This is a genomic window from Corynebacterium sp. HMSC064H12, from assembly GCF_001809925.1.
GTDB classification, from domain to species: Bacteria; Actinomycetota; Actinomycetes; order Mycobacteriales; family Mycobacteriaceae; genus Corynebacterium; species Corynebacterium jeikeium_D.
In genome coordinates this window covers 6296-63966 of sequence record NZ_KV799349.1, presented here as the reverse complement: position 1 = coordinate 63966, position 57671 = coordinate 6296, and the positions used below count along the sequence as shown (strand labels likewise).

Below are 57671 nucleotides of genomic sequence, written 5' to 3'. Positions count from 1 at the left end.
AGTGGGCTGCTTCGAGCAGACGGCGGGCGGCATTGCGGAAGTTGAGGATCCCTCGGGGCTGTTTTTGCATCACCGAACGCCGACCTCGGGAACTGCAATTACCGTGGCCATGGATGGCCGCAGACCGCTGCTGGCGGAGGTGCAGGGCCTGGTAATCAATACCGAGGCGCACAACCCGCGACGCAATGTCTCTGGCCTCGACCCTCGCCGCGTGCCGATGGTCGCGGCCGTGCTGACTGAACATGGAAACTTCAAGCAGTTGGCCCGCATGGAGATGTACGTGTCCACCGTCGGCGGTATGACGCTGTCGGAGCCTGCCGCGGACCTGGCAATCGCGCTGGCACTGGCCTCATCCATGACTAAGCGGACCTTCCAGGACAAAACCATTGCACTCGGCGAACTGGGGTTGGCCGGCGAAGTGCGCCGAGTGACCGATTTGGAGTGGCGGCTTAAGGAAGCTCATCGAATGGGCTTCGACACGGCAATTGTGCCCAGAGGCGCAAAAGGCCCGGCGGGGATGCGGCTGCTGGAAGCAGGCACCGTTGCCGAGGCCATTGAGCTTGGGTTGGGAACTAAGCGCTAGCGCATGTTGAACGTGTAGGCGTCAGAGTTGTTGTCACCAATCACGCCGTAGAAGATGTACGACCCGGAGGGCGCTGGGACGCGGTCTTCTTCGGAGCACTTGTTCGGCGCCGAGGTCAGACGCGACCAGGTGGCGGCATAGTTGACTTCCTCGCCCGGTGCCAATACCAGTTCACCGTGGCCTTCGGAGTCATTGCAGTCCACATCCGACCAGACGCGCTCGTACGTTGCCAGGTCGTACACCTCGAAGCGCAACTGCTGCTCATCGAGGTTCACGCGGCATTCACCGCCGGTGGGATTGTGGACGGTAATTGCCAGAGTCGGCTGCTCATCGCCGTAGTTCGGCTGATCCGAGGTGGCTGTCACCTGCAGGTCTGCAAGGCTACAGTCCTTTTTGTTCGCAAGCGCCGCCTGAGCGTCATCCTTCGCGGAATCTTCGCCTTCCTTAGCGTCCGTCTTGGCATCCTTGTCAGACTTGTCCTTCGTCGAGTCCTTGTCAGACTTAGGCGCGTAAGGTTCCTTGGGCTGTTCCGGAGGGGTCACCTCTTTCCCGTCATCCCTGGTGACATTCACCGGTTCAGAATCCTCGCTGTCCCGGTTTACCAGTGCGGAAATACCCCAGCCCAGGAGAACGAGGATGATAACGAGCAACACCGCCGCGGCGATACGCCGACGCCGGTAGATTTCTGGAGGCAGCTTATTGGTCACACATTTAGGTTAGCGGGTTCTCGCTGACTCCATGGGTAACGACGGTCTCAGCGCGTCCGTCCTCCAAGCGGTACCGCATACCGACAACGCCCACCTCGCCGGTCACCAAGCGCGATGAAATCTCTGGCGAGCGATCAATAATGTGATTAACAATCTCGCGCACGTGGCGCCGCTCAAATTCGTCGATTTCCGTCTCGCCATCTTTGCGAGCCGCCAACAGCGACGGGGTGACTTTCTCAATCAGCACACGCTGGAAACCACCCGGCAGTTCGCCACCGTCCAGTGCATTCTTCGCCGCAGCCACAGCGCCGCAGGACTCGTGGCCGAGAACAATCACCAGCGGAACTCCCAGACCATCAACTGCGAATTCCAGCGAAGCCAGCACCGACAGGTCGGTGATCTCACCGGCAGTACGAATCACGAATACATCGCCCAAGCCCTGATCGAAAATAATCTCCACCGGAGCGCGGGAATCCGAGCAAGCCAGCACAACGGCCTTCGGCTTCTGCCCCTGCGTCAGCTGCTTACGACGAACCAAGTCCTGGCGAGGATGCGCAGTCTTGCTCTCGCAGAAGCGGAGGTTTCCGCGCACCATCGATTGCCATACACTCTCAGGAGTCCTCTCAGAATTGCTCATAGCTATATTGTGCAACGACTCTGCTGTTTATGGGAAAGCGAGAAGGTAGATTGACCTCTGCAATTAGCCAATCCGACGACTTCGACGAACACGTCGATGCCGCCTTACGTGATTGGTATCGCACCAACATGCGGCCACTTCCCTGGCGCGAAGAAGGCACTTCACCATGGGCTGTGCTCGTCAGCGAAGTGATGAGTCAACAGACTCCCGTCGCCCGCGTCATCCCCTCCTGGCGCGCCTGGCTGGAAAAATGGCCCACCCCAGCCGATTTGGCAGTCGCGCCCAAGGATGAAGTCCTACGTATGTGGGGAAAACTCGGCTACCCCCGACGTGCACTCCGGCTGCGTGAATGCGCAGAAAAGATCGTCGAAAAGCACGACGGCGAAGTACCAAGCGACGTGAACACACTGTTAGCCCTTCCGGGGGTAGGAGACTACACCGCTCGGGCAGTAGCGGCGTTTGCCTTTGGCGTGCGTACGCCGGTGGTGGACATCAACGTGCGCCGCGTACTCCGGCGACACCGTCAGGGCACGTACCTACCCGGCATCGCCAAACGCGCCGACATGACGCTCGTCGAAGAGTTCCTACCACTCGACCCCACGACTGCGGCCGAGACTTCCGTCGCACTCATGGAACTCGGCGCTACCGTCTGCCGAACGACACCCGAGTGCGAGGTCTGCCCCATCGCTACCAGTTGCGCCTGGATCGCCGCCGGTCGCCCCGAACCCGAAGACCACGAAATCGCCGCTGCTAAACGGCGTGTGCAGAAGTTCGAAGGCACCGACCGCCAAGTCCGGGGCTTGCTTCTCGACGTGCTCCGCGCCGCCGACTCCCCCGTCGAACAGGCCGCTCTCGATGCGGTCTGGGATGATGCACATCAGCGTTCCCGCGCACTGTTTTCCCTGCTTGACGACGGACTTGCGGAGCAAACCTCCGATGGCCGCTTCCAGTTGCCCCGTTAAAGCCGAGGCAATGCTCCGGTAAAGACCAGATTCGAACAAGTGCGTTGCCTAGAATTAGACACATGAATGCCACGCCCCATCGACCTCAGCGCCAGCGCTGTCTCTTTGGGGCTAGTAAGCGCAGAATTGCGCTGAGCACAGTGCTTGGAGTTGCTCTTCTGGGCTCTAGCGTGGGAACGCTCGGTGGTTGCTCGGCGGTGGATGGTCTAGGAGCGACTGGCTTCGGTTCTTCGGATTCTGACTCTTCTACGGTGAAGCGATTGCCTCCGGGGCAGGTAATTACGAAGACGCCATTTCCGGTCAATACGCCCGCACGCGCACAGCGGGTCGTGTTTTCCTCCACAGGTGCACGCGACCACCGCCAGACAGCCGTGTCCGGCACGATTTTGCAGCCCTACGCCCGATGGTCAGAGAAATCCCCGCGCCCACTGGCAGTAATTGCACCTGGAACTCTCGGCATGGCTGATAACTGTGCCAGTTCGGTCGCCCTGCGTTACGAAGCGCCTCCGACGCCTCCGGCACCTCAGCTGCTGGCACAGGGATGGAATGTTGCCATTGTGGATTACCAGGGGCTCGGCACGCCTGGGGTACATCCGTATCTCAACCGTGAGATTGCCGGGAATAACACGCTCGATATGGCGCGAGCGGCTATTGAGACTTTACAACTACCTGCAGATACTCCCATTGCGCTGTTCGGCTACTCACAGGGCGGAGGCGCCACCGCTGCAGCCGCCGAGCTAGCCGATGCGTACGCCTCGGAGCTGAACATCCGCGCTGTTTACGCCGGGGCTATTCCGGCCGATCTCACCGACACTGCACTGCATATTCGCGGCTCGGCGCTGGCGGGGCTCGTCGGTTACTTCATGAACGGCTTGATTGCAGAGTACCCAGAGACAAAAGAACCGATCGAGCGCATGCTGAGCCCGCTGGGGCAGGACTTCCTGAAGCTCACCGCCGATGAATGCATTGGCGCCACTGTCGAACGTTGGCCTCGCAATGACACCAAGGCATTTACGGCCAACGACTTGGGGATAGCGGAAAATCTGCGCTCGCCGGAGCTCTCCCCCGTCGTTCGACGCCACGTGGACGAGCAGGCTCTGGGCACAAAGACTCCCAGTATGCCCGTGTTCGTTACCCATAACGCATTGGATGATGTGTTACCCGTGACGTCGGCACGCGAGCTTGTGCAGAAGTGGCAAAAGGCCGGCGCCGACATCACCTACGTGGAGGTCGACACTGACCTCGGTGATGGGACGCACGGCCTTGCCTACGTGCTCACCCACGAAGAGATGCTTGCCTGGGTGAATCAGAAAATGGGGTACTAGCGGCGACATTCGCCACTTTCCTCCATCTAGCAAGTACAGCTACTTTTTCTTCCAGCGACCACGGAAGGTTAGGCCCTTGCCCAGTCGGACGGTGTAACCGCCACGGCTGTTAATTGTCACTGGGCCGATACGCTTAGAACCAGAGACTCCCGAACCCGAGTAGTTCAGCCACGTGTCCTTGTCCAGGTTCTGCTTCTTGCGAAATTGAATCCCCATTTAGTTCTCTCCCTCGGAGTTATCAGATTCGGCCTCTGCCTCGGCAGTGGCCTGATCGGCAGTACTTTTGATGTCGCCAGATACAAACGCTCAGGATACCGTCAGCGCTGCCGAGAACGCCCGTCATCTTCCTCAGAATCGGCCAAGGCACCGCTCATCGGCATCAACGTTACCGACCTTGCCTCATATTGGTGAAGGTAACTTCGCCTTGCAGATGTCGTTGAACTCGCCGTCCCTGCGCCATAGATGCCTCAATCCGTTATTTGTGACCGCCCCTAGTGAGCTCATGAAACCGGCCACCGCCACAGCGCGCCGAACAATGACGACAGCTAGTTAGTGCAAACCGCCCAGGGATGCGAATGGCTCCTCGGCCTGGATGTCGTGCAAGGGCACGCGCACCCAAGGCGAATCACTGTGTGCGAGCAGCTCGGTGAGCCGTTGCGATTGATCCTTCATCGCAGCGGTGACGTCGGGCTCACCATCACTCGCCCAGATCATTCGACCCCACCAGAAACTTGCGGCTACGTCAGCCCACGACACGAAGTAGCGCTGCAGCGCCGCCACGGCCTTGTCTGAAATCTGAAGGAACTCTTCTGGAGAGATCCACCCCAGCTCCGTTGCCGCGCCACCAACGCTGTGAACACGGATTATGTCCCATGCGCGAGTAGTGGCGGGCAGTGCCGGGGCCGCTGCTTTGGCAAAGCCCTCCGAGCGCAACATCCGTACAAGGTAACGGAACTTATGTTCTGCACCACGCGGATCCACGCCTTGGACAACAAAGAAGTCTTTCAGAAACTCGATTCGCTCCTCCATCTCTGCCTCGAGCTCGTTCTCAGAGATGTCCTTCACTGCATATGCGAGCGGTAAAAGCAGGTCATTTTCCACGTGCTGGCCACCTTCGAGCAGAGCATCAATAACCTGATACGCTTCCTGTGCACCAGTGACCCCCCAGTTTTGCTCGAGAGATGTTTTGTAGTACTTGGCCGCCCTTGCGTTGATGGCCTCAACCCCTAGCGGGGTCGCAAACGCCTTATTGCTCTTGTACACCATTCCCCAAGAGTGGCGGCGCACCTCATCTTTGCTCGGCGCCGGTTCCGGCCATGGGAACTTTGTAAGGCGGTAGATCCAAGTATCATCAAACTTTGCTGGCGTGAACGTTGAGCTCATACCCACAGAACGTACCGAGGTTTCGGGGTTGAGTCAGCGTTACTTCACACACCACCCCACACCTGGGGTGAGTTATGTCATAGCACTGAACGGCAGGCGCGGTTTTTATTGTGTTGCTAGTCTCGTGTGCATGACAGGACCCCAAATTGCATTGACCGACCGGCCAGATCTCGGTGCCGCACTTGAACGTACCGGTAATTCCGGGATTGTGCGCACTGCCGCCGTCGCTGTTGTAGAAGGTCTTGGTGTCGACGAGATTGTGCTCGAGGCCGCCGCCACGAAAGCAAGTGGGGTGGATGGTGCCACGTTTGTCACCAACCGCAGGATCCTCGTGACCGCCGATAAGAAGGATCCATCCCATTTTGAGTTCCTTGAACTTGACAACCTGGGCAACGTCACAGTTCTGCCTTACAAGGGCGGCTGGGCCGTCGTGGCCCAGCTCTACAACACATATAAAGTGTGGAGCGGTTTCACAGAAAAAGCTGCGAAACGTGTGCAATTTGCTGCCCAGTGGGCCCTGACCGCAGGCCGAGAGGCACGAACGGAGGCCTCGCGTGCAGTGTCGTCGACGGAGCTTTTTGAGCGATGGAAAGAAAACAAGCACCGTCTCAATCGCAATAGTTTGGAAGAGCTTGCAGGGGCGATGCGCTCCCTGTATTCCGACATTGATTCACGGTGGTGGACTGAATAATGATTCGACTTGCATACCCGGGTTCGCCCGACCGCTTTAATGGGGCAGAAGACACATCACACATCGAGCAAAACCTGGCTATTGCGGAAAATGGCTATCGCCATTACATCAAGCATGGCTCATTACTAGAAACTGGAGCATCTCCGGCAAATACGACTGCTACCTCCAGGTCAAACTCCAGCGCGGGCACGACAGGTGCTCAGACCAGCGGCGCATCGAAAGGTCTCAGTGTAAAGAAGCAGCTATTACTCCTCCCCTTAGTGATAGCGGGCATCGTGGTGCTAGCGATTGCCTACGTTGCAGCTAAAGACGCGCTCTTTAGTGACAAGTCAGACGAGTCCGCTGCTCCCGCACAGTCCGCCGCTGAAGCACCTGCCAATCCCGGCGCTTCCAACGGTGGAGCTACCGGTGCCACTGGTGGGGATACCGCTGGCGGCCTCACCCCTGCCGACCACGCACCCGAACCGATTGCTAGTTTCGTGCGGGCCTGCACAGACTATGAAGTGGTGTTTAGCTACTATGGTGCGGATAGTGCCCCCGCCCCACAGGCAATGGGTACCAACTGTTCCGTGGATACTACGAAGGCACCCGACGTTGGTTACGTAGTCTTCACCGATGACCCTGCCGCCACCGCCGCCGTTCGTGACGGCAAGCCCGTCTTGGATGCCGTTGAGATTCCGGCAGAATCAACGCGCGGTTCCACATTCAAGGCGCAGCGAGTGGAGTCCCTCATCACAGTTGCGGAAATCCTCCCAGAGGACCAGGGAATCGTTGAGTACATGATCAAAAATGATGACCCTGAAGTAGCAAAGAAAGCATTGGTCGACCTCGGCGTGGCCAAGTAGAACTACAACTCTCCGCGCTTTTAGGAAAGACCGCATATAGACACACTGCCGCCCCAGTTCCTCCTCCCATAATGGAGTCGGAACTGGGGCGGCAGTGTTCGTTGGTACTGCTAGCGGCTAAACCTCTTAGAGCGGCTGGCCAGCACCCGCACCAGCCGGTGGCGGGTTGTGGCCGTCGTCATCGGAGTCCGAACCGGACTCTAGGTCGGTTCCAGCGGCGGTGGAACCGCCGTCACCCGGTACATCCGGGGTGATGATATCGGACTCGCTGGTACCAGCGCTGCCGAGAACGTCCTTGTCTTCCTCAGACTCCCCCAGAGCACCGCCGTCGGCATCAACGTTCCCGGCCTTGCCCTTGTTGGTGAAGGTGAACTTCGCCTTGTCGACGTCCTTGGACTCGCCATCCCAGCCTTCGACATCGATGAAGACGGTCTCGCCGAGACCAACCTCACCGTAGAGAATCTTCTCGGAGAGCTGATCCTCAATCTCGCGCTGGATGGTGCGACGCAGCGGACGGGCACCGAGCACCGGATCAAAGCCACGCTTGGCCAGCAGGTTCTTGGCGCGGTCGGAAATCTCCATGGTGATGCGCTTCTCACCGAGCTGGTCGCTGACGCGGGCCAGCATGAGGTCGACCATCTGAACAATCTCGGCCTGGCTCAGCTGCTTGAAGACCACAATCTCGTCGATACGGTTCAGGAACTCCGGACGGAAGTGCTTCTTCAGCTCGTCGTGGACCTTGTCCTTCATCCGCTCGTACTTGCCGTCTTCATCGGCCTCGCCGACGCCCGAGAAGCCCATACCAACAGCCTTGGAAATGTCGCTGGTACCCAGGTTCGAGGTGAAGATCAGAACCGTGTTCTTGAAGTCCACCACTCGCCCCTGAGAGTCAGTCAGACGACCGTCTTCCAGGACCTGCAGCAAGGTGTTGTAAATCTCCTTGTGGGCCTTCTCAATCTCGTCGAAAAGCACGACGGAGAACGGCTTACGGCGCACCTTCTCAGTGAGCTGGCCGCCCTCTTCGTAGCCGACGTATCCGGGAGGAGCACCGAAGAGGCGCGAAGCGGTGAAGCGGTCGTGGAACTCACCCATATCAATCTGAATGAGGGCGTCTTCCTCACCGAAGAGGAACTCCGCCAGGGCCTTCGACAGCTCGGTCTTACCAACACCGGACGGGCCGGCGAAGATAAACGAACCGGACGGACGCTTCGGGTCCTTCAGACCAGCGCGGGTACGACGAATAGCGCGGGAGACAGCACTGACGGCCTCTTCCTGACCGATAATGCGCTTGTGCAGCTCATCCTCCATGCGCAGCAGACGCGAGGACTCTTCCTCGGTGAGCTTGAACACCGGAATGCCGGTCCAGGATGCCAGGACCTCCGCAATCTGCTCCTCACCAATCTCAGCGATGGTGTCGGACTCGCCCGCACGCCACTTCTTCTCGCGCTCGCGGCGCTCTTCGCCCAGCTTGCGCTCCTTGTCGCGCAGACCAGCTGCCTTCTCGAAGTCCTGCTCATCGATGGCGGCTTCCTTCCGGCGGCGCACATCGGCAATCTTGGAGTCAATCTCCTGCAGGTCAGCCGGGGCAGTCATGCGCTTGATGCGCATACGAGCACCGGCCTCATCGATCAGGTCAACAGCCTTATCCGGAAGGAAGCGATCGTTGATGTAGCGATCCGAGAGGGTAGCTGCGGCAACCAGTGCCTTATCCGAGATGGAGACACGGTGGTGAGCTTCGTACTTATCGCGGACACCGCGCAGAATCTCGATAGTGAGATCCACGCTCGGCTCCGGCACGTTCACCGGCTGGAAACGACGCTCAAGAGCGGCGTCCTTCTCGATGTGCTTACGGTACTCATCCAAAGTGGTAGCACCAATGGTCTGCAGCTCACCGCGGGCCAGCTTCGGCTTCAGAATCGAGGCCGCGTCAATTGCGCCCTCTGCGGCACCGGCACCGACCAGCGTGTGAATCTCGTCAATAAACAGGATGATGTCACCGCGCTGGTTAATCTCCTTGAGCACCTTCTTCAGACGCTCCTCGAAGTCACCGCGGTAACGGGAACCTGCAACCAGCGAGCCCAGGTCGAGAGAGTAAAGCTGCTTATCCTTCAGCGTCTCCGGCACACGGCCGTTGACAATGTCCAGAGCAAGCCCCTCCACAACGGCGGTCTTACCAACACCCGGCTCACCAATCAGCACAGGGTTGTTCTTGGTACGACGAGAAAGAACCTGCATAATGCGCTCGATTTCCTTCTCGCGGCCAATAACCGGATCCAGCTTGCCCTCGCGCGCAGCCACGGTCAGGTTACGACCAAACTGATCGAGCACCAGCGAACCGGACTGGTGGTTGCCCTCCTGCACACGAGCACCGGAGGTGGCGCCGACCGGACGCTGCTCCGGAGAACCATCGGACTCATCGCCCTGGAAACCGCTGAGCAGCTGAATAACCTGCTGACGTACGCGCGGCAGATCAGCGCCGAGCTTAACCAGGACCTGAGCGGCAACACCTTCGCCCTCACGAATCAGGCCGAGCAGCAGGTGCTCAGTACCGATGTACTTGTGACCCAGCTGCAGAGCCTCGCGCAGAGAGTACTCCAGCACCTTCTTTGCACGCGGGGTAAACGGCACGTGACCGCTCGGCGGCTGGGAGCCACGACCAATAATGTCGACCACCTCAGAGCGCACAGCGTCCAGGGAAATACCCATGGACTCCAGCGCCTTGGCAGCCACACCGTCGCCTTCACTAATCAGGCCGAGCAGGATGTGCTCCGTGCCGATGTAATTGTGATTGAGCTCGCGTGCCTCATCCTGCGCCAGGACGACAACGCGACGTGCTCGGTCCGTAAACCTCTCGAACATCACTGCCCTTTCAAGTGTCTATTTTTGCCGTAATTCAATAAAGGTTGTTTCACCTAGCTTAAACGCGCCGCGACACAGATTAATCCCTATAGCCGTACGCCAGTAGCGAACAGACTGGTCGAGAGAGGTATCACTGCTCGTACGGCAGCAAAAGCTCCCGGCGGCAATGCCACCGGGAGGAAACGAATTTTGGAATGAATTACTCCTGCGCGTTAAGCCATACGCCAGACAAGAAGGAGTACTCGCACGGGCTATCAGTCAGTCTCCATAATCTCCCACTCATACGGAGTCACTTCACCGCGCGCCTCGTGGTACGGAGAACTGAAGTACAGGGTGCCATTCTTATTCAGGACCACAATCCCGTGGAAGCTATACTTCTTCCCTTCCTTCAGTCGGAATGGCGGGCGCGAGGCATCCCAATTTCCACCGCTCATTCCGGCTTCCCAACTTCCAGATGCATCCTCGAGATCAAAGGTGACCAGATTGTGGGCATTCTTCTTGTTACCCCACTTAGCTGTGGTCTGGCAGCGGAACATGTCCTGATTTACCGACCCACCACAGACTACGGTTTCTCCGTCTGTGGAATAGCTGACATAGTCACGGTTGATCTTGGGGTAATTCGTAGCTGCATCGGCGACGGACGGATTGACAACAGCAAGCGCAGCGGCGGCAGTGATTGCGGCGGCTACAGCGGAAATCTTCTTGGTGAACATGATCTCAGATTAAAAACTCTCGGAGGCAAAAGAAACGGGAGTTCTCCCCGGGGAGTTCTCCCCTAGCCAAACCATGCTGGACTGCCCAAATCTGGACAGTGGTGATCAAACGCACCACGACCTATTCGCTTATGTCACCGGCACAATGCGGTCAGAGAGCGATGCTGTCCAAAGCAGCACGGTCAGAGCGCATGGCAGTCTGTGACGCACCGAGAATGGACTCATATCAATGGCTTTCAAACTATTCAGCTTCCGAAAGACCTTCCGCCCCACCCGCAACTCCCGGGTTACGCTATCGCGTTCTGGCCTCGGATATTCCTATCGCATGGGGCCCGTTCGGTGGACGAAGAATGCCCGTGGCGGCCGAACCACCACTGTGAACACGCCAATTAAGGGATTGACTTATCGCAAGTACCGTCGTTAAGCGAGCAGTTTCAAGTCGTCTGCAGTGACCAATCGTGCTTCGATTGCAGCGACAACTACCAGCTGCAGACGGCTCTTTTGATTAACCCGTTGCCACTCCTTGCTTGAGACCAGCCCCTTGCTCAAAGCGGATTCAAAAAGTGCGGTGCGGTAATGCTCGACTGCCTTTGCAGTCTTGCCTCCCAGCTTTCGGCCGGCCTCGGCATCGGTGCACGAAACCATAATGGTGTCGATTCGGCCGCGCAGATAGTCCTCCGCATATGCGGCGATTAGAGCACGCTGGCGCTCCGGCAGCTCCCCAACCGAGATGGTTTCAGTCCCGTCAGTTGGCAGCACGACCTTTGCATCGGCGTGCTCAATATCCTGTTTAATCTGAATTTCGTACTGGTCATCCTTGACGGAAAAGCGGATGAAATACTCCGGGTAGCTCAGATCAAAACGCTGTTGCGGAGCCAGCCGGAATGACCGCGACACCTCCGGAATGTGCACCATTGCAGTCACGTGCTCGCAGTTATTGAGCAAAAACCACATTCCGGATTCCGCATACACATACATTGCTATGCGGTGCATGTAGCGGTTATCTTCGCCCACTTTGAGGTCGGCGTCACGCCCGATGGTCAATCCCTCACTCGGATTGGCAACAATCGCATCCCCACACAAATTATCAACCACAAGTGTCGGGAGCGATGTCACGTTGACCAGGCCTTTCTCTCGCACCACCAGCCACCAACCGCGAATCAGGAACCCTACCCAATGCTCCTGGGAATCGCCCAACGACGGCTGAAGTGACTGGCATTCAGGATAATTATCCGAAATATAACAAATAATCTCGGCGTTATCGCTTAATTCGTCGTGGTTTGCATTGCCCACGCCGCCACCGTGTCATAGGCAGCAGAACAAGGATCGCCTTCAGTCAAAACGACAAATACTGGACGAAGCACTTCGGGACTGGATGGCGCAGAGCTTTCCGCCGGCTGAACCAAGCAATAATTGATCGGCCGTGTTGCCTCGGAACCTTCGCTGTTCACAGCTTGAAATGAACCTGACGTTTGTAGGACATCCAGCCGGCGACCATCGGGCTCCATTCGCAGTTTCACCACTTCAGAGCCAGCTGGTTCAGCCACTGACCGGTTCTTGCTCACGGCATCCAGAATTTCACCACGCCATTTGTCATTTTCAGCCTCTGCAATCGGCTTCTTCTCATCAATGCCGTGGCGAAATGGCAGCAAGAATTCATCTGCTGAAGCAAACTGCGTCGCGTGATATGCAGCACCGTTGAATGTTCCCATCCGCTGAATCCCCTGCCAGCTCTTCTCGCCGATGGGGACGTCGCTTAACGACGTAAGGGTCCATCGGTCACCCACCGGAATCCGAGGCCCCTTCGCCAAATCGGGAGCGCGAAGTCGCATTGGTTCCGCAGAACCCCCGATAGCTACTGGCTGTGCCAAGTGCTTGGCACTAAAGAGACCGCCATCTCCAATGCCGCTACGTTCGGCAACAACAATGCCGCCACCAATAAGGCCTAGACATGCCACTACAGAGAACGCTGCAAGCGCTTTCTTCCGGTTCTTCGGATTGCGAACCTCGACATCACCGCCATTTAACGCAGCAATGAGATCGCTGATAAACGCATTGCAGGATTCGTAGCGCTCATCGGCGTCAATTGCCAACGCTTTGGCGAAGACCGAGTCAACTACCGCGCCGAGATTGGTAACCGGTCGCTTACCGCAGTGCAGTTGCCGCGCATTGGCCGCGTCAGTAGCTGGAAATGCTTTATATCCCTGCAACAGCTCGAATATCGTGCACGCGAACGCATACTCGTCACTAGCCGCACTAATGCACCCCTTGGTGAAGATCTCTGGCGCCATGTAGGGCAATGAGCCGGCAACACGATTTGTCACGCCAACACTGTCGATTTCAGTGGCGGTTGATACACCGAAATCCACAAGCGTCGCACTTAATACAAGCCCCGACGAATCCCGCTCTACGACGATGTTTGATGGTTTTACATCACCATGAATCACCGCTGGTTCGTGCTTTGCTAGCCGATCTAGCGCGGTAGCAATCTCCACACCAATCGACATGACTTCGCTCTTGTCGAAATTGCGCGGCGGATACTCAGCCAGCTCAGTGCCCAACGAATTACCGCTGATAAGAGTCATGGTGAACCAGAGCAGGTTCCCGGCTCGCCCGCCATCGAACACGGTCACAACGTTGGGAACGTGAACAGTAGCTGCGATAGAAACCTCGTTCTGGAACAGTGCCTCCATTCGCTTAGAAGCACCGGCCTCTTCCGGCAGCGGGACGATTTTCAGTGCTTCGTTTCGGCCCAGCTTGGGATTTCGTACTCGAAAAACAGTCCCCATATTGCCGGCACCGATGAGAGCTTCAACCTCGTAGCCCTCAAAAATATCGCCTACCTGGGGAAGATCAGTCATCGGTTCCGTTGCCCAGACCCATCGAGATTACCCACCATAATCTGAATCCCAGACTCAGAGCGGCAATCATAATTAGGCGAAACTTCTTGGCATTCCATCGTCAGTGGCTGACCGTCATACTCAATCTCGATTGTCGTCTGCTCTGGCAGTGTTCCTTGCTCTTGCCGCTGTTTACTGAGCGCCCGCACTACCTCGTAATATGCTTCACAGTCCATATCGGAGCCCTGGTTTGACCAGGCACTCTGCAGGTTGCACTCCGAGTCAAAGGTCGACGCTAAGACCTCTGGGTCTACGAACCGATCGTCGGCAGGCGGTGCGATAGTGGTCGAGGTTGGTTCCTGATCATCGCCCACATAGTAGGACGGCGAGACTTCCACTTCGGTGCTTTCAGTGGTTTCAAACAACCCGTCGGCGTTATCCTGCTGGTTAGAGCGGAAATTTAGGATCCAGACCACCATTGCCAGGATGACGACAACCAGAATGGCGAGCACGAACAGCAGAATCTTCCGATTTCGACCACCAGTATCGGAATTTGCACCGCTGTCAATGTCATCGACGCCCGGGATTAATGTGCGATCGTCGGTCATCAGTTATCTCCTTGGCTGACAGAAACCTTCATCATCGTCGTGCGAGCAGCCGAAATCTCTTCCTCATTCATCACACCAATGCGCACGTGGGATTCGATTGAGCGACCCGATGGAACGTGAGTACCTTCCACGGTAATCATGCCGTCTGCTGCTACAAAGAACTTAACCTGAATTGGCTGTCCCTTGGGCAACGGCGGGATTCCTGTCAGCATAGATTCCGAACCACTAATGATGTCATTGAGAGCGACATCTTCGGATGGAACGTCACTGGCCTGCTGATACAGCGTCAAATCTACTTCCTCTTGACCATCAGCTACGGTCGAATACTCCCGGACCACCGGCTCAGACAGTGGAATCATGTCATTCTGGTTGACCAGATAGTCGATGTACGGGTTGTTCAGGTGATCGACAACTCGAATGCCAATCGACTTTGGCAACACATTCGCCACCTTCTTCTCCGACAGTGCGGTCAGTTGCCCGGCGTCGATTCCCGTCTCAGCTGCAATCTGCGCAATTGACTGCTGTTGTGCTGCAGGGCTGGACTCAGCATTGACCACGCCCCCGAGCTTGCTAATCATCGCAGCAAGCGCGGCCCCCTTAGCAACGGCCAAATCCGGCTCGACCAACAGTGGCTTCTTACCCGTCAGACGCTCCACCAGTTTGGTTACGGCGGCCATTCGCGAAGATCCACCCACCAGGATGACCTCATCAATTGTCAGTCCCGGCTCCTTTTCCTTTGCCGTCTCCAATACACGGGTCAAAGGAATCTCCGTCTGCTCGAGCAATGGCGCCGTGACACGCTCCAAGTCTTCGCGGGTAACGGCAATCTTGGCGCGGGAACCGGAGTCACTGGCAAGTCGCACAGTGGCGCTTTCCGCATTACTCAGCGCCTCTTTACAGTTCACCGTCTGCTCATGCAACTTAGCGACGAAGGTCTCATCGTTTTCCGCCTCCTCGTCACCAGTCTGCTCAATGAATTTATCCAGGATAAATTCACCAAGCGCCTTATCCCAGTCAGCACCGCCCAGTCGAGCATCACCGTCGGTGGCAATAACCCGGAAGGTGTTGTCAATCCCCTGCACAATCGTGGCATCGAATGTACCGCCTCCGAGGTCATACACCAGCAAGGTCTTGTCCTTTAGAGGCTGCTTGGAGTCGTAGTAGAGGGCCGCAGCAACCGGTTCTGCTACCAGCTCCAACACATTGAAATTAGCAATCTGCCCTGCGTTGCGAGTTGCCTCGCGCTCCTTAGCACCAAAATATGCCGGCACAGTAATAACTGCCGAAATCTCGTCGTCAGCTGCTTCGTCTGGAACCAACGAGCGCAAAATCAATGAGGAAATCTCCTCCGGGGTGTACGGCTTCCCGCTGAAGTTCCATTTCTTATCGGTGCCGATGCTCCGCTTCACCAGCTCGATGACGTCATTGGGGCTGAAGAGCTTCTCTTCACGTGCCAGCTTTCCGACAACGGTATTGGCCTTCGATTCAAACCACACCACACTTGGTGTCGACAGATCTCCGTCGAGGTTTTCTTGAATGACAGGAACACCCAGTGAGTCCACGTAGGAAATTGCGCTATTGGATGTACCCAGATCGATGCCGTAAATACGCTCAGCCATGATATTTCTCCTTGTTCTGCAATCTGCTGAATTCTTGACTTCTTTTGTCGTGTCAGCGCTCTAGTTGTGCGCTTATCAGACTCGAGTGGTGCTCTGCTCAGACGCGAGTTGTGCCCTAGTTGCCGCTCTGCCGGTACACCGTGACCGGCGCCTTGGCCACCACAATTGGGCTAGTAGAGCTAGTGAAGGTGTAGTAGTGCGATATTCGCCGTGATGGCGCTAGCGTGCGGTGCAGCGCGGGGTTATCCGAATCCGCGAATTTGGTACGACGGTGAATTGAAGAATCAAAGGCATCGCCCACCTTCGCCTCTGTAATTGCCACTCCCATGGACTGAAGCGCATCTGCGATCGAGTCCTGCAGGAAATCCAGGGTCGAATACAGGTCACTGCCATCAGTTTCGGTAGTTTCTTCGAGCCGCGAAAGGTCAGCGCAAATCCCGTCATGGATGGCCGCCAACTTTTCCGCCAGCGGCATCAACTGGGCGTACCAACGACGATCAGTCAGCGCTTCCAACTCTTCACTTTGAGAGCGCAATACTGCGTTCATTGTGTCCAGCCGTGTTTGAATCAAATCCAACTGCTTTACGACGTTCCCGGCCGCAACACCTGCGGTACTTTCAGCATCCGTTTCTGGGAGCTCTTCCACTGTCGCGGGAGGAAAATCCTGCTGGGCTGGAACTCCTTCCGCGGTGTCTTCATCATGGCCAAACTCGGCACCACCAAATTCAACACCGTCAAATTCGACGTTCTCAACCTTGGACCATGCAGCTTCGTCGGTGTCTAGTTTTGGATCTCCGGAATACTCGACCGGCTCCTGACCTGTGGTATCACCATTGTCGACCGTGCCCCGGGGGCCGAAGGACTCATCAAAATTCGGCAGCGGGGCGAAATTATGCGCTCCACCGAAGTCAACCTCCGGATACTTAGGATCTCGTTCCTGATACTCATCAGCACGACCGTCTGAATGTTTAACCGACCTTTTATTTTCATCCTTTTTGTTATTAAAGAACCCCATTTTTATACTCCTTACCCTTGGCGAATAGATAGACAAGCGTTATGCCAACCATGATTACTATTAACGACATCTCCCAATCGAAATATGTGAAGAAGATTTCTCCAATTACCGCTGCAAAGAATACATATACAAAGCCGAACACCCCTATCCACCTTTTAGCTGTCCGCGCTCTGACCAATTTATGCAAAATCACAAGAAATAGACCTAAGGTCAGTGCCGACCCAGCATTATGCACAAGGGCATAGCTATTGGGATAATATTTCAAGTCGTTAATTAGAGACCAGATAACGGATACAGCGGTCAAAGGTATTAGTAAAACCATCAAACGCCTTGTAATTAAATCTTTTTCATTCTCTTGTGCTTGTTGACCCCATGATCCTTTTTCTAGCGGTGATTTCTCGAGCGCATCCGTTCGATTGACGTTTTGAAGTACACGATTCTCAATTGTCGAATCGGAACTAGAACAGTAGGCTCCCTCAGCAATTTGCAATTCTTTACGAAGTCTCGTTGGGTCCAGCGACGATTCGTCATTCAGCAGACCGAAAGTATGTCGAGTCACTAAATCCGCTGGATTATCGACTGCTTGCAACCTTCGAATGAGAACGGTGCGGGTTTCAGCCTCTGGCGAACCGGTACGAAAGTTCGCACCAATGGATTTCGTTGCACCCTTCAGCATGTCGTTATCGATTGACTTGCCGTCGATAGCGCCTTCGGACTGTTCACGAAAACCGCTCGCAATGACATCTGCAATCGACCGAATGTCGGTATTTGCACTACTGGCCTCTTTAAAGGCAGCCCAGACTCTTTTCTCTGCATTGTTCGTCGGACCAGTCTCAATTTCCTGGCTATCTTCAACGTCGACGTATTCACGGAGCTCCATGCGGTTGGACGTTGGAACCAATATCCGATTAAAGAACTCTTCAAGCCCGTGCTCGGTAATCGCTTTTCCGCTGCCCTTTGCATACGGCTTCAAGAACCCCTCTTTAACTGCCTTCATCTGCACATCAGTGAAGAAGTACTGAGGACGCTGTACTCGTTTAAGAACAAGTCGAAAGGAAACACCAAACTTCTTTCGCACCGCGTCAACGAAATCTTCGGTGTGCAGCTCATCGATGATGTCCAGTGCACGCTGGGACTGCTCACCGAAGAACAACAAGTCTCGAATTAAACGGACACGCGCTTCCCAAAAATCCGAGGAAGAGGCATCTCCGCCCATGGGAATGTCAGCAATCAACTGAGCTAACTTGGCCCCCGTTGGCACTGCGCCTGTTGAAAATAGATTTTCAGCTAGGTTGTCTCGAACTGCGGGATTCAGACTCACATCTGCTCCTGAATCTCACTGATGCGAACACGTTGTTCTGGGGACAGGCCTGTCATGAATCTTCTGGCAGGATCTACTGCGATAAGCCATCCGGGAACTACATGCTCCGGCAACAGTCGAATCATTGCCCGAGCAGGGCGCCCCGAATCAAGCGCGGAGACAGTTGTCAGAGTCTCTCCATTGACATTGGCGTCCTCTCGCTCTTCCAGCTCATAGGCAGTGCCGTACGTAGAAAGCGCCTGCTTCATCTCTTCAAACGCTGTGGCAGTGCTGTAGTCGAATGCGGCGCGAGCGTAGATATATTCCACTAGGACTACGAGAGCGAAAAGGATTAATGCTTCGAGCGAAATAAGGACGCTTTTAGACATAAGCGATGCTGCGGTGACTGCCAGCACCGTGATAATGAGGCCGGGAATCCAACTAGTCTGATTTCGCAAGAACCACATCGCAAACCCCATGGCGAATGGAATCAACATCGCCGTATCTGGATATGGGCCACTATTGATAGATTCCAAAACTCCGCCAATTATGAATCCGGCGATAACGAGTACGACTCGAAACATCCAGGGTGCCCACCAGACAAAAAATGGCGGAATGATACGACCTTCTTGATCTACACCAACACGGTTCGGAATAATTCCTTGATCCTCCAAATCACCGCGCCAAACTTTAGTGCGATCTGGAACATCCTTCACAATATCTGTGGTTTTTGAGAAGTAGCTTTTGGCCGCATCTTTCAGCTGTTGGAGATTCATTAAGCGGTTCTTTCCCTCGATCCTCTGCCCAACGATTAATTCGCTGAACCCGACAGGATTTAGTTAAGCCCGCACGGGTAGTGAAAGTCACCGGGAGAACTCCCGTACCGCTTCTGAGGCCTCCGCTATAGCGTCGTCAAGCAGATGAAGAAAACGCTTATTCGGCGCTTAACTCGGAGGTTTTTTAACGCCCATGTCATCCCAGTTTCATTCAAAGCACGTTTTAGCTGCGGCAGCCGCCGCGACTGCCCTGACCCTGATTGGCTGCTCAGGTATGCCCACTAACAACGCTGCCCCGGAGTCCCCCGCAGTGGTGACAGTTACAGAAACGTCCCCTGCTTCTGATGCACAATCCGAACCCCCTAACTCGACTGAGAGCTCGACCGAGTCGGAAGAGCCAGAGCAGGAATATGCCAACAGTTCGCAGGATAAGAATTCTCCAAACAGCGAACTTTCGGATTCGGGCGATGACTCCGGTGCAATAACGCTGAACAGCTCGATGGAGCTGACCAAAATTGGTGGCATGGAGCCTGGCAGCGCCAAGCGCCAAAACGTCAAGATTGACGCAACTGCTCACCAGAAAGAATTGGGTGGCTTCGACACTGCTCGGATCACGTTTCCCTTCGAGGGGTCCAATAGCCTGTTGACCTATCCCCTGGTTGATGGCGAAGCAAACGTCAGGTTGATGTGGAATTTCAGCCAGACCGGAGGAACTGAAACTTGTGAAAACAAGGTGGATGTCTACGATGCCGAAGGCAAACCGACTGCAAGTGCCAGCGCAGGTGTTACTGGACAACATACTCCTTGCCAAATCGTTCGCCGGTTTGGGGAAAAGGCCTACGCAACGTTTACAGAACCCGGTGAATACATCGTTGCTGTGACAGCTCAGCAACCGGGATTCGAACCAATCACAATCGCACAGAAAGTAAAGGTAGTCGGGTAAAAATGAGCACATATGAACCCATCGATCCATGGAACAACGACCAGTCAACCTCCGCGGTGGACTCGTCTAGCAAAACTTCTGATACCAAGCCGAGAAAGAATAGAACGCTGACATTGCCACTCGTTGTCGGCGCAGTCGGAGTGATTGTTGCCGGCGCGGCAGGTTTTGCCATGGGTGGCAAGAATGCTGAGTCCGAGCTCGCAAGCGCGAATGAAGAGATTTACTCATTACAACAACAGCTAGAAGAGCAGGAAAGCGAGCTGCAAGCACAGATTGATGAGCTGAAGAGTAAGAACTCGGAAACTCATCGCGAGAGTCTCGAGTCCAACCAAGCTGCCGCAGCCGCTTATAACTACAAAAAGGCGCTTGACTGGCTTAACGTCTGCGACGCACGCGACTATATGCCTGCAGAAACAGGGGCTGGGCAGTATAACTGGGGCTCCCTAGGCATCGGATGCTCGTACGAATTCGAAGATCCCGACGGAATGATTGTCATCCTAGTTAGCGGAGAAAACAGCGACGCCGAGACAGGAGAATTAACCAACGGCGATATTGACGGCTACTTAAAATCAATCATCCATGCTGATTTTCTTAGGCTCAATGTATGGGTCTCTGACTCTGGGCCATGGGCCGACGCAGAGGAAAAGGCCACAGATATTGCCGAAAAGGTAAGCAATGCCGCTGAGCTCAACAAGAAACAGGACACTGCAGAGCAATAGCTAGTTGTACTGACCGGAGACGTTGATCGACGCGATCTGGCATCAGTCGACCATGTGCAGGGCGATTGATTCCTTGACCTGTTCGATGAACGCTCGAGCGGCGGGGCTCGGATTGAAAGATCCCCACGCGATGTACTCGGTCCGGCAAGGGCCATCGACCACGGGAATGGCTCGCAGCGCTGGGTTGGCTGGCACACAGTCGACGGGCAGCAGGCAGACGCCCAACCCGCGTTCGACGAGGGCGAGCATGAGCTCGGTCGACATCGCCTCGAAGCCCACGCGGCGTTGAAGGCCTGCGGCAGCGAATGCCCGATCGCCTTGGAGCCTGCCCGGTGACCCGGCCGGGAAGTCAACGAACGTCTCGTCGGCCAGGTCGGCCAGGGCTAAGGTGCCCCTGTGTGCTAGCCGATGCTGTGACGCCATGACAGCGACGAGACGCCCTCGGGCGATCTCGTGCGCGGTGAGTCCGGACGCTGGGGTGACGTCGGCGTCCACGCCGAGGAATGCTACGTCGAGTCTCCCGCTGCTGAGATCGCGCATGAACTCATTGCTTCCCCCGCCCCGCACGGTGAGATCCACGTGGGGATGGCTGGCGTGGAAGGCTGCGACGATGTCGGGCACGCTGACGGCTGTGACCGTCGGGATCACACCTACCGACAAGCTTCCGCGGACCTGGCCCACGGCCTCGGCGGCGACCGCCACGGCGCGGTCAGCGGCTGCGAGGCTGATCCGTGCTTCCGTGAGGAAGGCTTCGCCGGCGGGGGTCAGCTCGACCCGGCGGGATGAGCGCACGAACAGTGCCGTGCCGAGTTCCTTTTCGAGGGCCTTGATCTGGTGGCTCAGGGCTGACTGCACGACGAAGCAGCGTTCTGCTGCTCGCGTGAAGTTGCGTTTCTCGGCGATCGCCACGACGTACCTGAGCTGTTGGAGTTCCACCCAATCATGATAGCAGCTCATTGTTTGGGTGAGAACAATGTGTTGGACTCACTACTGGTGAGCGACTGATGCTGGATGCATGAACACTTCTTCTCATGGGCGCCGCGGTTCGTTGCTGTGGACCTGTTTGACGGCGCTGGCCCCCGCTACGTGGGGGACGACATACATCGTGACCACACACCTCCTCCCAGCCGGGCATCCATTGTTTGCTGCGTTCATGAGGACGCTGCCGGCAGGGATCATCGCCTTGTGCCTGTCGAGGCAGCTGCCGCGCGGTTCGTGGAGGTGGAAGAGCTTCGTGTTGGGCGGTCTGAACATGGCCGCGTTCTTCCCCCTGCTGTTCTTGTCGGCGCAGCGTCTTCCGGGCGGGGTAGCGGCCACGCTGAATGCGGTACAGCCCATCATCGTTGCCCTGCTGGCCGTGGCTGTCCTCCACGAGCAACTCTCCGGATGGCGTCTGGGATGGGGTGTCGTGGGTGTCGTGGGCGTGGCCCTCGTGGTTCTCGGTCCAAGCGCTGCCCTGAACCCGGTGGGCGTGGTTGAAGGACTCGGCGGCGCAGTGGCCATGGCCACCGGCGTGGTCCTCACCAAGAAGTGGAAGCTCCCGGAAGGTGTCTCGCCCGTCGCACTGGCCGGTTGGCAGCTGACGTCCGCCGGCCTGCTGCTGGCGATTCCGGCGCTGCTGGTGGAGGGACCACCGCCGGTAATTCCTGTCCATGGCTGGCTTGGGTACGCCTGGCTCGGCCTGGTCGGGGCGCTGGTCTCCTACAGCCTCTGGTTTACCGGCATCCGACGGCTTCCGGTCACGTCCACAGCCCTCCTGGGACTCCTCTCGCCGTTGGTCGCCGCCCTGCTCGGCGCCCTGATCGCGCATGAACACCTCGGAGCCGAGCAGTACCTCGGCTTCGCGATCGCCCTGGCTGCCATGGTCTGTGGCCAGCTCCCCGCCCCCACCAATTATCGAAAGGACAATTCAGATTCTCGGAGCCACCGGCATGGCCGGTACCGCGATCGCGCAGGAGGCCACACGCCGCGGCCACCACGTCACTTCCGTATCGCGTAACCCACCGGAGACCAACGACCCGCATACTACCGTCGCTCGTCTCGATCTGACAGATCTCGAGGCACCCCTGCAGCCCGTCCTGAACGACTCAGACGCCGTCGTGCTCGCCGTGCGCATGGCCCCCGGCGATGAGAGCAGTGTGGCTCCGCTGACCAGCCATGTCCTCGACCACGCCGCTGTCGCGGGGGTTCGGGTTCTGGTCGTAGGAGGAGCAGCGCCCTTACGCTCACCTCACGATCGGGAGTTGCGCGTCCTGGACGACCCCACCTTCGTGCCGCCCCAGTGGCGTGACGTCGCATCGGCCAGCCTCGACCAGTTCAACGCATGTACAGAACATCCGAACCAGAACTGGACCTACCTGAGTCCGTCGGCAGTCTTCGAGCCCGGACAGGGAACCGGCGCTTATCGCCGAGGCGGTGACACGCTTCTGATCAACCACGACGGTACGTCGCGGATCACCCCTGCGGACCTGGCCCTGGCCGTACTCGATGAGCTGGAACAGCCCAGCACCCAACGTCACTTCACCGCCATCGAGCAAGCAAAGGGTCTGTCCTAAAGTTAGCGGTTCACAGAGGAATCCTCGCTAACAACCGTGAGGGGGTCGAGTTATCGGCCCCCTCCGTCTATTCCAAGGGGACGCTCTTGCTCCACGCCTACGCAGCACTGGCCTCACACGGCTTGCGGGAACCAGCCGCCCTTCTCACGATTGACCAACGTCTCCGGTCAGTACAGCTAGTGGCCCCTGATAAAGAACCCCAGCTCACCGATGAGCTGGGGTTCAGGCTTTGAGAAGACCGCTAGCAATTCACGCACTCAACAGTGCGAATAAGGACACCTAGTTGTTCACACGGTTATCGTCGTCGTGATCGCCATCCAAATCGCCGTCATCGTCATCACCATCGCCGCGATCATCGTCGTCCATGTCATCGTCACGATCATCGTCGTCACGATCGTCTTCCATGTCATCGACGTCATCAGAGTCGTCGCGATCATCGTCCTGCTTCTCAGTCGAAGTCACCGTAGTGGTCTGGACAGGAGCCGGATCGACGTCATCGCTATCGCCACATGCTGCAAGACCGAAAGCAGCGCCGGTTGCGACTGCCCCAGCTACTACCACTCGAGCTGACAAAATCCCCAGGGACACTCGAGCCTTGAGAGCGGAATCCATAGATTCTCCTAAGTCATATCGACTAACTTTGCCCTCCACAACGGAGACGTGGGCGTAGTTGGATTGGAACATGTTTGAAGGAATTTTTCTAGAAAAACAACTTCAATACAGGGCCTTCTATCTAACAGACGCCACCTTTGGAAAAGAGAGCATCTGCACGTTTGACCATTTTCACTGGTCACAATACAGGTCTTCACAAATATTCGTTTCTCATAAAAAAATTTTGCAAAACCCTACACAAGAGCGACTTAGGACACTTATTCTTACTGTAAAAGAAACTAAATCGGCGGTCCTACCGATGAGGTTTCGCCTGATTAGGACTCTCCGAAGACCACAGGACATGAACCACGGAAGATGAGTGACTATGACATCTGACCCACAGACCTCGATCCTCAATAAGGTGCGCAAAGCTTCGCGAGCTACCTCGGACCTCGTCCTCGGACTCGCACCGGTGACGCAGGCTGGTGTCCTCGGCTCGATGGGACCCGGCGCGGCTGGTAAAGCATTAAATTCCATCTACCGCTGGGACTTCCTGCCAGCTGGTCTCCTCGGCATTGCAGCCGGCCGCGATCCGCACCACACCGCAATTATTGATGACGGCGGCTCGCTGACCTACGAGGAACTGCACGAGCGCTCCACTGCCCTGGCGCGAGCACTCCGCCACGGCGATATTCAGCAGCGCGACCGCATCGGTGTGTTGGCTCGCAATCACCGCGGTTTCATTATGGCTCTGTGCGCCCACGGTCGCCTCGGCACCGACCTGGTACTGCTCAACACCGGTGCCTCTGCCGAGCAGACTCTGGCCGTGATTCGTGAGCAGAAGATTGACTTCCTGTTCATTGATGAGGAATTCACTCGCATGCTGCCGGAGGACTTCGATGAATGCCCGGTCGCCGTGTCGTGGTTTGAAAACTACGGTGACACCTCCTGCGTTCGCGAAGGCTGGACCTCCATGCAGGAGATGCTGAAGACGGCACCGCCGGCAAAGTGGCCGACCGCCGAGCTGCCAAGCCGCCCGCGCCGTGGCCGCGTTATTATTCTGACTTCCGGAACCACCGGCACTCCAAAGGGCGCCAAGCGCCCGGAGCCGCGCAGCTGGATGCCGGCATCTTCCATCATGAGCCGCATTCCGCTGCGTCAGCGTCGCCCGGCTTACCTTGCGGCTCCGCTGTTCCACACTTGGGGCTTCGCAACTGCACAGCTGTGCATCGCACTGCGTTCCACCATGATTATGCGCCGCAAGTTCGATCCAGCCGACAGCCTCCGCATTATCGAACAGCACTCTCCGCACACCATCTTCCTGGTGCCGACCATGCTGCAGCGCATGATTGAGATTCTCCCCGACAACTATGACATCGGTGCGACATCACTGAAGGTCATCGCATCCTGCGGTTCGGCCATTCCGGAGGGAATTGTCACCAAGACCCTCGAGCGCTTCGGACCGGTTCTCTACAACCAGTACGGCTCCACCGAGGTCAGCTGGGCAACCATTGCTACCCCGGATGAGCTCAAGGCAAATCCGACCACGGCAGGTCGCGCACCGCTGGGCACTCGTGTCCAGATTCTCGACGAAGACGGCAACCGCGTTGCTGACGGCGAGACCGGTCGAATCTTCGTGGGCAACAACATGTTGTACGAGGGCTACACCCGCCCCGGCGCGGACAAGCAGGTCATTGACGGCATGGTCTGTACCGGTGACCTGGGTCGAATGGAAAATGGCCTGCTCTACATCTCCGGTCGCGAGGACGACATGATTGTCTCCGGTGGCGAGAACGTCTTCCCACGTCAGACCGAAGATGCGCTCAGCCAGCTCGAAGGCATCCGCGAGTGCGCAGTCGCAGGTGTTCCGGATGAGCGCTTCGGCCAGGCCCTGGTTGCCTGGGTTGTCCGCGACGACTCCCCTGAGGGTCGCGCCCTGACCAATGAGCAGATTCGCACATATGTCAAGCAGCACCTCAGCCGATTCGCCGTTCCGCGCGAGACCGTGTTCCTCGATGAACTGCCACGCAACGCAGTCGGCAAGGTGGTTCCTCGCCACCTGCCGAAGCCGTGGGAGAACGCCGCCGAGGAGAAGGCGGCTTAGGGCGCAGGGACCGTCGTAAAGCGAACGGCAGACACGAAAAGGACGCGGTAAAAACTTCCATTGTGGAAGTTACCGCGTCCTTTTTGCGTGTCCTAGGAAGAACTAGAGCTGATTAGCCGGCGTTCAAAACACCGTAGTCCGTGACGGGCTCACGGAAAATCTCTTCGCCGTCCTGGGTCACGGTTACCGCATTCGGAGTGACGGTATACGTGTAGCCACCATTTTTCGCGACAGCACGGTTCCCGGAGAAACTATCTACTGTGTACGCATCCGGGGTATCCGAAATCTCACCGAAGTCACCAATGTAATGGCGCTGCTGGCGGTTATTGGAGTTCTCACAAATCACGGCCTTACCCGAAGAAGTCTCCGCCAGCACACGCGCGTAATACCCACCCGAGCAGCGAGCGGTACTGCCAACCCAACCTTTGGCATCGATATCATCGCGATCCATACCGAACGCGCGGAGACCAAAATTTCCCCTCTGCGTAGTGCTAGGAGCGCTGCTCTCCGGCTGCTTCGTCGTTTCCGGCTCGACGGTCTGGGTATAGGTTTCCGTGTACGTCTCCACCGGCGCCGGGGACGCAGTGCTTGACGACGAGTCCCCTGCCGCAACCGTATCGGGAGACTGCGGGGAATTATCGGAGGAATTATTCAGGTAGTACGCGCCACCGATACCGGCGACCGCTGCAAGTGCAACACCGACGATGCCCAAGGCCACGAACAGACCGTTGTTGCTCTTCTGCTCAGGTACCGGAGCCTGCTGATAAGCCGGATACTGCTGGGTGTAGCCGCCCTGGTTCGGCCCCTGCGTCTGGTACTGGTACTGAGGCTGGTGCTGGCCTTGAGCCCCGCCCTGCGGCTGCTCCCAGGCAGATGTTGCATAACCGTCCTGCTCCCAATCCTGCGGGGAGGACGAACGCGGGTTGTACTGGTCGGTCATCGCTAAATTCCTTATTACTTCAGAGCCACACTTGTGCTCGGCCAATAACGTGGTGGCGTGCGACTTCGCCCACAGCGGAACTTGCCACTACGTATTTTCCATTAACACTATGCGTTGCCCAGCGTACCCTGCTTGAAGCTAGCACTAGCTCAGAGCGGCACTTTGTTCTTGAAGAAATTGACGTAGTTCCGATCGGAGATCTTTCCCAGCATAAACTCTGGCTCCAACCCGAACATCGACCAACGAGTTTTCGTTGACCAGGACAGCGACTGCGGTGTTGTGGTGCGGTGGTAGCTGATCTGGTAACCGTCAGTGTGCACTCGAATCTGCGTGTATCCACCCGGATAGCCAAGTGCAGCACCCCGCTCACAGAAGTCCGTATCCCCATAGTCAGCGATACCACGACGGCTGCGGTGCGTATGACCAGCGAACACACCTTTGGCGCCCGGCGTGGCAGCCAGGATCTCCTGGAAAACCTTGGCCTGCTGAGCCTCGACCATGAATGCCTCACCACCGAAATGCGAACGCACCGCATCCTGAGTAAACGGGTGGTGCGCAAACAAAATTGTCGGACGCTCTGGATCCTCTGCGAGTTCAGCACGCAATGCACGCATCTGGCGCTCATTAATACGCCCACCTGCATAACCAAACTCGGCGGTATCAACACCGATGAGGCGCACTTCGCCGACGCGAGTCGACCAGTGCTGCTGCGTCGGCACAAGACGCTGGCTGAAGTAATCCGGAACCGCGGTCTTGCCCTTGCGGATTCCGCGTCCCCGGAAACCATTGATATTGGGTAGCCCGGGCGGGTGCACATCGTGATTACCACGGGTGACAAACCAGTTTTTCCCAAACTCACCGAAAGTATCCAAAACCCTGATGAGCTCGTCATACTCCTCAGGGCGGTTGCTATCCGTGCAATCGCCATTGACGACGAGAGTGTCTAACCCGGCAGCCTTTACCGTGTCCACCAGACCCTGCAATTGCATAGAGGCGAAAGGCTGCTCTCCTGGATCAGAGGAAAGACCGAGGTTGCCAATGCGAATGCCGTCATGATTGGGCTTACCAATGTGTGTGTCATTCGTCAGCGCGAACGTCGCCAAATGTGCACCCGCCAACGCTGGCAGAGTACTTACGACGCCTGTCTTCTCCGGCGCCGTCTTGCTCATGGTGATATTCAGCGATGGGACTGCGCGGCAGTTGTGGGACCAGCACTCAAAGCGGTACTCCCGTCCCGGCTCCAACCCGTCAATGACCACATGGTGGTAGCCCGACTCTGAATATCCCTCGTGCACGAGCTCTAGCTGCGTCGAATCCGCTGGACCAAGCAGCACCCGCTCATCCGAAGGGACAGTCGGCTTAATAAAGCCATACGCTGTCTGCACCCCAGGAGCATATGTTGCCCATGTAAATGCCACTGACGTGTCTGTGACAGTGATGACCTCTAAGTCACTAGCTAGTACTTGCCACGACTTGGAATCCGACTGGGTAAGCCCCAGCCCTGACGTGACGTACTCCAGGCCGTAAGCTCCCGAGGTTTTTGCGACGGCCATTGAACTTGCAGCAAGAGTCGCAACAGAGAGGTAGGCCCGGCGAGAAATGCTCATGGCAATAAAGCCTAGAACCTAAAGATGAAAAATAGATGAACTTTCCCTCTAATCTCAGAAAAATAGGAACGCAACAGCAAACACACGCAACTTGAAACAGCGCAAAAATAAAACACCGTCCTGCCAACTCATGGCAGGACGGCGTTTTAGGAAATGTGGCTTGAGCACCTAGGTGAACAATTACCGGCTCACCAGCATGTAGATCGCTCTGAAACTGTAATTACTTCAGTTCCTTGGAGGACAGCCCCAGGGTGCGGCGAGCAACAACTAGCTGCTGAATCTGCTGGGTGCCTTCGAAGATATCCAGGATCTTGACGTCGCGGGACCACTTCTCCAGCAGGTTGCGCTCGGAGTAACCGAAGGTGCCTGCCAGCTGAACAGCGCGCAAGCAGATCTCGGTACCAGCGCGGCCGGCCTTGGCCTTACACTCAGAAGCCTCCAGGGTGTTCGGCTGCTTGTTGTCAGCCATCCACGCAGCGCGCAGAGCCAGGAGGTATGCAGCCTCCCAGTCGGACTCCAGCTTCAGGTACTCAGCTGCAGCAGCGCTCTGGGTGTGCGCTGGTGCATCATAGTCAATCTCGATGCCAGCCTCTTCCAGGATGCGACGCAGCTCTTCCAGCGAAGCACGGGAGACACCGATGGCCATACCGGCAACCAGCGGACGAGTGTTGTCGAAGGTCGCCATTGCGCCGGCGAAGGACTTCTTAACATCAATGTCCGGGGAACCCAGCAGATTCTCCTTCGGAACGCGGACGTTGTCCAGGCGGAGCACTGCGGTATCCGAGGAACGAATACCCAGCTTCTCTTCCAGGCGCTCCACGGTGAAGCCCGGGGTGCCCTTCTTCACCAGGAAGGACTTGATGGCAGCGCGGCCCTTGGACTTGTCCAGGGTCGCCCACACAACGACGGAATCGGAACGCTCACCAGCAGTAACGAAGATCTTCTCACCGTTGATGACGTAGTCGTCACCATCGAGCTTGGCAGTGGTGGAAACAGCGGAGGAGTCAGAACCGAAGGACGGCTCGGTAATTGCCATGGAAGCCCAGGTCTTACCGAAAGCCTCCAGCTGCTCATCAGTAGCAACAGCTGCGATAGCTGCGTTACCCAGACCCTGGTACGGCAGGGACAGGGTCAGCCCCACGTCACCCCAGCAGGTCTCAATAACGTTGAGCAGCGAAGCCATGTTGCCACCGTTTTTTACACCGGTACGCTTCTTTTTCTTGTCATCGCCACGTCCGCCGGAAGCACCGGAGAAGCCACGGCCACCATCTGCCATGCCGTCCATCATGGAGGCAAGGGTGTCGAGTTCCTTCGGGTACTCGTGCTCAGCGAGATCGTACTTACGGGAAATCGGTCGGAAGATCTCAGCGGCGGCCTGATGCGACTGGGACGCGCCCGCCTTGAGGAACTTCGGCAGTTCGAGGTTAATCATTTTCTTTCCTCTTAATTCTTTTCGGCTGAAGTATCTAGCGGTTTACAGAACGACGATGCCTTCGGCGACACCAATTGCGCGGAGGTCACGGTACCAACGCTCAACCGGGTGCTCCTTGGTGAAGCCGTGGCCACCGAGCAGCTGCACACCGTCGGAACCAATCTTCATACCCTTTTCAGTGGCGAAGGTCTTAGCCAGAGCTGCCTCGCGAGCGAAGCCGCGACCCTGGTCAGCGCGGGAAGCACCGCGGAGAGTAATCATGCGGAGACCATCGAGCTCAATCTTGATGTCGGCGACCATGAAGGCCACTGCCTGGCGGTGGGAAATCGGCTCGCCGAATGCCTGACGCTCATTGACGTAAGGAATGACGTAGTCGAGAACTGCCTGAGAAGTACCCATTGCAAGAGCTGCCCAGCCGAGGCGGGAACGACGCAGAATGTCGAGGTATGCCTCTTCACGGTCTGCAGCCGAGGTGCTAGCGCCGCCGAGAATGTTCTCGGCCGGAACCTTGACATCCTTCAGGATGACGCGACCCATTGCGGCACCGCGCAGACCCATGGACGGGTCAGCCTCAACGTGGAGACCTTCAGTGTCGGACTCAACGATAACCAGAGCCGGCTTACCCTCGAGCTCAACACCGATGATGAACAGCTCAGCTGCGCCGGCGTTCGGAACGAAGGACTTAACACCGTTGAGGACCAGCGAATCGCCCTCGCGCTTTGCGGTGGTTTCAGGCTTGCGTGCGTCGAAAAGCGGGCGCGGCTCTGCGAGAACAACAGCGGCGGCCGGGACGTTCTCGCCAGCGAATGCCGGCAGGTAGGTCTTCTGCTGCGAGTCGGAGCCGTGAGCGGTCAGGGTGGCAGCGACACCGGCCGGAGCCAGCACTGCCAGAGCCAGACCCATGTCACCGTAGGACAGAGCCTCCGCGACCAGCGCGTTGGTGGTGACGTCCTCGCCGGTAGCGATGCCCTCGAAAGCCTCCGGGACGTTGATCATAGTGACGCCCAGCTCAGAAGCCTCAGAGACGAGATTCTCCGGGGGAGTTGCCTCGTGGTCGGACTTGTAAGCAGCCTCGCGCAAGCGCGACTCAGCAAACTCCTTAACCGTCTCGACGATCATCTGCTGATCCTCGGTCGGGGTGAGGTCGAAGAGCTTCTTTGCCTTCTCCTCGGCTGCGGCCTCCTGTGCAGCCTGGGCTTCCTCAGCCGGACGCTCCGGCTTACCGGAACCGGAAATCTTCTTAAACTGACGGTTCGCGGCACCAAGGGTCTTAAAACCGGACTTGGTGGACTGGTACACCACGCGGTCGATCTTTGGCTGAAGGTCGTACTTCTGGGCGAAGTCCGAACCAGTAATCGACGTGATGAACCGCATTGCCGCTCCGATAGCGTCGCGACCAGGGTTATTGCGGCCGACAGTCGAATCTTCGCGGTTCTTCTTCTCGCTCATGTGATCATGGCCTTTCGAGTCAGAACTATTACTGGCATAACAATAAAACAATCACGTGACCGTTGTCACAAGAATTGAAAAAACATTGCCAAGTAACAGAAAACTTTCAGGCTTCTAACTTGTCAGGCGATAACGCGGTTAACAACGTAGTTGCGATCAGAGAGCTCACCAAGCAGAGCCTCGGGCTCGAAACCGTACATCGCCCAACGGGCACGCGCAGTCCACGCAAGCGCATCTTCGCTGCTCAAACGGTGAAAGTTAACCTGGTAGCCACCGGAGTAGACATGCAGCAGTGTGTAGCCACCGGGGTATGCTTTGCACGCGCCGGTCTCCAAATAATCAACGCCGGCCCCAACATCACCGCGAGTACGCTTTGCACGGTGGGTGTGACCTGCCCCCGCAAAGAATACACCCGGAGCGTCGTTAAGCATCTGCTGCAAGCGTCGTGCATCAGCGCTGTTGAGAATGAAGGTGGGCCCGGCAGCATGTGTCCAACCAGCCTCGGAGGTAATTGGGTGATGAGCCAGCACAACTGTCGGCTTACTGGGGTCACGCTGCAATTCCCGCTCCAGTGCATCGAACTGTTCCGGGCTAATTTCGCCGCCGGACTCATCCAACTTCGATGAATCCAGCCCTATGACACGGACCGGCCCCTGCTGAGTGACCCACAGTTCCTGCCGCGGACGCCCCAGGAGAACACCGAAGGGATCGCGATGATTCTCGGTACCCTCCAAAACCGGGAATTCGTCGTAGCCAGCAGATGGATCGGCATCCGGCTTATGCGGACGATCATGATTGCCGCGGGTGACAAACCACTGCCGCTCCTGAGCACCAAAAGTATTCATAATCTCGGCAAATCGACGCACCTCCGCCGGACGTGCTTCCGACGTGGCATCACCGTTGACGAAAACCTTTTCAATCCCCATCCCCCGCAGCTCGGCGAGCGCAGCCGTCAGCATGACCTCGGGATACGGCGCGGCACCCGGTTCAGAAAAGATAGGAGCGGGGAAATCGCCGGTGATAATACCGTGCCCATTTTCGCCAATATGCGCGTCATTAAGGATGGCAATCGTGGTCAGGTACTCCCCTTCCGGAGCGACCAACGTCGTGAACTGTCCAGTTTGCTCGGGTGCATTGGGGAGGTTTCGGGTAATTAATCCCGGCTCGGCGACCAGTCCATTCGATCGACATTCGAAACGGTACGTGGTTCCAGGGCGCAGCTTATCGACGGTCACAAAGTGGTAGCCAACCTGCGTCTCGTCCTTATGTACCACGGGTAGCTCGCCGCCCTCATCGGCATCGACTGGCACTAGCGCAACTTCAGTGTCGGCCGGCGCCAGTGGAGCCAGCTTCCCCCACGCTGGATGTGGGCCTGCATACGTCGCCCACGAAAATGTCACCGACGTATCGGTCACGGTCACGACTTCCAGGTCCGTCACAACAAGGCCGCTGGTCAACCCGGTGAATGGAAACGGCGACTGGTTCGGGGCCGCCGATGCAACTGCTCGCGTCCCGACGCTATTGACGGCAACCGCTACAGCCCCCGCACCCGCTACTGCTCCCAAGCGCAATACGGATCGCCGATCAATTTTCTTATTCCCATTTACTGAATTCACGGGTGAAGAAATTACGGGATAAAAATAATCCCGGTGATAACACCGGGATAACTACACATGAATTCAGTCGCTTACGCTTCCGGCTTCACGATCGGGAACAGCACGGTTTCGCGAATGCCAAGGCCGGTCAGGGCCATCAGCAGGCGGTCAATGCCCATGCCCACACCGGTCGTCGGCGGCATGCCCTGCTCCATTGCGTGCAGGAAGTCCTCATCCAGAACCATGGCCTCGTCGTCGCCGCCAGCGGCCAGTCGCGCCTGATCCTCAAAGCGCTCACGCTGGACAACCGGGTCAACCAGCTCGGAGTAGCCGGTAGCCAGCTCGAAGCCACGGACGTAAAGATCCCACTTCTCGGTCACGCCAGGCTTGGAGCGGTGCTGACGAGTCAGCGGAGAGGTCTCGACCGGGAAGTCGCGGACAAAGATAGGACCGTCGAGCTGGTCTTCACAGAGCAGCTCCCAGATTTCCTCAACCAGCTTGCCGTGGCCCCAGCCGCCCTTTTCCGGAACCTCAAGTCCAATCACATCGGCGATTGCCTTTAGCTCCTCGACGGTGGAGTCGATGGTCACTTCCGGCTGACCAGGGAACTTGCGAGCAAGTGCCTCGTTCAGCGACGGGTACATCTCAATCTGCTTCCACTCGCCGCCAAAGTCGAACTCCGTACCGTCGGCAAGCGTAACAGTCGTCGAACCGAAGACCGCGACGCAGATTTCCTGAATGACCTCGCGGACGGTGCGGGCGGAGTCATCGTAGGTGCCGAATGCCTCGTAGTACTCCAGCATCGCGAACTCCGGGCTGTGCGAGGAGTCGATACCCTCGTTGCGGAAGTTACGGTTGATCTCAAAGACTCGCTCCATACCGCCGACGACGCAGCGCTTGAGGAAAAGCTCCGGCGCGATACGCAGGTAGAGATCGATGTCCAAAGCGTTGGAATGAGTCACGAATGGACGTGCAGCTGCACCGCCGTGCAGAGTCTGCAGCATCGGGGTTTCGACCTCGAGGAAACCGCGACGCTCAAGGGCGTGGCGCAGCTCGCGGATGACCTTGATACGAGTCAGTGCGTTAGTACGCGCCTGCTCACGCATAATCAGGTCCGTGTAGCGGTGACGCACGCGACTGTCCTCGGACAGATCAGCGAACGACACCGGCAGCGGACGCAGAGCCTTCGAGGCCATCTGCCACTTCGTAGCCATCACGGACAACTCGCCGCGGCGCGAAGAAATTACGCGGCCAGTAATGAGGACGAAGTCGCCCATATCTACGTCCGACTTCCAAGCAGCCAGGGCGTCCTCGCCGACCTCAGCCTTGGAAAGCATGGCCTGCAGGGTCGTGCCGTCACCCTCCTGCAGAGCGGCAAAGCAGAGCTTGCCGGTGTTACGAATAAACATGACACGACCAATGACGGTCACGACATCCTGAGTCTCCTCGCCAGCCTCGAGGTGACCCCACTCTTCACGGACATCCTTGAGAGAGTGAGTACGGGGAACCTCAACCGGGTACGGCTGAATTCCAGCCTCGAGCAGGCGGTCACGCTTCTCGCGGCGAATGCGCAGCTGCTCAGGAACGGTGGCGGTGTTTTCAGGGGTCTTCTTCGCGTCAGTCACGGCTATAAAGGTTAGCCGACTACACCGCCGACCTGCTAGTTGAGTGCCCTTTAGACGCCAATCTTCTTGCCATCAGTGCGTACAACCTGAACGACGGCCGGGCGTGGCTGCTCCTTGCCGCCGTCCGGCCAGTGCGAGGTCGGGTTGGTGGTCGGGTCCGGGTTGTCGCCGACTGGATGACCCTGATCCGTCTCGATTTCGCCCGGGTGCTGGACGTTGACCATCACGCGGTTGGAGAAGATCTGCGGACCACAGGTCTCTGCAGCAACCGGAACAGTCAGGAAGCACTTGGTCTCACCACGACGCTCGCCTTCGACGGCAACGGCGAAAAGGCCGTCGTTGGAGTCCAGCGCGTTGCCGTCGGTGGAAACCCACAGGTTGCCGTACTCGTCAAAGGCGACGTTGTCCGGGCAGGAAATTGGCGAGACCGATTCCTTGTCGAAGCCACCGAAGTAGGTGTAAGCCTCGTTCGGGTCACCACAGACCAGCAGGAGGTTCCACTTGCCCTTGGTACCGGCGTGGTCATCTTCCATCTCCAGAACAAGGCCATTCTTGTTCTCGGTGATTGGTGCGACCTCGACGGCGTCGGCAAGCGGGCGCCCTGCACCATCCTTGCGTTCCTTGCCCTTGTCGTCCTTCGCGCCCGCCTTACCGCGGTACTTGTTGTTGGTCAGCGCCGCGTAGACCTTACCGGTCTTCGGAGACGGCTCGATATCCTCCGGGCGGTCCATACGGGTCGCACCGACCTTGTCACCGGCGATGCGGGTGTAGATGCAGACCTCTTCGGCGGTCATGCCATCAACGTGGGACTCGTGCTTGCCGTCTGCCTTGGCGGTCATCAGCGGAAGCCACTCAATGTCACCGTCGAAACGGCCGTCCTTCGGCAGCTCACCGGAGCCGTCAATCTCGGACTCGGAATTACCGTTGAACTTACCGACGTAGAGAGTGCCCTCGGACAGAATGCCCATGTTGTGCTTGAGGTCCCCCTCCTTAATCTTGCGGGAGGAGACGAACTTGTAGATGTATTCGAAACGCTCGTCGTCGCCGGAGTAGCACACGACCGTGCCGTCGTCGGTGACGTAAATCTGACCGGCTTCATGCTTGAAACGGCCCACTGCGGTGTGCTTGACCGGGGTGGAGTTCGGGTCAGATGGGTCAATCTCTACCAGCCAGAAGAAGCGGTTCGGCTCGTTCGGCTCCTTGGAGACATCGAAGCGGTCGTAGTACTTCTCCCACGCGCGGTCGGACAGCTCTTCATTCTTGACCGAGTAGCGCTTGAGCTTCTTAACTGCGTCCTCGTCCTTGAGCTTGCCAACGTTGCCGAAGTACTGGTCAACGTTCTCCTCACCGGACAGGTAGGTACCCCACGGAGTAACACCACCGGAGCAGTTGTTCAAAGTTCCCTCGACCTTCATACCGGTCGGGTCAGCCTTGGTCTTCAGCAGATCGTGACCAGCAGCCGGGCCGTCGACTGTGAACTCGGTGAAGCCAGTAATGCGACGGTTACGCTTGTCACTCAGGATTGGCTTCAGGAATCCCTTGTCATCCTCTTCCACAGCAAGGATGGTCTGGCCGTGGGCAGCCAGTCCGATGTCGACCTGCTCCTTAGTAGCATCTTCTTTCTTGTAAGCACGGAACATCATCGGCTCGGTGGTGTACTCGTGCGAGCAGACGTACAGCAGTGTGCCGTCTTCAGCCTTAATCAGGCCAGCGAAGTCATTGTTGAAGCCGAACTGCTTCAGCTGGTTTTCCGGAGTCTGCTTGTCAAAGTCGAACTCCGGGCCACCCTCGTGGATTGGGTCGCCCCAGCGAATCAGAACATTCTGCTCGTAGCCGTCCGGGATAACGACTGCGTCTTCCGTGTTCGGCTTGACGGCGTCGAAACGCATACCCTCCGGCGATTCGCCCTTGCTACCGTCACCGGCAGCAGCGGTACCGGAGGCGTCGGAGCCACCTGCGGCGCTGCCCGAATCATCAGAGGAGCAAGCGGCCAGCACGGCGCCACCGCCGACCGCAAGAGCACTAGCACCAGTGACCTTCAGTGCCGCGCGACGGGAGAATGCGCGCTGGGAGAACGCCTCCTTCGCAACATCACCGAAGTACTGGTTGTCCGAGAACTCGTTCGGAGCATCGTCAGCACAAGCATTACCACACTTGTAAGTGCAGGTCAGAGAGCTGCGAGAGGTAGCAAAAGGATTTGTCAGCAGATTCTTGCCAATACGAACCACGGGGAGACCGCCTTTGTATAGCTTCGACTAGGTGAGGAAATGGAAAACTAAAACTTTTAGATCCTCTAAGAAGCTAAGGACGTTGCGTTACCTTTCGGTTTCTAAAAATCAACTCGCCAATGAGCTTTAGCTGACGGTCTAATGACTTGCGCTTTAACGCAAAGTGAACACCCTGGTGTTGTGATTCTCCGGCTCGACTCTTCTCTCCAACTACGCAGTCGAGCCCCAGCTCTGCGGGCTACGTGGACTAGCCCTGGTTCTCCGGGCTACGCGGATTCTTCAAATCAGAACCCTCCGGCACATCCGCCGGGTCATTGCCACTTTCCAGAATCTTGTTGTCCTCATCGACGAAGATGACATTCGGCTTGTACGTACGCGCCTCAGCGTCATCCATCATTCCGTAGCCGATGATAATAACCAGATCACCCGGCGATATCAGACGAGCGGCGGCACCGTTGATGGAAATGATGCCCGAGCCGCGCTCTCCGGTAATGCAGTAAGTAGTAAGCCGGTTGCCATTATTGATATCGACGATGTCGACGGCTTCACCTTCAAGCAGGTCGGCCGCTTCCATCAGATCAGCGTCAATCGTGCACGATCCAACGTAGTGAAGATCAGCCTGAGTCACCGTGGCACGGTGAATCTTGGACTTCAACATAGTGCGAAACATGAAAAAGGTAGGTCCCTTCCTGGATTCGTCCCCTGGATGCTTGCCTACCGCGGCACCCCTTAGCGTGGCAGGTTATTAGTCGGCACACTATAATACGACAACTTCCCAGCCACGAGAAACTACTTCTAAAAGCCGTCCTACTCGCTGTCCTGCTCAACGCCAAAGCCAGCGTTCTTCAGAGTTTCTCTGCTGGACTCATCTTTCAGACGAGCATCTCGAGCAGCACGAACCTTTTCCTGCAGCTCAGCCAACTCAGCGGCCTCTTCCTCAGTCAATTCGCCGTCCAGCCCCGCCGCCGACAGAGCCGCCGACGCAATTTCGGCGTCCTTCTGCCCGAGCTGCCCGAAACCGTTTGCCGAATCCGGGCGCGGCGCACCCAGAATCAAGCCAACATTATCAATGAGACGAGTAGTGCCGACCTTCGCAGCAACCAGCAGGCGAGCTTCAGTCTCCTGGCCGTCGCCGCGCAACGCCTCGTCGGAAAGCGGGGCGAGCGCAGCGTCACGCAGCTCCAAGTAATCCAACTCGACTTCAGGCTGGCTGGCGAGCACACCACGCGCGGTTTCCAGCACAGCATCCGCACCACGGTCCGCGACAAAAGCACCAGCAGTCAGCGCAGCGGACAGGGTTACTGCGAGATTGCGCTGCTCCTCGGACAGATAGCGGTTGCGGGAGCTCATAGCCAACCCGTCGGCCTCGCGAATCACCGGTACACCGTGCAACTGCACCGGCATATTCAGGTCAGTGACCATCTGCTGCATCAGGCACAGCTGCTGGTAGTCCTTCTCACCAAAAACGGCATCAGTGCAGTTGGTGATGTTGAAAAGCTTGTTGACCACCGTCAACGCACCGGCAAAGTGCCCCGGGCGAGTAGCACCTTCGAGCTCCGAAGCCAGCGGCCCCGGCTGCACGGTCGTGCGGAAACCGTTGGGGTACATCTCCTTCGCGTTCGGCGCAAAGACCAGCTCAGCACCGACAGCGCGGAGCTTCTCAACGTCTTCCTCCAGAGTCCGCGGGTAGGCGTCAAAGTCCTCCCCCTCACCGAACTGCAGCGGATTGACGAAAATCGACACCACCACAACAGCGCGCGGCAGCGTCTTCGCGGCCTGTACTAGTTCAAGGTGCCCCTGGTGTAGCGCACCCATCGTAGGTACGAGCACCACCGGCCGCCCGGTCTTCCGCAACGCACGGGTGACCTGCGCGATTCCCGCAATAGTCTTGTGAACAGTTGTCTCTCCGGCGGTATAACCCGTCATGTTTCCTCCGCGTTCAGATCTACCGGACCAAACTTTTCGCCCGACGGCAATACCTTACGCCACATCCCGGATGACCAGAACAGCCAGTCCGCTCAGCTCATCGGCGTAGGTACCGCAAAACCTCGTTGGCGCCGCGCAGCTCGGCGATGCGCTCGGCAAGAGCCAGGTAGGCGGTTCCCATTTCCGGTGCCACCGCTTCAATTTCACGTTCGTGCTTGACGACGGTCCCAAGGTCGTCCCGCGTCACCGGGCCAGTCAGCCCCCGGGAACCCCACCTCAAGGCATTGTCCAATGAAGCTTCCAGCAGTGGACGGAGCAGCTCGGCGGCCTGGCCTCGACGCAGCTCAGCTAGGTCGGTGTCTTCGGCTGCTGCGTCTCCGCCGATAGTGGTTGCCAGCATTTCTACTGCATCGACCACAACTGCGCCCAGACCGTTTGAGCCGTGGGCCATAGCCGCGTGATAAAGGCCGCGGTGACGTTCGTTGATGAACACCGGACGACCGCCGAGTTCACCAATGAGCAGTTCACTGACTGTTTTCGCGAGCTCATCCCCAACAGTGATACCCCATGGGCAACCGGTCAGGAGCTCGGAGTCGTCGTCAAGCCCTGCGAATGTCATTGCGGGATGGGCGGCGATGGTCAGCGCGCCGGTGAGTGCGACCGGATCGAGCACGGCACGCCCGAGGGAACCAGAAGTATGCATGACGATGCGTCCGGGGCCGACATGGCGGGCGACTTCCTCGGCGACCTCTGCGATGGCGCGATCCGGCACGGCGATAACGATGAGCTCGCAGGTGGAAGCTGTGTCGGCAATGCTACTAACCTGTGCGTTCGGGAGACGTAGATGCGCTCGTGTGACAGATTCTGGTGAGCGCGCGACCACGTGAGTGACACGATGCCCACAGTGCTCTAACGCCTGGCCGAGCGCGACCCCGACTTTTCCGGCAGAAATAATCCCCACCGCCAACCGCGGAGCGGTTGTCCGATGGGGATGGGAATCATGCTGGCTTTGCGTCATGACTGACTAGGTTAGACCAAACCAGCTATGTGCAGTGAGTAGGCCGCGCATACTCGGTAAGCGACTAGGCCTCTTCGTCCTCGCGCTGCTCCCTCTTCTTGCGCATCTGCGCCATCAGCTCGGCAACCGTCAGGCTGCCCTTGTTGTCCTCAGCACGGCGCCGACCGTGGCTTGCAGGCTCCTGCTCAGGAGCCTGAGCCGGTTTCTGAGCTGGCTCTTCTGCGAGGTCCTCATCGCGAATGGCCTGCAGCTGGCGAGTCGGAGAGTCCGAGGCATCGTCCGATTCCGGCGCAGCGAATGGGTGCCGTGCACCGTGTGCCTCGTGAGCACCGCCCTGAGAATCATCCTCTGCGGCGTCCTCGGCCGGGGTTTCCTGCCAGTTGATGGCGCGGAAAGAGTTAGTGGAGAACTTCTCCTTGGAAACGGCTTCGTCATCCTTGGAATCGGCGACTTCGTGGACGTCAACCGGCTGGCCAGACGGCGAGAATGTACGGCGCATGTCGGTGGCCTCGGCGTCTTCAACCGGCGAAGCGGAGGAAGCGGAGCCCGTGCCGCCGTGCTGGGTATGAACGCCAACAGTGCCGTTAGCGGTCATCTCAGCGCGGTGGGAAGTCGCGCGTGGTGTCGGCCGGTCGTGACCGGTCGGATCCTTCATCGGCGAGGCCTGCTGTGGCGAGTCGAGCTCACGCAGACGCTCGGCCTGGGCGCGAAGAGCAACCTGCTCGTCGTCGAAATCCTCCCCCATGAACTCAGCAAGCTGGGCACGCAGTGCAAAGACCTCAGCGCGCAGCGCCGCAATGTTGTCATCGTTGTTACCCTCAAGCGAGTCCAGGTAGTTCTGCTCGAGAATCAGCTCCTGCTCACGGTGAGTAGCCAGCTCGCGGTCAAGCTCCACCTTGTGCAGTTCCTCGATTGTCTCCAACCGCTTGCGCTCCAGCGCAATGGTCTTGCGGTATCGAGTCACCAGCACAGCCCCGATAACTGCCGACCACAACGCCAGCAGCACGGCAACCTTCATCCACCCGGCAGAGGAGGCAAAGAGCATGACGATACTGGCAATCACCGCGAGCATCAGCAGCACAACCATGAGAATGACGGCGGTTTTCTCCGTCATACCATCGGTAGAACTGAATTTCGTCACATCATTGCTCTGCTCATCTGCATATGCCGCATCAGCCCCGGAGTTAGCCCCAGCGGAGTAGCTTTCGAAAGCCGAAGAAGGCGACGGAGACGGAGACTCGGCCATATCCGACGAAGTAGCTGCCGCGTCGCCCTGAAAATATGCGGCATCACCCGAGCGCTTCGGGTCATTACCGGCGTTGGAGAGGTCAGTCATAACTCCCACCCTACCGAGTTAGTTCCCATTTCCCCGCTAGGAGGCGAAGAATTTTCGCCATCAGTTGGCAATTGGCAAACTTTTTCCAGCCACAGCCCCGCCGCAGCGAGCAAAATGCCGGATACTGTGCCGACAATCATGATCGGCCCGTCGGCCTGTGCAGCCGCAAGCTCCGTCCACTTCGGCAAAGCCCACAGCACGCCACCGGCGTACAAACCTCCGAGAATCGCCCCCAACCATGCGGATGCCGTACCGACCACCAGCCATCGCGACAACGTTAACGGCTGCACCTGGCTGCGATCCTGCCCGACCTTCCCCTCTTTCAGCACCGACTTAATCCACCGCGCTGCCGCCACACAGACAGCTGTGAGCAACCAGGGAAACCCCAGGTCCCACCAACTTCGTGGCCCGAGCGCACCGAAAAACTGTGCCACGATCATCCATGACGCCAGCGCGAGAACCAGCGCAGATGCAGCCAACGTAATCGGTGAGGTCGGTTTCATCTCTAGGCCTCTTCTCCATCCGCGCTGTCTGCTAGACGCACTGCGTTTACGTCTTCAGGTGCCAGCTTATCGACGAGTGCTGCGACCCGAACTCCCCCCAATTCGGCATCCGGGTCGGCATCGAGCCACGGCACCAGTACAAAGGCACGCTCGGTTGCCCACGGATGCGGCAGGGTCAGAGTCGAATCGTCAGAGATGATCTCCTCGCCGGTGTCCTTGTCAGTGACCTGCACAATGTCCACGTCGAGCGCCCGTGGTCCCCAGTGAATTTCGCGCACTCGACCAGCGTCATTTTCCAGTTTCCAACCAGCTTCCAGCAGCTCCATTGGTGTCCGGGACGTATCGACAATGAGCACGGCATTGAGGAAGTCACCCTGCTCTACCCCACCCCAAGGCGGGGTGGCATAAATTTTTGAAGCTGCGACCAATTCATCGGCGAAGAAGTCCTGCACACCTGTTAGGTTTTCTCGCGCGCGGTCCATGTTCGCGCCGATAGAAACAACTGCGCGAATCATGCCAACCGCTTCTTCCGCGAACGGCGGGCTGTCACCGCAGCGTCATCGAAGTCGAGCGGAATGGGCGCATGTGGTTTGTGAATGGTCACTTCCACCGCGTGCAACAGTGGGGACAATCCGCGTTCGGCGCGGGCGTCGTCGTCGGCAAGCACTGCTTCGGCGATCTCGGTCGCGACTGTTTCAATGAGGTTGCGAGGAGTGCCGGTTAAAATTCCGTGCGCTGTGGCTGCAATGTCGGCGTAGTTGACGGTGTCGTCCAGCTCATCGCTCGCAGCAGCACCGGAGAAATCCAGCCACAGGGTGACATCACAGATGAAGTCCTGGCCATCCCGGCGCTCGAAGTCGAGACAACCGTGGTAGCCGTGGGCTTTCAGACCTTTGAGTTCAATGCGATCAGCCACTGTGTTTACGCGTCTCCTTCCAGAGCCGACTCGGCTGGTGATTCCGCAGCCGACTCGTTGTGCTGCGCAGCGCGGTTAGACCCACCTTCCGGATAGTCGCCGGCCGCTGTGTAACCGGTCAGTGAACGTCCAAGGTTCCATGCCTGCGCCACACGCACTGCGTCGAGGTTGTCGGCCACATTGTGAACTCGAACCGCCCATGCGCCCGCCGCTGCGGACAGCGCGGAAATTGCGGTAGTCGCGGCATCAGCCTGCTTTGGTGCTCGTACCTCACTGCCAACGGCGGCGACGAAACGCTTGCGGGAAGCACCGACCAACAGGGGGAAACCGAGGTCAATAAGCTCCGGCAGGTCGTGGAGGAGCGCCCAATTGTCATCGGCGTTTTTGGCAAAGCCCAGGCCTGGGTCGAGGACAATATTTTCCTCGACGATTCCGGCACCCATGGCACCGTCGACAAGCTGAAGCAGGTGCTCACGAACATCGGCGACAATGCCGTCCGGGTGAGTTTCGGCGCGCCCAGAAGCGGAGCCGAAGCGATCGGTCTTCCAGTGCATCAGGCAGATGGGCACATCGGCATCGGCGCAGACTGCGTACATGTTGGGGTCTGCGAGACCGCCGGAGACATCGTTGATGAACACCGCGCCCCTGGCGATTGCTGCCTCTGCGACACTTGCGCGCATAGTATCGACGCTGATCAGGTGCCCGTCTGCCGCGAGCTCACGGACCACCGGCACGACCCGGGCAATTTCCTCATCCTCGGAAACGCGGTGTGCGCCGGGACGAGTGGACTCGCCACCGATGTCGAGAATATGTGCGCCTTCAGCGAGCAGCTCGTGCGCATGGGCAATCGCCGCGTCGAAGGTCTTGTACAGGCCGCCATCGGAAAAGCTGTCCTCGGTGACGTTGACAATGCCCATCACTTTGCAGAGCTGATTCTCGATACCCATCTCCGCCGGCTGTCCTGCCTGCGCTTGCAAGGGGGATTCAGTCACCTTGTTGTCCAGCCTTTCCAATCGACCATTTAACTGTTGCGTTAGCTCTTGCGGATGAGCGCCATTGCCTCTGCGCGCGAACGGGCATCCGTCTTGAAGCCACCGCGGACGGCTGAGGTCACCGTGCGCGCACCCGGTTTGCGGATACCGCGCATGGCCATGCAGAGATGCTCCGCTTCAATGACGACGATCGCCGAGGCCGGATCCAGCCGCTCCACCAAGGCATCCGCAACCTGACTGGTCAGACGCTCCTGCACCTGCGGGCGCTTCGCATAGCCATCGACCAGACGAGCGAGCTTGGACAGGCCCGTCACACGACCGTCCTTGCCCGGGATGTAACCAATGTGGGCAACGCCGAAGAACGGCACCAAATGGTGCTCACAGGTGGAGTAAATCGGGATGTCCTTCACCAAAACGAGTTCTTGATGATCCTCGTTGAAGGTCTTTGCCAGCACCTCAGACGGATCTTCAAACAGGCCCGCGAAAACCTCACGGTAGGCTCGCGCCACTCGCGCCGGTGTCTCCTTCAGGCCTTCCCTGTCGGGATCCTCACCGACGGCAATCAACAGTTCACGAACCGCAGCCTCGGCCCGCCCCTGATCGAATTCGCGCTCCATGATGTGTACTTATCGCTCCTCGTTGGTGTCCGGCTTGTCCTGCCAGGCGCTGTTGTCTTCGTTTCGCTTGACGACGCCGTCCTTATCCGAATCGTGCATCTGTGCCCCCTTGTCATCGGAGTTGTCGGCGTTCTTCGGGTTTTCCGGACGTTCTGTGTGTTCCGGCTGCTCGTTATCCGGCAGGCGGAATCCGCGCAGCTCCTGCTGTTGTCCTGCCGACGGCATCACCGTAGTCGGGGTGGCATCGCTGCCAGAGTTGTCCTGGCGGTGACGTCCGCCCTGCCTGTCCCACGGCATCTTCGGAGGGGCAGGGATATTCGCGGGGCCGTTGCCACCGCTGCTACCAGTACCGGTTGCCTTCGAGCCGAAGTCCGGCGCACCTGCCGGGTAGTTAGCAGTGCCCGGGTGCTGGCCACGCGCGTTGCCCTGGCCTTCCTGCGAACCCGGCTGGTTCTGCCCCTCCGGGCGAGGAGTCGGCGCAGGCGCCGGTGCCGGTGCGGGAGCCGAACCGTGCGTGCTGCCGGTATCCTTCGGCGGCCAACCTGGAGCGGTCCAACCAGCCGGCGGTGGGGTGCCACCGTAAACCGGAACATTCGGTCGGTCCTGCTGGGCGCCCGGCAGACCCGGGACACTAGCATTACCGGCACCAGCGGAGCCTGCCGGCCCCTGACCATTGCCGTTGTTGCCCGCGTCCTGGTTCTCTGGTTCGCGGCGGCGCACCGGCGCGAAGATGTTGACACGCTTCGGCGGTTCCTCGCCGCGCTCGATTGCCAACTCCACCGGTGTCTTCACCGGCTCGCGGCCATCGGCCGGGTGCTTAGTGTCGCTATCGAAGAAGTTCAGGCGCTCACGGGGAACGACATCGGTGAAGATAACTTCCAGATCCGGACGACGCAGAGTCTCCTTCTCCAGCAGTTTCTCAGCCAGAACATCGAGAGTGTCGCGGTTTTCCTTCAAGATGGCGTAGGCCTCGTCATGAGCCTTATTGATCAGCAAACGAACCTGCTGATCAATGGTTGCTGCCACCTCCGGAGAGTAGTCCAGAGTGCCGCTGCCACCGCGGCCAACGAACGGGTCGCCCTGCTCCTCCCCGTACTTCACCGGGCCGAGCTCCGGCGACATGCCGTACTCGGTCACCATGGCGCGAGCAATCTTGGTGGCCTGCTCAATATCGGCAGAAGCACCGGTAGTCGGCAGTCCGAAAACCAGCTCCTCGGCAGCGCGACCACCCATGGCGAAGACCAGACGAGCAAAGAGCTCTGGCAGGTTATACATGCCCTTGTCGTCCTCGGGGACGGTCAGCGCATGTCCACCAGTGCGACCGCGAGCCAAGATGGTGACCTTGTAAACACGCTCAATGTCCTTCAGCGCCCACGCAGCCAGGGTGTGGCCACCCTCGTGGTAGGCGGTGACCTTCTTCTCCTGCTCGGAAATCACCTTGGAGGTACGGCGCGGACCGCCGATAACTCGGTCGACTGCCTCTTCCAGCGCATCCGCAGTAATGATGTTGCCGTTGACGCGAGCGGTCAGCAGCGCAGCTTCATTCAGCACGTTCTGCAGATCAGCACCGCTCATACCGGCGGTGCGCTTCGCCAGCGACGTCAGATCCGCATCCGGTCCAAGCGGCTTGTTCCGGGCGTGGACCTTCAGAATTGCCTCGCGGCCCTTCAGGTCTGGTGCGCCCACCGGAATCTGTCGGTCAAAACGGCCCGGACGCAGCAGCGCCGGGTCGAGAATATCCGGACGGTTGGTCGCAGCCATGATGATCACACCCTGACGATCACCAAAACCATCCATCTCCACCAGCAGCTGGTTCAGGGTTTGCTCACGCTCATCATGACCACCGCCCATGCCGGCACCACGCTGGCGGCCGACGGCGTCGATCTCGTCGATGAAGATAATGCACGGGCTGTTTTCCTTGGCCTGATTAAACAGGTCACGGACACGAGAGGCACCGACACCGACGAACATTTCAACGAAGTCCGAACCCGAGATGGTGTAGAAAGGCACTCCTGCCTCACCAGCGACGGCGCGGGCCAGCAAGGTCTTACCGGTACCTGGAGGACCGTAGAGCAAAACACCACGCGGAATCTTCGCGCCGAGCTCCTCGTAGCGAGCTGGGTGCTGCAGGAAATCCCTAATCTCGTCGAGCTCCTGGACGGCCTCATCGGCACCAGCAACATCCTCGAACGTGTTGGTCGGGGTCTCCTTGTTCAGCAGCTTGGCGCGGTTGCCACCAAAGCCGAACATGCCGTTCTTGCCGCCTTGCATGCGGCTGAAGAAGTACATGATGACGAAGAAGAAGATCACCATCGGCAGCAGGAAGCCCAAGGTGGACATCAGGAAGGAATCCTGCGTGACCTTGGTATCGAACTTCTCCATGCCCTCGGCGGCGGTGACCTTGTCAAAGACTTGGTCGGTCGCACGCGCTGGGTACTTGGTCATCACCTTCGTGACGTCCTCAGTGCCCTCGACCTCCACGCCCTTCTTCAGGGTGAGGCGAATTCGCTGTTCGCGATCGTCGATCTGAGCTTCCGTGACATTGCCCTTATCCAACTGGGTCAGGGCAACGGACGTATCCACCTCGCGGTATTCCCGGGAATCATCCGCCAGCTGAGTAATAGCAAAGAGGATAATCAGGATGATGCCGGCAACGGTGGCAAACCGGAACACCTTTTTCTTGTCCATACAGTGGGTTCGCTTTTCGCTCTCTACATCTATTAGTTGCTTTTATTAATTGTACGCATCAACGAGTTCTTCTCGAAGACACATCAATGACACAACGTGGGGCCAGGGCTCATGGCACCTGACCCCACAGTAGGCATAACGCATCGCAACCGAAAAAAGTTTCCAACTCCTACTTTTCATCGCTAGAAGACAGCTAGAACTGCCGGAGGTACGCGCGCAATGCCCGTCGTCAAGCATCGGCACTGTGCAATAGCGCCGAAGACAGACCTAGCCCTGGTAAACGCGCGGGTGAAGCGTGCCGACGTACGGCAAATCGCGGTAACGTTCGGCGTAATCCAGGCCGTAACCGATGACGAACTCGTTCGGAATGTCGAAGCCAACATCCGCAACATCCAGGCTGGTGCGCACAGCCTCCGGCTTACGCAGCAGCGTAATGACCTCCAGGGAGCGCGGATTACGGTTGCGCAGGTTCTTCATCAACCAGGACAGGGTCAGGCCGGAGTCAATGATGTCCTCGACGATCACAACATCGCGTCCCTCAATATCTCGATCCAGGTCCTTCAAAATACGCACCACGCCTGACGACGAGGTGGAGTTTCCGTAACTGGAAACCGCCATGAACTCCATCTGGCTGGGAATGCTGAGCTGACGAGCAAAGTCAGTCAGGAAGAACACCGCACCCTTGAGCACTGCGACCAGAATCAGATCGCTGTCGGCATCCTTGTACTTCTCATTCACACGATGCGCCATCTCGTCAATGCGAGCATGCAGCTCCTCTTCGCCAATGAGAACTGCCTCTACCTCATCGCCGTAGGGGTTTGCGGGGACGTTGAAATCCTTCACATCATGCATCGCATTTCCTTTCCGCACTTCTATGGCGGCGTGTCGATGGAGCGTAACTGCCCCAGTGCAAGTTCAGGGTTATGGCAACCGATTGTTCTCAGCCGCCGGAAGTTGGATTGCGGCACCCTTCTTAAGGCACCGCGGGACGATTCATTACCAATTGTAGAGTGCCATCTTTTCGCTCAACGACCAACCTGGCATTTCTGTCAGCACCATCGCGACCGCGGGTCACCGGCACTTCGCCCTGGCCGTGATAGCGGTGCACGAGCGCCATCACCATGTCGATCTGTTTACTGCTGGGCTCCGCACCCGCCTGCCGCAACCAACGTGCGAGGACACGCACCGCGATGGCGTCGTCAAGCTCAGCCACCCCTCGCACAGACAGGCTCCCGCTTGCCGACGCCTCTTCCTCCCCCAGCAGCGCATGCAGAGCCGAATCGGCGTGAGCGTCCAAAAAGTCATTGTCGACTGCTGCAATCCCCGCGGTCTTAGCAAGGTTTTCCGCAACTCCCGGACCCAGCTCCTGCTCCAGCAGCGGCAAAATCGTCTTTCGAACCCGGACGCGGGCGTAATGGTCGTCCTGGTTGTGTGGGTCATGCCAGACTTTTAGGCCCAGCTCTTCACAGCAGCGCTGAGTGTCGGTGCGTCGCACACCGAGCAGCGGACGCAGAATCCGAGTCCCGTCCGACCACGTGAGATTGTCTCGGATAGCGGACAGCGCCTGCGGGCCGCCCCCTCTGGCCAGTCGCAGCAAAACTGTTTCCGCCTGGTCGTCCAACGTGTGGGCGAGCATCAGTGCCGCACCTCGAGATTGGGCGATCTGCCGTAGGACTCGGTGTCGAGCCAAACGCGCCTCGTATTCGGGACCGCGGTCGGAATCGTTATTGATATCGACCGCGATAACCTCGGCCGTAGCCCCCATCCCCCGAGCTATGTGGGCGGCGCGCTCAGCGACTTCTGCAGAGCCCTGCTGAAGCTGATGATCAACGACGACGGCGTGAACGTTGCGGCCGGCCAGTGCCCCCTTGGACCCGAAAGCTTCCGCACAGGCCCCGGCGGTCAGGGCGAGCGAATCCGCACCGCCGGAAAGCCCAATGACGATACCGCCGCCCAACTCCTGCCCCACCTGCGGCACTATCGCGCGGACAGCTTGCCGAATGATGAGGAAATGAGGGCTGCGGTCCGGCCAAAAAGGCCTAGCCAACGTGGAAGGTCTAGCCAACGCGCCCACCACTTGCGATGGTCTCCATCGCCGTGAGCAGAATTCGCTCCTGAGTCGGGCGGGCAATCAGCTGCACCGGCAATCCAGAAGTCGGCTCCACAACGATGCCGGCCGGGAAACCCAGGTAATTCCACGTCGAAACGTAAGGAGTGAAGCGCAGATTGGACAACAGGTTCACAATCCAGGGCATGCGATGCCATGCGCGGATCCGCGGTGGATTCTTGGCCAAAGCTGGGGTAATCAAAATGGTGTCACCCGGCAGCTCACGCTCGATGCGGGCGCCATCGCGTGCCACTTGGCGGCCATTGATTGTGAAACGCAGCAAGCGACCAATGCCGGCGTGGACTCGGTTGCGCCACTCCAGGTGATCAGGGCGCGGCTCGTCGCGCAGCTGATCCGCCACCCCCGCAGTCCAGCGCGCGAGCATCGGCAGTGGGTTCAGCGGGTACGGCATGTTCTTTTCCGTCACCGCAAAGCCCTTGTCCGCGAATACTCTCGCCGCCTGTTGCGCCGCATCGACGTACTCCGGTGCAGCCTTTAACCCGAATACGGGCGCAGTGGTGTCCACGCTGACGGCGAAGTTTTCAGGCAGGGTCTTCGCCGGATCCTCCGCATCCACCATGCCATTTGTGAGGATCTTGGTAATCAGGCGCAAGTCCTCGTTGTTGACTGTGAGCACCCCTTGGACAGACATTCCGTACCAGTCATTGCCGCCCACGCGCCCCGGCATTGTTCCCGGGGTCGCCTTCAGGGTCGAAAGCCCGCAGCACGCTGCAGGGATACGCAGTGACCCCATGCCGTCGTTGCCCTGCGCAAACGGAACCATCCCAGCGGCGACAGCCGCTGCGGATCCGCCGGAGGACCCACCCGGAGTGTGCCCCGGCAGAATCGGATTGTCGACGGCCAGCCCCGGCAGCGTCGTCGTCCCCCACGTACAGAACTGCGGATTCACCGTAGTTCCCACTGCGATTGCACCGGCGCTAGTCAACTGCTGGACAAACGGGTTCTCTAGAGCGGTGTTTTCCTTCAGCGCGAATGGCACACCTGCGAGCGGCAACTCCGAGAGGTTCTCGCTGTGCTCGAGTTCCCGCGCAGCCTGCAGAGCCCTATCCACCCACACTTCACGGAAGGCATGAATCCCTCCATCCAGTCTGGCGATAGCGTCGAGACTGCGCTGCACGCTGTCCACCGGGCTTAGCTTTCCCTCGCGAACCAGTGCGGCAATCTCGTGAACGGTTGGCAAGTTCCTAATCGCGGAAGTGTGAGAGGCCATTGCGGATTCATCTCCTCAAATTATTTTCAGTGGTAAATGAATCTCAGTTTAGATATCTGCCAGTGCGCTCGCTGCTTTATCCGCCGCAGCTCTTGCTGGCAACAGGCTCGCTTCATTGGAAATAAATGCGAACGTCAGCACCTGCCCCGACTTCGTCACCACATACCCCGCCAGCGCCGAGGCTTTATTCAGCGTGCCTGTCTTCGCACGGACGATGCCCGCCCCGGACTGACCAGCAAAGCGCGTCGCCAGAGTGCCGGACACTGCCGCCACCGGCAGGCTGTCCAACAGTGGGCGCAACCGCAACGCAGTGCTTTCCGACGACTCCTGCGACTCCGCCAGTCCTCCCTGCTCAGCCGATTCCACCGGCCCCGCGGCGGAATTGAGCACCTCGGAGAGATGCTGCGGAGAAATACGGTTATCCGTGCTCAGGCCGCTGGAGTCCGACAGCACCGCACCATCGAGAGGAAAACCGTGCTCCGCGAGAGTGTCACGCACGGCACGTGCGGCCCCCTCAAAGGTCGGCGGCAGACCGCGAGAGATAGCCACCTCACGGGCAATGGACTCTGCGAGCACGTTGTCGCTGTAAATCATCATCTCGTGCACACGGGTAACTAGCGGAGCCGACTGCACGAGCGCAACAATGTCTGGGTCCAGAGGTAGTGACTGACCATCCTTGGCTGCATCCCTCAGGCTGCCTCCGTTTTCCGCACCAAGCGCCTTGGCCAGCGCATCAGCTGCATCCGCAGCGGGCGTGGCGCTGCGCTGCGATTCTTCATTCGTCGGATCGATACGACCGGCATCCATCATCACCGACTCCACCGGTGCGATGTAGCCGTCCTCCAACCCCTCGCGCTCCCAGGTCTCGTGGAAACTCTCGGTGAATAGAGAGTTGTCGAGATAAACCTTGCCGACCCCCTCCGGAATGACCACGGAAATCTTTTTCGCCAACTCAGCGATTGAAGCCGAGTCCTGGAAGAACCCTTCCCCGTCCTTGCTTAAGGTAGGGTCGCCCCCGCCGTGCAAAACGATGTCATTAGTCCCCGTAACCCGGGAGACGCGGGTGGAAACCCGATGATCTTCACCTAAGTCCAACAGTGCGGCAGACGCGGTGAGAATCTTCATGCTGGACGCCGGCAAGGCCACCGCGGTGTCATTGATCCCCCACAGTTTCTGGCCGGTCGAAGCATCGCTGACAATTCCATGCAGCTCACCGAAGGCTGGATCAGCCGCAGCAGCGTCCATGATGGCGCTGACTTTTTGGGCCAGAGTGCCGTCGTCAAGCGAAGACTGCGCAGCCGTCACGGGAACAGAAGCTTGACTGACGGCGGGCGGCGCATCGACCACAATCTGACGATTGTTATTGACGACAACCGCTACGCCGCTGCCCGCTGCGATAACGAGAACACCGGCGATGGCACCGCCGATTTTCAGTCCACGCGACTTCTTGGACTTGCCGGATTTTACGGAACTGGGCGATTTTTGCGTGCCCTTAGCGGCGGTTTTGGAGCTGTCAGAGTCGGTACTACCCACGGTCACAAACACCTTCTTCCTGGAAACAAAACCTCACTTAAGGTGCACAAATAAACGATTTTGAGCGGGTTTCGCATAAGATAGCCGTCAGAGAAGTGTACACCGATTATAAGGAGTCATCGCCGTGAGCGTTGAGGTCACTATTGAGATCCCGAAGGGTCAGCGCAACAAGTACGAAGTCGACCACGAGACCGGCAAGGTCTACCTCGACCGCTACCTGTTCACCCCAATGGCCTACCCGGCCGACTACGGCTTCATCGATGAAACCCTCGGCGAGGATGGCGATCCGTTGGACGCTCTCGTGATTCTGCCGGAGCCGGTTTTCCCGGGCGTTATTGTCAAGGCTCGTCCGCTCGGCGTTTTCAAGATGACCGACGAGGCCGGCGGCGACGACAAGCTGCTGTGCGTCCTGGATGATGTCCGCTTCGACCACTACCAGGACATCGACGATGTTTCCCAGTTCACCAAGGACGAGATTGAGCACTTCTTCGTCCACTACAAGGACCTGGAGCCGGGCAAGGAAGTTTCCGGTTCGGGCTGGGGCGACAAGGCTGAGGCTGAGCGCATCCTGGCTGAGGCTATCGAGCGCCACAAGTAAGAGCCACAAGTAAAAATTGCGCTAGCCAATCTCCCTTTCTGGGGCTCGCACCTTTGACGCAGTTCCCGTGATTCAGCGCTACGGCCGTCGGAGTTTTCCTCCGGCGGCCTTTGTGCTTCCGGCGATAAGGCCAGATTGCGTATAGTGCGCACTATGGAAACCGTAAACGTATCCGAAGTACCCGAAGACGCACAGATCATTGACGTCCGCTCACAGATGGAGTGGGATGACGGCCACGCCACCGGCGCCGTTCACATCCCCATGGAAGAGATTCCGTCCCGCTACGGCGAGCTGGATTTGGATTCCGACATTTACCTGATGTGCCGCTCCGGTGGACGTGCCGCTCAGGTTTCTTCCTGGTTGGAGAAGAACGGTATCGACACCATCGTCATCACCGGCGGCATGATCGACTGGGAGCACTTCGGCCGCCCAATGGAGAAGGCCAACTAAATCAACTACAACTGCCCTGCCTACCTGCAGGGCAGTTTTTCTTTTATCTACCCACCCCAAAGCACCGACCTTCTAACAATCCGCAGGCAAACAGGGACATTATTAGTTGGCCATGTCCCATTATTGATGGTTCCCCAGATTGTCTAGTATGGGAAGTATGTCTGATTCATCCGTACTTTCCTCGGCGGACTCAGCCGACACCAGCGGTGGTGTGGCAGCCGCCGTAGACGCGAAGGTGCCTGCTGTCGACGCACAGAGCAGCACCAAGGCGAAGAAGGCTCGCAAGGGAGCGAAAGCGAAAAACAAGGCCAGCGCTAAGTCCAAGTGCAAGCCCGGCTCCGCAAGCGAACTCGCCGTCACACCGGCCGCCCTGCGCAAATCCGCGTCCTGGTGCCTGGCACAGCTCGATGCGGCTGTCCGCGCCAGTGTCAACGCGGCTCTGGGCCGCACTCAGATTGAGTCGATTTCCATCCGCGGGTATTGGGTTCTGGAGGCTATCGCCGATGGCGGCGACATGGCTCAAACCGAGCTGAGCGCGCTGCTCGGCATGGACCGCTCTGACATGGTTCGCCTGATTGACTCTCTGGAGTCGGCAAATCTAGTCGAACGCACCCGAGACTCCAAGGATCGACGCCGCCAGCTCATCGCGCTGACAGAAACGGGCAACACCACCCGCGCATCTCTGCGACGCTCACTCCGCAGAGCCGAACGCGCCGCCGTCGCCGAATGCGCACCCGAGGTACGCGCGCTGCTTGCATCGCTTGCCGACGACTCCGCTGCAAGCCCCGAAACCGATGCCGGCGCGAAGAACCCCGAGACCGCTACCCCAGAGGTCACGGCCACTGAGACAGACACCAAGAACATGGCGGAGAATAAGACGCAGGCGACGTCGTCAAGCGATGCCCAGCGTCCTAAACGGAAGAAGTCGAAGAAGAAGAAAAAGCGCAAGAAGAATAAGAAGGGATCTTCTAAGTGACAACCACTGAAGCGAAGTTCCTACGTGCTACGGAACAGCCGCTTGAGCGCACACTCATTGACATTGTCCGGGCGACCGCGCGAAGGTTCCCTGAGGCTGAGGCCATCGATGACGGCGAGGTTGTCGTCACGTATGCGGAATTAATCAACGAGATTGATTCCACAGCTACGTGGCTCTACGAACAGGGCATCCGTCGCGGCGACCGCATTGGTGTGCGGATGCCGTCGGGAAGCCGCGAGCTCTACCTGGCAATTTTGTCCATCATGGCTGCCGGTGCCGCCTACGTTCCGGTGGATGCGGACGACCCCGACGAGCGTGCCGAAATGGTCTTCGGCGAGGCCGGTATCGCTGGTTACTTCGATGCTGAAGGCCTACATTTGGCTGGCTCTACGGCGCGTAATCGCCCCCGCCCGCTGGACTTCGACGCCGACTCCGACGAGGAAGCGACGGAACCGACGCCGCCGAACGCACGCGAGATCATCTCGCAGGAGCCCACTCCTGACGATGACTGCTGGATTATTTTCACCTCTGGCTCCACCGGCAAGCCCAAGGGCGTGGCGGTCACCCACCGCAGCGCCGCCGCTTTTGTCGATGCGGAGGCCCGCTGGTTCTTGGCCAACCACCCGGAAGGGCCGCTCGGCCCGGACGACCGCGTTCTCGCCGGACTGTCCGTCGCCTTCGACGCCTCCTGTGAGGAAATGTGGCTGGCCTGGCGAAATGGCGCCTGCCTGGTGCCGGCCCCACGTTCGCTGGTGCGCTCCGGTGTAGACCTGGGCCCATGGCTGATTTCCCGCCACATCACGGCCGTTTCCACGGTCCCAACACTGGCCGGCCTGTGGCCCGCTGAAGCACTCGACAGCGTGCGCCTACTCATCGTCGGTGGCGAAGCCTGCCCGCAAGAGCTGGTCGAGCGCCTGTCCACCCCTGAGCGCGAGATGTGGAACACCTACGGCCCCACCGAGGCCACCGTCGTGGCCTCCGGCATCGAGCTGAAGCCTGGCAAGCCCGTGACCATTGGTTTTCCTCTGGACGGCTGGGACCTCACCGTTATCGACGAGGAGGGCAACCCCGTCCCACCGGGCACGAAGGGTGAGCTAGTCATCGGCGGTGTGGGACTCGCGCGCTACTTGGATCCGGAGAAGGACGCCGAGAAGTACGCGCCGCTGCCAGCCCTGGGCTGGGAGCGCGCGTACCGCACCGGCGACCACGTCATCATGGATGAGGGCGGACTGTACTTCACCGGCCGCGTCGACGATCAGGTGAAAATCGGCGGGCGCCGTATTGAGCTCGGCGAGGTCGAGGCGCACCTGGCTGCCCTCCCCGGCGCTACTCAGGCGACTGTCGTGGTGCAGAAGACCGGTGCTGGCGACTCCATCCTGGTCGGCTACGTCGGCGCCGGTGGCGACGCCGCAGCCATGGACTACGACAAGTGCATGGACACCCTCCGCGATGCCATGCCAGCCGCGATGGTGCCACGCCTGCACATCATGGATGAGCTGCCGGTTCGCACCTCCGGCAAGGTCGACAAGGCGGCGTTGCCGTGGCCACTGCCTGCACGTGCGGGTGAGGGCGACGTCGACAAGCTGAGCCCTGTGGAGAAATGGCTGTCCGATATCTGGGCCGACGTGCTGTCCGTACCTGCGCCCGGCGCAGCCTCGGACTTCTTCGCCCTGGGCGGCACGTCGCTGGCGGCGGCGAGCGTCATCGCGCGCATTCGTCAGCGCGCCCCACAGGTCGCCGTGCGCGATCTCTACGACCACCCACGCCTGGGAAACCTCGCCGAGGAATTGGTCGCTCGCGGTTTCATCAGCGACGACATGCTTGCCGACGCGCCAGACCCCACCGCCCACCTGGAAAAGGTGCCCGAGCCGACGCCTGTCTCCCGCAAGACCCGTTGGGCGCAGGTCGGCCTCATGGTGCCTCTGCAGTGGGCACGTGGCATGCGCTGGGTAACGTGGCTTGCGATTATCAACTGGGTTATCGGCGGGCCGCTGGCACTACCAGGCTGGTTGGTGGCTGTACTGGCCGTGTTGTTCCTGACCCCGCTGGGGGTTATGCCCATCAACGCGGCGACGACACGCCTGCTCACGCGCAACATCGCCCCGGGTGATTACCCGCGTGGCGGCTCGGTGCATCTGCGCCTATGGGCGGCTGAACGCCTGGCAGAGAGCTCCGGCGCCCACTCAGTGGCGGGCGCTCCGTTCGTGCTGTGGTATGCCCGCATGCTGGGTGCCCGCATTGGTAAGGGCGTGAATCTGCACGCGCTGCCGCCGGTGACGGGTCTGGTCAAACTGGATGATTACTGCTCGATCGAGCCGGAGGTAGACCTGTCCGGATACTGGGTCGATGGTGATGTCGTCCACGTCGGCGAGGTCACTATTGGCAAGCACGCCCGCATCGGTGCCCGTTCCACGCTGCTGCCCGGCGCGCGTATCGGCAATGACGCTCACATCGAGGCGGGTTCCACCGTCACCGGTGAAAAGAAGGTCAAGGCTGGTGCGCGCTGGTCGGGTTCCCCGGCTCGCAAGGTCGGCCGGTCCAAGCACCGCTTCCCGGAGGAAGTCCCGCCGGCGCGTCGCCACTGGGTGGCTATCTACGGTCTTACTGCTGTGTTACTGACGCTGGTGCCGCTGTCCGCTGCGGTCGCGATGGCTGCTGTCATCGGTTGGGGCACGGGGCTTATCGACGGCACCACCGAGCTAACCACCTCGAATCTCTGGCCAACGCTGGGTAGCGCCGTGCTGTGGGCTATTCCCGCCACCTTCGTCGGTGTTGCGGTGTATGCCCTGCTGACGCTGATTCTCGTGCGCCTGTTCAGCATCGGCCTGAAGCCGGGAGTGTTCCCGGTGCGTTCGCGCGTGGGTTGGCAGTCGTGGGCGACAATTCGCCTGATGGACGCTGCCCGTCACGACCTATTTTTCATCTACGCCTCCATGTTGACGCCGCTGTGGCTGCGTGCACTGGGCGCCCAAATTGGTCACGACAGCGAAGTCTCCACCGCGATCGGTATTCCGAAGTTCTTGCACGTCAAGGACGAGTCCTTCTTGGCTGACGACACCATGGTCGGCAGCTACGAGCTCGGCGGCGGTTGGCTGCTGGTGGGTGACTCCCGCATCGGCAAGCGCGCCTTCCTGGGCAACTCCGGCATCACGCTTCCAGAACGCAAGCTGGCGAAGAACTCGCTGGTGGCCGTGCTGTCCTCTACCCCGAAGAAGACCAAGTCCGGCTCCAACTGGTGGGGTTCGCCGCCAGAGCGCATGCGCCGCGTGGGCACCGTCTCCAGCGATGAGTCGGCGCAGACCTACCGTCCGACTACGGGATTGAAGGTCGCCCGCGGCATCGTCGAGACACTGCGCGTCCTGGCACCGATGGTCTCTCTCATGTTGGCTACGGTCACGCTGTTTATCTTGCAGGCCCTTGGCATGTTCACCGCGGAGTTGGTCACTGCAGGTGGCGTTGGCGCTGCCCTGCTCGGCCTGCTGGTCGCGTGGCTGCTCTCCCCTGCCGTGCTACTGATTGTTGGTGTGCTGGGGCTGCTCATCACGGTCGTGGCCAAGTGGGTGTGCGTCGGCAAGCACAAGCCCGGTGATCACCCACTGTGGAGCAAGTTCGTCTGGCTCAATGAGCTGCAGGATGCATTCGTCGAAATGGTTGCCGCACCGTGGTACCTGAACCCGGCGATGGCCACCGGCGGTATCGCACGCGCGATGCGTCTGCTCGGCGCGAACGTTGGCCACGGGGTGTGGCTGGAGACGTACTGGCTGCCCGAGACCGACCTTGTCAAAATCGAGCGGGGCGCTTCTGTCGGCCGTGGTTGTGTCGTTCAGACGCACCTGTTCACCGACCGCGTGATGACGCTCGACACCGTCCACATCGGACACGGCTCCGTCCTAGGACCGCACTCAGTCGCACTGCCGGCATCTGTGCTTGACGACGGCTGCCGCGTCGAACCCGGTTCTCTCGTCATGCGCGGTGACCATGTTCCTGCGCACACCTCCTGGCGAGGTAACCCAATTGAGCCAGTGGTGGCCAAGAAGTAGCCCGGATTGAGTGGGGGGGCTTAGGTAGGAGCCTGGTAGGCACAACGGGCTGCAAATGTGAAACTGTGAGAGTTTATGACACTTTCAAG

50 protein-coding genes and 1 pseudogene (1 of these 51 cut by a window edge) are annotated in these 57671 nt (G+C 58.6%); 15 read left to right on the top strand and 36 right to left on the bottom strand.

What is annotated here, in order from left to right; genetic code table 11:
• On the top strand, nucleotides 1-583 hold the end of the coding sequence (radA, locus tag HMPREF2681_RS07525; RefSeq protein WP_070546652.1) for a DNA repair protein RadA. The gene continues 977 nt to the left of window position 1, outside the view; 583 of the gene's 1560 nt are visible here — the last part of the coding sequence; its start codon lies beyond the left edge, outside the window; its stop codon occupies nucleotides 581-583.
• On the opposite strand, the gene HMPREF2681_RS07520 is transcribed toward radA, so the two are convergent.
• Both HMPREF2681_RS07520 and HMPREF2681_RS07515 read right to left on the bottom strand, forming a co-directional pair.
• Nucleotides 580-1290 (bottom strand): hypothetical protein, encoded by a 711-nt coding sequence (locus tag HMPREF2681_RS07520; protein ID WP_016421452.1) that lies wholly within the window; start codon nucleotides 1288-1290, stop codon nucleotides 580-582. The two genes, radA and HMPREF2681_RS07520, sit on opposite strands and share 4 nt — an antisense overlap.
• A gap of 4 nt (nucleotides 1291-1294) precedes the next feature.
• Nucleotides 1295-1927 (bottom strand): carbonic anhydrase, encoded by a 633-nt coding sequence (locus HMPREF2681_RS07515; protein ID WP_042388218.1) that lies wholly within the window; start codon nucleotides 1925-1927, stop codon nucleotides 1295-1297.
• Nucleotides 1928-1956: 29 nt separating this feature from the next.
• On the opposite strand from HMPREF2681_RS07515, the gene HMPREF2681_RS07510 reads away from it, so the two are divergent.
• The gene (locus HMPREF2681_RS07510; protein WP_070546651.1) at nucleotides 1957-2889 is read left to right on the top strand and encodes an HhH-GPD family protein; all 933 of its coding nucleotides are present in this window, start codon (nucleotides 1957-1959) and stop codon (nucleotides 2887-2889) included.
• Between the two features lie 62 nt (nucleotides 2890-2951).
• Entirely contained in the window at nucleotides 2952-4214 is a 1263-nt protein-coding gene (locus HMPREF2681_RS07505) for a lipase family protein (protein WP_246815981.1), read from the top strand.
• A 39-nt stretch (nucleotides 4215-4253) separates the two neighbouring features.
• Here the strand turns inward: HMPREF2681_RS07505 and HMPREF2681_RS11135 are convergent, their stop codons facing one another.
• A complete protein-coding gene (locus HMPREF2681_RS11135) occupies nucleotides 4254-4430 on the bottom strand; it encodes a hypothetical protein (protein WP_005510144.1) in 177 nt (58 codons plus the stop codon).
• 333 nt (nucleotides 4431-4763) lie between these two features.
• Nucleotides 4764-5597, bottom strand: coding sequence for a DUF1266 domain-containing protein (locus tag HMPREF2681_RS07500; RefSeq protein WP_016421456.1), 834 nt, complete (start codon nucleotides 5595-5597; stop codon nucleotides 4764-4766).
• Nucleotides 5598-5727: 130 nt separating this feature from the next.
• Between HMPREF2681_RS07500 and HMPREF2681_RS07495 the strand changes: the two genes are divergently transcribed.
• The gene (locus tag HMPREF2681_RS07495; RefSeq protein ID WP_070546647.1) at nucleotides 5728-6288 is read left to right on the top strand and encodes a hypothetical protein; all 561 of its coding nucleotides are present in this window, start codon (nucleotides 5728-5730) and stop codon (nucleotides 6286-6288) included.
• Nucleotides 6288-7133 (top strand): hypothetical protein, encoded by an 846-nt coding sequence (locus HMPREF2681_RS07490; RefSeq protein ID WP_038626603.1) that lies wholly within the window; start codon nucleotides 6288-6290, stop codon nucleotides 7131-7133. Before HMPREF2681_RS07495 ends, HMPREF2681_RS07490 begins: the two co-directional genes overlap by 1 nt.
• Nucleotides 7134-7259: 126 nt before the next feature.
• Here the strand turns inward: HMPREF2681_RS07490 and HMPREF2681_RS07485 are convergent, their stop codons facing one another.
• The gene (locus tag HMPREF2681_RS07485) at nucleotides 7260-9992 is read right to left on the bottom strand and encodes an ATP-dependent Clp protease ATP-binding subunit (protein WP_070546645.1); all 2733 of its coding nucleotides are present in this window, start codon (nucleotides 9990-9992) and stop codon (nucleotides 7260-7262) included.
• 254 nt (nucleotides 9993-10246) lie between these two features.
• Nucleotides 10247-10705 (bottom strand): hypothetical protein, encoded by a 459-nt coding sequence (locus HMPREF2681_RS07480; protein ID WP_070546643.1) that lies wholly within the window; start codon nucleotides 10703-10705, stop codon nucleotides 10247-10249.
• Nucleotides 10706-10934: 229 nt separating this feature from the next.
• On the opposite strand from HMPREF2681_RS07480, the gene HMPREF2681_RS10965 reads away from it, so the two are divergent.
• Entirely contained in the window at nucleotides 10935-11129 is a 195-nt protein-coding gene (locus tag HMPREF2681_RS10965; protein WP_016421461.1) for a DUF4236 domain-containing protein, read from the top strand.
• Here the strand turns inward: HMPREF2681_RS10965 and HMPREF2681_RS07475 are convergent.
• From HMPREF2681_RS07475 to HMPREF2681_RS07445, 7 genes are all read right to left on the bottom strand, one after another.
• On the bottom strand, nucleotides 11126-11998 hold the full coding sequence (locus HMPREF2681_RS07475; RefSeq protein ID WP_246815982.1) for a hypothetical protein: 873 nt from the start codon (nucleotides 11996-11998) through the stop codon (nucleotides 11126-11128). The two genes, HMPREF2681_RS10965 and HMPREF2681_RS07475, sit on opposite strands and share 4 nt — an antisense overlap.
• Nucleotides 11971-13566: a serine/threonine-protein kinase gene (locus HMPREF2681_RS07470; protein WP_070546642.1), complete on the bottom strand. Its 1596-nt coding sequence runs from the start codon at nucleotides 13564-13566 to the stop codon at nucleotides 11971-11973. The genes HMPREF2681_RS07475 and HMPREF2681_RS07470 overlap by 28 nt, the downstream gene beginning before the upstream one ends.
• On the bottom strand, nucleotides 13563-14153 hold the full coding sequence (locus HMPREF2681_RS07465) for a hypothetical protein (RefSeq protein WP_070546640.1): 591 nt from the start codon (nucleotides 14151-14153) through the stop codon (nucleotides 13563-13565). Before HMPREF2681_RS07465 ends, HMPREF2681_RS07470 begins: the two co-directional genes overlap by 4 nt.
• Nucleotides 14153-15772 carry an Hsp70 family protein gene (locus HMPREF2681_RS07460; protein ID WP_070546638.1) on the bottom strand — a complete coding sequence of 540 codons (1620 nt, stop codon included), beginning with the start codon at nucleotides 15770-15772 and terminating at the stop codon, nucleotides 14153-14155. The genes HMPREF2681_RS07465 and HMPREF2681_RS07460 overlap by 1 nt, the downstream gene beginning before the upstream one ends.
• A 115-nt stretch (nucleotides 15773-15887) precedes the next feature.
• Nucleotides 15888-16787, bottom strand: coding sequence for a hypothetical protein (locus HMPREF2681_RS07455; protein WP_070546637.1), 900 nt, complete (start codon nucleotides 16785-16787; stop codon nucleotides 15888-15890).
• Nucleotides 16774-18108 (bottom strand): hypothetical protein, encoded by a 1335-nt coding sequence (locus HMPREF2681_RS07450; RefSeq protein WP_070546635.1) that lies wholly within the window; start codon nucleotides 18106-18108, stop codon nucleotides 16774-16776. Before HMPREF2681_RS07450 ends, HMPREF2681_RS07455 begins: the two co-directional genes overlap by 14 nt.
• Nucleotides 18105-18863 (bottom strand): hypothetical protein, encoded by a 759-nt coding sequence (locus HMPREF2681_RS07445; RefSeq protein WP_070546633.1) that lies wholly within the window; start codon nucleotides 18861-18863, stop codon nucleotides 18105-18107. The genes HMPREF2681_RS07450 and HMPREF2681_RS07445 overlap by 4 nt, the downstream gene beginning before the upstream one ends.
• A 193-nt stretch (nucleotides 18864-19056) precedes the next feature.
• Here HMPREF2681_RS07445 and HMPREF2681_RS07440 point away from each other — a divergent pair, with 193 nt between their 5' ends.
• Entirely contained in the window at nucleotides 19057-19806 is a 750-nt protein-coding gene (locus tag HMPREF2681_RS07440; RefSeq protein WP_224784054.1) for a hypothetical protein, read from the top strand.
• 2 nt (nucleotides 19807-19808) lie between these two features.
• Complete coding sequence (locus HMPREF2681_RS07435; protein WP_070439703.1) at nucleotides 19809-20525, top strand: hypothetical protein; 717 nt, start codon at nucleotides 19809-19811, stop codon at nucleotides 20523-20525.
• A gap of 42 nt (nucleotides 20526-20567) precedes the next feature.
• Here the strand turns inward: HMPREF2681_RS07435 and HMPREF2681_RS07430 are convergent, their stop codons facing one another.
• Nucleotides 20568-21482 (bottom strand): LysR family transcriptional regulator, encoded by a 915-nt coding sequence (locus HMPREF2681_RS07430; RefSeq protein WP_070439705.1) that lies wholly within the window; start codon nucleotides 21480-21482, stop codon nucleotides 20568-20570.
• A gap of 58 nt (nucleotides 21483-21540) precedes the next feature.
• Between HMPREF2681_RS07430 and HMPREF2681_RS07425 the strand changes: the two genes are divergently transcribed.
• Both HMPREF2681_RS07425 and HMPREF2681_RS07420 read left to right on the top strand, forming a co-directional pair.
• Nucleotides 21541-22524 (top strand): EamA family transporter, encoded by a 984-nt coding sequence (locus HMPREF2681_RS07425; RefSeq protein WP_246822709.1) that lies wholly within the window; start codon nucleotides 21541-21543, stop codon nucleotides 22522-22524.
• Nucleotides 22457-23080, top strand: coding sequence for an NAD(P)-dependent oxidoreductase (locus tag HMPREF2681_RS07420; RefSeq protein WP_070546632.1), 624 nt, complete (start codon nucleotides 22457-22459; stop codon nucleotides 23078-23080). The genes HMPREF2681_RS07425 and HMPREF2681_RS07420 overlap by 68 nt, the downstream gene beginning before the upstream one ends.
• 279 nt (nucleotides 23081-23359) lie before the next feature.
• Here the strand turns inward: HMPREF2681_RS07420 and HMPREF2681_RS07415 are convergent, their stop codons facing one another.
• Nucleotides 23360-23692: a hypothetical protein gene (locus HMPREF2681_RS07415; protein ID WP_070546626.1), complete on the bottom strand. Its 333-nt coding sequence runs from the start codon at nucleotides 23690-23692 to the stop codon at nucleotides 23360-23362.
• Between the two features lie 364 nt (nucleotides 23693-24056).
• Here HMPREF2681_RS07415 and HMPREF2681_RS07410 point away from each other — a divergent pair, with 364 nt between their 5' ends.
• Nucleotides 24057-25775, top strand: coding sequence for an AMP-binding protein (locus tag HMPREF2681_RS07410; RefSeq protein WP_070546624.1), 1719 nt, complete (start codon nucleotides 24057-24059; stop codon nucleotides 25773-25775).
• A 112-nt stretch (nucleotides 25776-25887) separates the two neighbouring features.
• Here the strand turns inward: HMPREF2681_RS07410 and HMPREF2681_RS07405 are convergent, their stop codons facing one another.
• The 21 genes and pseudogenes from HMPREF2681_RS07405 to dacB form a co-directional block, all read right to left on the bottom strand.
• Nucleotides 25888-26715 carry a hypothetical protein gene (locus HMPREF2681_RS07405; protein ID WP_070546622.1) on the bottom strand — a complete coding sequence of 276 codons (828 nt, stop codon included), beginning with the start codon at nucleotides 26713-26715 and terminating at the stop codon, nucleotides 25888-25890.
• Nucleotides 26716-26864: 149 nt separating this feature from the next.
• Nucleotides 26865-28322: a purple acid phosphatase family protein gene (locus HMPREF2681_RS07400; RefSeq protein ID WP_070546620.1), complete on the bottom strand. Its 1458-nt coding sequence runs from the start codon at nucleotides 28320-28322 to the stop codon at nucleotides 26865-26867.
• Nucleotides 28323-28542: 220 nt separating this feature from the next.
• Nucleotides 28543-29754 (bottom strand): acyl-CoA dehydrogenase family protein, encoded by a 1212-nt coding sequence (locus tag HMPREF2681_RS07395; RefSeq protein ID WP_070546617.1) that lies wholly within the window; start codon nucleotides 29752-29754, stop codon nucleotides 28543-28545.
• Nucleotides 29755-29796: 42 nt separating this feature from the next.
• Nucleotides 29797-31203: an acyl-CoA dehydrogenase family protein gene (locus HMPREF2681_RS07390; protein ID WP_048731769.1), complete on the bottom strand. Its 1407-nt coding sequence runs from the start codon at nucleotides 31201-31203 to the stop codon at nucleotides 29797-29799.
• A 122-nt stretch (nucleotides 31204-31325) separates the two neighbouring features.
• The gene (locus HMPREF2681_RS07385) at nucleotides 31326-32819 is read right to left on the bottom strand and encodes a metallophosphoesterase family protein (protein ID WP_016421477.1); all 1494 of its coding nucleotides are present in this window, start codon (nucleotides 32817-32819) and stop codon (nucleotides 31326-31328) included.
• 71 nt (nucleotides 32820-32890) lie between these two features.
• The gene (gene lysS / locus HMPREF2681_RS07380) at nucleotides 32891-34423 is read right to left on the bottom strand and encodes a lysine--tRNA ligase (RefSeq protein ID WP_038626637.1); all 1533 of its coding nucleotides are present in this window, start codon (nucleotides 34421-34423) and stop codon (nucleotides 32891-32893) included.
• Between the two features lie 50 nt (nucleotides 34424-34473).
• A complete protein-coding gene (locus tag HMPREF2681_RS07375) occupies nucleotides 34474-36651 on the bottom strand; it encodes a PhoX family protein (protein WP_070546615.1) in 2178 nt (725 codons plus the stop codon).
• 247 nt (nucleotides 36652-36898) lie between these two features.
• Nucleotides 36899-37321: an aspartate 1-decarboxylase gene (gene panD, locus HMPREF2681_RS07370; protein ID WP_016421480.1), complete on the bottom strand. Its 423-nt coding sequence runs from the start codon at nucleotides 37319-37321 to the stop codon at nucleotides 36899-36901.
• Nucleotides 37322-37635: 314 nt separating this feature from the next.
• Nucleotides 37636-38577 (bottom strand): annotated as a pseudogene (gene panC, locus HMPREF2681_RS07365) (pantoate--beta-alanine ligase); the annotation flags it as partial.
• A 97-nt stretch (nucleotides 38578-38674) separates the two neighbouring features.
• Nucleotides 38675-39595 (bottom strand): Rossmann-like and DUF2520 domain-containing protein, encoded by a 921-nt coding sequence (locus HMPREF2681_RS07360; RefSeq protein WP_070429763.1) that lies wholly within the window; start codon nucleotides 39593-39595, stop codon nucleotides 38675-38677.
• Between the two features lie 64 nt (nucleotides 39596-39659).
• Nucleotides 39660-40931: a DUF6779 domain-containing protein gene (locus HMPREF2681_RS07355; RefSeq protein ID WP_070429764.1), complete on the bottom strand. Its 1272-nt coding sequence runs from the start codon at nucleotides 40929-40931 to the stop codon at nucleotides 39660-39662.
• Nucleotides 40928-41434: a DUF3180 domain-containing protein gene (locus HMPREF2681_RS07350; RefSeq protein ID WP_049190665.1), complete on the bottom strand. Its 507-nt coding sequence runs from the start codon at nucleotides 41432-41434 to the stop codon at nucleotides 40928-40930. Before HMPREF2681_RS07350 ends, HMPREF2681_RS07355 begins: the two co-directional genes overlap by 4 nt.
• Before the next feature lie 2 nt (nucleotides 41435-41436).
• Nucleotides 41437-41949 (bottom strand): 2-amino-4-hydroxy-6-hydroxymethyldihydropteridine diphosphokinase, encoded by a 513-nt coding sequence (gene folK / locus HMPREF2681_RS07345; protein ID WP_070546613.1) that lies wholly within the window; start codon nucleotides 41947-41949, stop codon nucleotides 41437-41439.
• Nucleotides 41946-42350 carry a dihydroneopterin aldolase gene (gene folB, locus HMPREF2681_RS07340; protein ID WP_005510214.1) on the bottom strand — a complete coding sequence of 135 codons (405 nt, stop codon included), beginning with the start codon at nucleotides 42348-42350 and terminating at the stop codon, nucleotides 41946-41948. The genes folK and folB overlap by 4 nt, the downstream gene beginning before the upstream one ends.
• Nucleotides 42351-42355: 5 nt before the next feature.
• On the bottom strand, nucleotides 42356-43297 hold the full coding sequence (folP, locus tag HMPREF2681_RS07335) for a dihydropteroate synthase (protein WP_070546662.1): 942 nt from the start codon (nucleotides 43295-43297) through the stop codon (nucleotides 42356-42358).
• Between the two features lie 86 nt (nucleotides 43298-43383).
• A complete protein-coding gene (folE, locus tag HMPREF2681_RS07330; RefSeq protein ID WP_016421488.1) occupies nucleotides 43384-43959 on the bottom strand; it encodes a GTP cyclohydrolase I FolE in 576 nt (191 codons plus the stop codon).
• Nucleotides 43960-43968: 9 nt separating this feature from the next.
• Nucleotides 43969-46647 carry an ATP-dependent zinc metalloprotease FtsH gene (ftsH, locus tag HMPREF2681_RS07325; RefSeq protein ID WP_070546611.1) on the bottom strand — a complete coding sequence of 893 codons (2679 nt, stop codon included), beginning with the start codon at nucleotides 46645-46647 and terminating at the stop codon, nucleotides 43969-43971.
• A gap of 267 nt (nucleotides 46648-46914) precedes the next feature.
• Nucleotides 46915-47499, bottom strand: coding sequence for a hypoxanthine phosphoribosyltransferase (hpt, locus tag HMPREF2681_RS07320; RefSeq protein ID WP_016421490.1), 585 nt, complete (start codon nucleotides 47497-47499; stop codon nucleotides 46915-46917).
• Between the two features lie 121 nt (nucleotides 47500-47620).
• The gene (gene tilS, locus HMPREF2681_RS07315; protein ID WP_241486362.1) at nucleotides 47621-48694 is read right to left on the bottom strand and encodes a tRNA lysidine(34) synthetase TilS; all 1074 of its coding nucleotides are present in this window, start codon (nucleotides 48692-48694) and stop codon (nucleotides 47621-47623) included.
• A 10-nt stretch (nucleotides 48695-48704) separates the two neighbouring features.
• Entirely contained in the window at nucleotides 48705-49985 is a 1281-nt protein-coding gene (locus tag HMPREF2681_RS07310) for an amidase family protein (RefSeq protein ID WP_049171905.1), read from the bottom strand.
• Between the two features lie 48 nt (nucleotides 49986-50033).
• On the bottom strand, nucleotides 50034-51518 hold the full coding sequence (dacB, locus tag HMPREF2681_RS07305) for a D-alanyl-D-alanine carboxypeptidase/D-alanyl-D-alanine endopeptidase (RefSeq protein ID WP_224433523.1): 1485 nt from the start codon (nucleotides 51516-51518) through the stop codon (nucleotides 50034-50036).
• Between the two features lie 124 nt (nucleotides 51519-51642).
• On the opposite strand from dacB, the gene HMPREF2681_RS07300 reads away from it, so the two are divergent.
• From HMPREF2681_RS07300 to HMPREF2681_RS07285, 4 genes are all read left to right on the top strand, one after another.
• Nucleotides 51643-52116, top strand: coding sequence for an inorganic diphosphatase (locus HMPREF2681_RS07300; RefSeq protein ID WP_005510088.1), 474 nt, complete (start codon nucleotides 51643-51645; stop codon nucleotides 52114-52116).
• Between the two features lie 153 nt (nucleotides 52117-52269).
• Nucleotides 52270-52566, top strand: a complete 297-nt coding sequence (locus tag HMPREF2681_RS07295) for a rhodanese-like domain-containing protein (protein ID WP_016421494.1) — start codon at nucleotides 52270-52272, stop codon at nucleotides 52564-52566.
• Nucleotides 52567-52723: 157 nt separating this feature from the next.
• On the top strand, nucleotides 52724-53542 hold the full coding sequence (locus HMPREF2681_RS07290; RefSeq protein ID WP_070546605.1) for a MarR family winged helix-turn-helix transcriptional regulator: 819 nt from the start codon (nucleotides 52724-52726) through the stop codon (nucleotides 53540-53542).
• Nucleotides 53539-57582: a Pls/PosA family non-ribosomal peptide synthetase gene (locus tag HMPREF2681_RS07285; protein ID WP_049194063.1), complete on the top strand. Its 4044-nt coding sequence runs from the start codon at nucleotides 53539-53541 to the stop codon at nucleotides 57580-57582. Before HMPREF2681_RS07290 ends, HMPREF2681_RS07285 begins: the two co-directional genes overlap by 4 nt.
• Nucleotides 57583-57671 lie beyond the last annotated feature (89 nt).

What these genes read in the sequence shown, in the direction of transcription:
- HMPREF2681_RS07400 (WP_070546620.1), bottom strand. Translation starts at nt 28,322, where the DNA reads ATGAGCATTTCTCGCCGGGCCTACCTCTCTGTTGCGACTCTTGCTGCA.
- HMPREF2681_RS07410 (WP_070546624.1), top strand. Translation starts at nt 24,057, where the DNA reads ATGACATCTGACCCACAGACCTCGATCCTCAATAAGGTGCGCAAAGCT.
- HMPREF2681_RS10965 (WP_016421461.1), top strand. Translation starts at nt 10,935, where the DNA reads ATGGCTTTCAAACTATTCAGCTTCCGAAAGACCTTCCGCCCCACCCGC.
- HMPREF2681_RS07455 (WP_070546637.1), bottom strand. Translation starts at nt 16,787, where the DNA reads ATGGGGTTCTTTAATAACAAAAAGGATGAAAATAAAAGGTCGGTTAAA.
- HMPREF2681_RS07515 (WP_042388218.1), bottom strand. Translation starts at nt 1,927, where the DNA reads ATGAGCAATTCTGAGAGGACTCCTGAGAGTGTATGGCAATCGATGGTG.
- HMPREF2681_RS07505 (WP_246815981.1), top strand. Translation starts at nt 2,952, where the DNA reads ATGAATGCCACGCCCCATCGACCTCAGCGCCAGCGCTGTCTCTTTGGG.
- HMPREF2681_RS07350 (WP_049190665.1), bottom strand. Translation starts at nt 41,434, where the DNA reads ATGAAACCGACCTCACCGATTACGTTGGCTGCATCTGCGCTGGTTCTC.
- HMPREF2681_RS07485 (WP_070546645.1), bottom strand. Translation starts at nt 9,992, where the DNA reads ATGTTCGAGAGGTTTACGGACCGAGCACGTCGCGTTGTCGTCCTGGCG.
- folE (WP_016421488.1), bottom strand. Translation starts at nt 43,959, where the DNA reads ATGGAGCGCGAATTCGATCAGGGGCGGGCCGAGGCTGCGGTTCGTGAA.
- HMPREF2681_RS07470 (WP_070546642.1), bottom strand. Translation starts at nt 13,566, where the DNA reads ATGACTGATCTTCCCCAGGTAGGCGATATTTTTGAGGGCTACGAGGTT.
- folP (WP_070546662.1), bottom strand. Translation starts at nt 43,297, where the DNA reads ATGGGTATCGAGAATCAGCTCTGCAAAGTGATGGGCATTGTCAACGTC.
- hpt (WP_016421490.1), bottom strand. Translation starts at nt 47,499, where the DNA reads ATGCATGATGTGAAGGATTTCAACGTCCCCGCAAACCCCTACGGCGAT.
- HMPREF2681_RS07310 (WP_049171905.1), bottom strand. Translation starts at nt 49,985, where the DNA reads ATGGCCTCTCACACTTCCGCGATTAGGAACTTGCCAACCGTTCACGAG.
- HMPREF2681_RS07430 (WP_070439705.1), bottom strand. Translation starts at nt 21,482, where the DNA reads ATGAGCTGCTATCATGATTGGGTGGAACTCCAACAGCTCAGGTACGTC.
- HMPREF2681_RS07495 (WP_070546647.1), top strand. Translation starts at nt 5,728, where the DNA reads ATGACAGGACCCCAAATTGCATTGACCGACCGGCCAGATCTCGGTGCC.
- HMPREF2681_RS07460 (WP_070546638.1), bottom strand. Translation starts at nt 15,772, where the DNA reads ATGGCTGAGCGTATTTACGGCATCGATCTGGGTACATCCAATAGCGCA.
- HMPREF2681_RS07425 (WP_246822709.1), top strand. Translation starts at nt 21,541, where the DNA reads ATGAACACTTCTTCTCATGGGCGCCGCGGTTCGTTGCTGTGGACCTGT.
- HMPREF2681_RS07295 (WP_016421494.1), top strand. Translation starts at nt 52,270, where the DNA reads ATGGAAACCGTAAACGTATCCGAAGTACCCGAAGACGCACAGATCATT.
- HMPREF2681_RS07405 (WP_070546622.1), bottom strand. Translation starts at nt 26,715, where the DNA reads ATGACCGACCAGTACAACCCGCGTTCGTCCTCCCCGCAGGATTGGGAG.
- HMPREF2681_RS07445 (WP_070546633.1), bottom strand. Translation starts at nt 18,863, where the DNA reads ATGAATCTCCAACAGCTGAAAGATGCGGCCAAAAGCTACTTCTCAAAA.
- HMPREF2681_RS07500 (WP_016421456.1), bottom strand. Translation starts at nt 5,597, where the DNA reads ATGAGCTCAACGTTCACGCCAGCAAAGTTTGATGATACTTGGATCTAC.
- HMPREF2681_RS07480 (WP_070546643.1), bottom strand. Translation starts at nt 10,705, where the DNA reads ATGTTCACCAAGAAGATTTCCGCTGTAGCCGCCGCAATCACTGCCGCC.
- ftsH (WP_070546611.1), bottom strand. Translation starts at nt 46,647, where the DNA reads ATGGACAAGAAAAAGGTGTTCCGGTTTGCCACCGTTGCCGGCATCATC.
- folK (WP_070546613.1), bottom strand. Translation starts at nt 41,949, where the DNA reads ATGATTCGCGCAGTTGTTTCTATCGGCGCGAACATGGACCGCGCGCGA.
- panD (WP_016421480.1), bottom strand. Translation starts at nt 37,321, where the DNA reads ATGTTTCGCACTATGTTGAAGTCCAAGATTCACCGTGCCACGGTGACT.
- HMPREF2681_RS07415 (WP_070546626.1), bottom strand. Translation starts at nt 23,692, where the DNA reads ATGGATTCCGCTCTCAAGGCTCGAGTGTCCCTGGGGATTTTGTCAGCT.
- HMPREF2681_RS11135 (WP_005510144.1), bottom strand. Translation starts at nt 4,430, where the DNA reads ATGGGGATTCAATTTCGCAAGAAGCAGAACCTGGACAAGGACACGTGG.
- HMPREF2681_RS07465 (WP_070546640.1), bottom strand. Translation starts at nt 14,153, where the DNA reads ATGACCGACGATCGCACATTAATCCCGGGCGTCGATGACATTGACAGC.
- HMPREF2681_RS07355 (WP_070429764.1), bottom strand. Translation starts at nt 40,931, where the DNA reads ATGACTGACCTCTCCAACGCCGGTAATGACCCGAAGCGCTCGGGTGAT.
- HMPREF2681_RS07490 (WP_038626603.1), top strand. Translation starts at nt 6,288, where the DNA reads ATGATTCGACTTGCATACCCGGGTTCGCCCGACCGCTTTAATGGGGCA.
- HMPREF2681_RS07360 (WP_070429763.1), bottom strand. Translation starts at nt 39,595, where the DNA reads ATGACGCAAAGCCAGCATGATTCCCATCCCCATCGGACAACCGCTCCG.
- HMPREF2681_RS07390 (WP_048731769.1), bottom strand. Translation starts at nt 31,203, where the DNA reads ATGAGCGAGAAGAAGAACCGCGAAGATTCGACTGTCGGCCGCAATAAC.
- HMPREF2681_RS07395 (WP_070546617.1), bottom strand. Translation starts at nt 29,754, where the DNA reads ATGATTAACCTCGAACTGCCGAAGTTCCTCAAGGCGGGCGCGTCCCAG.
- HMPREF2681_RS07440 (WP_224784054.1), top strand. Translation starts at nt 19,057, where the DNA reads ATGTCATCCCAGTTTCATTCAAAGCACGTTTTAGCTGCGGCAGCCGCC.
- HMPREF2681_RS07290 (WP_070546605.1), top strand. Translation starts at nt 52,724, where the DNA reads ATGTCTGATTCATCCGTACTTTCCTCGGCGGACTCAGCCGACACCAGC.
- HMPREF2681_RS07420 (WP_070546632.1), top strand. Translation starts at nt 22,457, where the DNA reads ATGGCCGGTACCGCGATCGCGCAGGAGGCCACACGCCGCGGCCACCAC.
- HMPREF2681_RS07510 (WP_070546651.1), top strand. Translation starts at nt 1,957, where the DNA reads ATGGGAAAGCGAGAAGGTAGATTGACCTCTGCAATTAGCCAATCCGAC.
- HMPREF2681_RS07435 (WP_070439703.1), top strand. Translation starts at nt 19,809, where the DNA reads ATGAGCACATATGAACCCATCGATCCATGGAACAACGACCAGTCAACC.